Source organism: Shinella sp. GW835-FHT14H05, from assembly GCF_058793575.1.
The window spans coordinates 395,974-452,474 of record NZ_JBXAFY010000003.1; the positions used below are offsets into that span (position 1 = coordinate 395,974).

Below are 56,501 nucleotides of genomic sequence, written 5' to 3' on the forward strand. Positions count from 1 at the left end.
CGACTGCCGAGATGCGCGGATCCATGATCCACTTCATCTCCTTGGCCTGGAATTCGTATTCCGCGCGACTGACGGGCACGAACATCGGATTGTCGGCGAAACTCTCGTTGAGGATAAGCCGCGAATCCTCCAGCCGTCGATCGAGCGTTGCGCGGCGGATCGGTGAAAAGCGAAAGCCGTCGTCGAGGAGCGCGCGCATCTCGGCGCTGCCCAGCAGTCGGTCCGTCGCCGCGTTGCGGATATCGATTTCGAAGGTGGTCATCGGGAAGGAGGGCGAATAGCCCCGGGCTTCCAGCAGGCGCGGCAGGTGCGGTGGTCCCCAAACCTGGTCGGTATAGGGCGCATTCTCGAAACCGCCGGTCAGGATGCCGACCTGCTGCATGGCGGTCAGGTTGAAATTGCCGAGGAGTTCCGTGAAACCCCTGGCGCGCGCCCAATCCTCCGCCCGCTCCAGGAGGGCGGCGGCGACGCGTTCGTCGTCGGCGCAATCGAAATAGCCGAAGTAACCGCGCTTCAGTCCGAACCGGGCATTCGCGGCGCGGTGCATATGGGACGTGATGCGCCCGCGCACCGTGCCGTCCTCATGGGCGGTGAAGATGGCGAAATCGTCCGCCGTCTCGAAAAGCGGGTTCTTCTCCGCCGAGAGGAAGCGCTTCAGGTCGCTGAACATCGGTGAGACATAGGGCGTCCTGTCGCCGTAAACGGCGAAGGGCGCGGCGAAGAAGGCGTCGAGGTCGCCCTCGCGGATTTCAATCATCGCGCGCGTTCCTTTCCGAGATCAGGAAGGCCATGCGCTGGGCGACCTTCAGCTCCGTCTCGGCGCCCGGCGTGGCGGAGACCGAGGGCATGTTGAGCGCGATCAGCCGGAATGGCCGGGCCGACACCAGCATCAGATGGGTCGCCTCGTATTTTTCGAGCAGCCAGGCGAGCTGTTCGGCATCGGATTGCGCAAGCCCGCCCGCTTCCGTGGCGCGTAGCAGCGGCCGGGCGGCAAAGAGCGCCTTGATGCGCGCAAGGTCGAGATCGGCAAGCTCCTTTTCGCCGAGCAGCAGCGCGCCCTCGACCAGCGGATGGTTCTGCAACTCCTTGAGAAAACCGAGCGTATCGTCGATGCGGTCTTCCGCGAGGTGCCGGATGAGGCTCTGCCGGCGCTGTTCCGTGCGCAGGCTGATGCTGTCCTTCCAGATCACGCCAAGCAGCGCTGCCGAGGTGACGACAGAAGCCGTGCGCACCAGCGCGGCCGCGTCGAACCCGTTTTCCAGGCCGATGGCGAGCGCGCCGAGAAGGGCTGCGGCCAGCAGGACGGCGAAGGAGACGACGGTATCGCGATGGCTGACGGCACGCTGGCCGAGGCTGATCAGCAGCCAGCAGAGGAACAGGATGGCGACCCCGCCGAGCCGCACCGGCAGGTCAACATAGGTCGAGCGGAAATCGGTCACAAGCAGCGGCAGGATCAAGAGCAGCGACAGCGCGATGCGGTCGACCGCCTGGTTTTCCGCCTTGTAAAGGCTCGTCCGGTCGCGCGTCACGGCCATGTGCCCGGCCAGCGCGAAGGTGACGAGCTGGTAGAGGAAGAGCAGCACCAGGCGCCACGGATCGACGGCTGCCGGCAGAAACGCGAGGACGGTGAAGGCGGCCGCACCGCCGGCCGCGATCCATTTCGTGACTTTTGGCGCATGCCGGCGCAGCAGGCCCTCGGCCAGCAGGACCGTGGCCAGCGGCACGAGCCCGGCCGAAATGATCGTCGCGGCCTCGAAGATGAAGAGGCCCGTCCACCAGGCAAGCACGCGGCTCACCATCAACGCGGCCAGCACGCGCAGGCCGAACAGGAAACGGCGGGTGAGCGGGCTGCCCGCGTCGAAACTACGGATGGCACCAATCAGCACGGCCAGCCCGCCGAAGGCGGCGAGCGAAATGAAGGTATCGGCGATCAGCGCTGCGATCATGGTTTTGCCGGCGCGGCAAGCCGCGTCAGGTAGCGCCGCACCAGCGGGCGCAGTAGCGCCGCAACGAGCGCGTTGCGCGGGCGCTCGACACGGCCGGCATGCGGATTAAAAAACCAGCCGCGGCAATCCGCGCCCTGCGGCTTGCCGAGCACCGTGTTGATCGCCTCATAGGCCATCAGCATGCCTGTCGTGATGACCATGGGCGCAAAGGACATGCGGCTGCGCGTGCCGGCCACGACTTCGCCGGCAAGCGCCAGGTCGACATGATGGCGGGAGGAGGAGTGCACCATCACATATTCCGCCTCGCGCAAAAACGCTTCCGCCCGCTGGTCGCTCGTCAGCGCGTTCCAGGCGGTGCCGAGCGTCGGATAGCCGAGCCGTTCCTCCGGCATCGGGTCCTGCGGTCGCGTCACATAGACGGAGGGCAGGGGGGCGGCATAGGCGTCGATCATCGTGCGCCCGTGTTTTCGCGCCGTGCGGTAGAGCAGCAGCCCGGCGCCGAGATCGTCCGTGCCGTTGATCACCACATCCGCACCCGCGACGAGCGCGTCCGCATGGTCCGTCCACGCCGCGCCATGGACGGTGACGTCCAGATCGGGATTGATCTTCAGGCAGAGATCGCGTGTCGCCTCCGCCTTCGGCTGGCCGATCGTGTCGACAAAACAGAAGACCTGGCGATTGAGGTTCGACAGCTCGAAACGGTCGATATCGGCCAGCACCAGGCGGCCGATGCCGGCGCGCACCAGCGCCTGGATGGCCGCGCCGCCCATGCCGCCGGTGCCGCAGACGAAGACCGTCGCCTGCGACAGCCGCCGCTGCTCCGCCTCACTGACGAAGCCGATGTTGCGCGTGGTGAAGGTGTCGTAGGAAAAGGTGCCGCTCATCGTTTGGAAGGCCTCAATATGCCCCATTGCCGCCGGCTGTCGGCCCAATGCAACACCGGCAGCACCAGCCGCTGCACGAGGATGACGAAGCTTGCCACCGCCAGCCGCCCCAGCGCATTGCGCGGCACGCTTTCGAGCAGATAGCGCTGCGCGGCGTTGAGATCGAGCTGGCCGATCTGTAGCAGGTCATCGCCGCGGGCATAATCGAGTTCGGCGGCGCAGAAATCGTTGTATTCGGGTTTGCGGTGTTTTGGCGCGGCGTCGAACGTCTTCTTCAGGTTGTCCGAGCCGCCGGTATAGGCGTTGGTGATGACGAAGCGGTCGGCGTCGAAGCCGGCCTCCGGGCCGACGCCGAAAACATGCCGGTGCGCGGCCATGATTTCCGTCGCGATCAACTGCTGGCGCAGCGAACGCCGGGCGCCGCGCGTCGGCGCCGGAAAGACGTCGCTGAACGTCTCCGCCACCATGCCGGCGACCGCCGGCACCTGCGTGACATTGGAAATCCACAGCGGGCGAAGCTGGTTGCGCAGGAAGAGCAGAAAGCAGGTAAGCCCGTAGAGCACCCAGGAAAGCCCCTGGCTGCGCACGGCGGGGTCGATCATGACGAGCCCGAGGTGAAGGACCTCGACGGGCTTCCCCGAGAGCGACAGCGCAATGACGGGCAACGCATTGAAGGCGACCGGCTGCCCATCGGAGACCCGGTAGACGAGCGTGACGATCGTGCGCGACAGCACGTCCTCCCGCTCTGAAAACACCCCGTAATCGAGGCTCCCATCCGCGACCGCGCGACGCGCCACCGAGCGCAGATCGTCGCGCAGGCCGGCAATGTCCGGCGCGCTCATCCACAGGCCGGGAAACTCGACGATCCGCACGCGAAATTCGGGTGATGTCTTGAACGCGAGGTCGAGACGCTTCTTCAGGACGACCGAAAGCAGATTGTACAATGGACTGTGCCCGATGATCCAGAACGGCGGAATGCACGCTTGCGGCTGCAAGCATCGTATATTTGCAGCCGGGAGGAAACATTTGGTTTAAGCCCGGAAGGGAGAATTTACCGATGCGGGCCGTTGCGCCGTTTGACGACGCCCGAGCGATAAAGGCCTGGATTGCGCCCAGTCTATTCCTCCGGCATCAGGCCATCGAACACTTCCAGCAGGGCATTGACGATCTCCTGGCCCAGCGCATTGGCCCTGTCGGCGATTTGTTCGTCACCCTGGTTGCGGACGGCCAGCGCGAGATTGCCGCCCTCTTCCGCGACGATGGCCTTGGCGCGTTCGATTGCCCATTGTGCGAAGTCACTGCGGTTTTGGATCGTCACCGTTTCCATTGTCGTCGGCCTGTTCACTGTTCCTTTGGGAATTCGCGGCTATCTCTAGCATGCGCGTTGAGTCTTGCGTACGCGCCTCACAGATTTGTGTTCCGTTACGGCCACTTGGCCGCACCCTTTGCGATTGCCAAACGAGGGGGTGCGTGCGACTGCATGGCCATGACCCCCGCACGCTTTATCGAATGTCTTATCGTGATCCGATGGACGCCCATCAACCTGGCATCAGCGCTCCAATGCGACCTATCATGGGTGGAGGCGATGGAAGTCGGAAACGAAGAAATCCCGGACGGCCTGGCCGTCTGGCTGGAGAATCTCGCGCGGGTGCATACCGACCAGCCGCCGCCGAAGAGTTTTCGTGGCAAGCGGTCGAGACTTTAGGCGCTGCGTTCCAGTTCTGCATCGAGGCGGTTGTAGGTCGCCTGGATCATGTCGATGTCGTTGAGGTGGCTGGCAACGGCCACTTCGACCAGCACATTCGCGATGGCCGCATCGACCCGCAAGGGTGTCACAGGGTGCGCATTTACCAGCGCGAGGCCGGTCTCCTCGTCGCCGCCGAGCGCATAATACAAATCCAGCGCCGATTTTAAGAAGAGTGCGCTGCGCTGCGGCGAGGATTGTGCGGCGAGATCGCCTTCATATTGCGCCGCCAGCGCCACTGCCTTGTTTTGTATTTCGCTCATATCGAGATTCTCAAGATCACTCTGCCGATCGCATCGATTCTGCCGCTGCCGTGCGGCCTATTAATGCCGGTGAAGCTAGTCCGAACCTGATCAGCCGCCTTTCCAATCCAAGCGCACCAACTCGTACCAAACTTCGCCGTGCTCACTACCCGCAATGGGATCCGGCCAGTCGACGGAGACGGTGCGTGCGTAAATCAAGCCGACCTTTTCCATCACGCGGCGCGAGGCGTGGTTCACCGCCATCGTGGTTGCGACGATCCTGTCATATCCACCGTTCCTGAACCCCCAATCGACGAGAGCCGAAGCCCCTTCCGCGGCCAGCCCCTGACCCCAATCCATGCGGCGCAGGCGATATCCGAGTTCGGCCACGGTCTCGCTCTCCGGCCACAAACAGAACCACCCGACGAATGCGCCGTTGATCGTGCGCCGCGCCGTCCAGACGTAGGGCTCGGTCCCTCTGGGCATGAGGAACGTCGCGTTCGGATCGACCTGCTCATGGTCGATGGGGTGTCCGCCGTTCAGAAAGCGCATGACCTCCGGATCAAGTTCAAGATCGATGAAGTCCGCGCGGTCGCCGGGACAGCAGGGACTGAGCGTCAGGCGCGTCGTCTGCAAAACAGCCATTTTCGAAGATACCTCCATCGGGCAGGCTCAGTTCAGTCGCCCGAGGCTCTCGTTTTGAATGTCACTTTCACGACGTAGTTGCCGTTCCGCTTCCACTTGCGTTTCGTGCTGACCAGCATCTCCGGCCCCAAGGCCGCATCCGCCTCGGCGAACGCCCGCCGGACCTCCGCGATGGCATTGTGATAGTCGGTGTTGTCCCGCTTCGGCGCTTCGATCGCCGACTTCATGAGGGCCGTCACGCCCTCCTTTTCCTCGTTCAATGCAGTAACTCCGTATCACCGTGGTCGCTCGGCTGCGCTCGGCGCCGGCTGCAAATGTCTATCCAAACTACCATGCCATCCGGTCAACTCATCGACAATTTTCTGCATTTTCCAGAGTGGGCACAAGGCGTTGGTTCTTGTCGGTAGCGCAATGCGGCTCGCCGTCCTGCGCTAAATCCTGGATGGACTTGACAATAACATATTGGTTATATAACAATTATGTTATTATTTATGAGGACGCATTTTGACTGATCTCGATTCCGCCTTTTCGGCTCTGGCCGACCCGACGCGTCGGGCGATCCTTGCGCGGCTCGCTTCCGGTGAAGCCACGGTCATGGAGCTGGCGCAGCCCTTCGACATGAGCCAGCCCGCCATCTCCCGGCATCTCAAGGTGCTGGAGGGGGCCGGTCTCATCGTGCGCCGCGCGGAGGGAACCCGACGTCATTGCAGCCTTGCGCCCACGGCGCTTGAGGAACTGGAACAGTGGCTGGCGATGCTGCGCCGGGTTCTGGAAGCCAATTACGGCCGGCTCGACCGGCTTCTCGCGACCATGTCGCTCGAAAACGATCCCTCCAAAACCGAGAACAAGGAGTAATCATGTCCAGGATCATGCTCACCACCGACGGCGAGACCGACGTCATCGTCACGCGCCGCTTTGCCGCCCCGCCGGAAGCCGTCTTCAAGGCCCACACCGAGCCGAAGCTCTTGCAGCAATGGCTGCTCGGCCCGGACGGCTGGACCATGCCGGTATGCATCAACGATGCGCGACCCGGCGGAAAGATCCGCTACGAGTGGAGCGATGGCAACGGCAACGGTTTCCATCTGACCGGCGAGTTCATTGAGGTCGTGCCCTTCAGCCGCATCGTGCATGTGGAGCGCATGCATCTGCCCGATCCGACCCCGGACAATCGTATCGAAACCACATTCCAGGCGGACAACGGCGGCACGTTGATGACGATGCGCATGCACCTGCCCGATGGCGAAACGCGCAAGGCAATGCTCGAAACCGGCATGGAGCATGGCATGGAAGACAGCTACAAGCGGCTGGAAAACCTGTTCTGAGACCCATCCATCCCTATACGGTGAGGGCCACGATTGTCGAGCGCGAGGATGCGGGCGCTATCCTCGCATCGATCCCTTAAACCGCCTCGAAGCTGCGCACGAAGCGGTCCATCACGTCGTCCACGTCGCTCATTGACAGGCAGAGCGGCGGGCACATGCGGATGACATTTCGGTAGGGGCCGGAGCGGCTTGCCACCAGCCCATTGCGGCGTGTCGCTTCGAAGACGGCAAGCGCCTCGTCCGGGGCTGGTTCCTTCGTCTGCCGGTCCTTGACGAGTTCGATCGCCAGCATCAGCCCTTCGCCGCGCACGTCGCCGACCAGTTCGAAACGATCCTTGAGTTCGGTGAGCCGCGCCTTGAGCGCGCCACCGACCTTGCGGGCGTTTTCCTGGAGCTTTTCTTCACGGATGACCTTGAGCACGGCGCGGCCGGCGGCACAGGCGACCGGATTGGCGCCGTAGGTGTGGAACAGGAACTTGTCGGCCATCGATTCCGCGACGTCGCGCTTGGCGATGACCGCGCCGAGCGGGATGCCGTTGCCGACGCCCTTGGCGACCACGACGATATCGGGAACGACATCGTGGGATTCGAAGGACCAGAAGGCGTCGCCGGTCCGCGCAACGCCGGACTGCACCTCGTCGATGATGAGGAGGCCGCCGGCGGCGCGCACCTTCTCGGCAGCACCCTTGATGTAGCCCTTCGGCATTGGCACGATGCCGCCATAACCCTGCACCGGCTCGATGATCATGCCGGCAAGCCGCCCGCTGGTCGAATAGTCGATCGCGCGCTTGATTTCCGCCAGATAGGGCTCGACGCCCTCGCCATAGATGCCGCGATACTGGTTGGGCTCCGCGACGAATGTGACGCCGCCAAGCTGCGGCACATTGTGGCGGAAGCCGGCGATGCCGGTCAGTGCCTGCGCCCCGAAGGTCGCGCCGTGATAGCTGGAGCGCAGCGCCAGCATGTCGATATTGCCGGTTTGGGCGCGCGCCATCAGCAAGGCGAGGTCGATGGCCTCGGCGCCGGAATTGGTGAAATGCACGACCCAGTCGTGGCCTTTCGGCATGGTCGCCGCCAGTTCCTCGGCATAGTGCGCCGGCACCGGATGGTAGAACATCGTCGTGCAATGGGTGAGTTCCGCCACCTGCGCCGTTGCGGCCCGCACGACTTCCGGATGCGCGTGGCCGACGGAGATGCAGAGGTTCATGCCGAGCAGGTCGATGTATTTGTTGTCGTTTTCGTCCCAGACATATTGCCCGCGGCCGCGCTTGATGATCAGCGGATCCTTGAACGGCACGAACTTGCGCTGCGAGGCAGCGTAATACCTTTCGCGGCGCGCGACGATACCGTCGGTCGACCAATCGATGTCCATCGCGGGCGGAAGTTGGGCCTGGTTCATGACGCGCTCCTCGTGAGATGCGGGCATGAAATCACCGAACGATCGGCCTTGTCACGGCGAAACCACTGCATCAGAGAAACTGATGAAGCCGATTAGCGTCAGATGTCGACGGTGCAATAGTCGGGTGCCAGTTGTGGCAGGCGGCGCATGATCGTTTCCGACAGCACCTCTGCCGAACGCCGCGCGAAGGCTTCCGGAATCTCCCCAAGCTCCCGCTCGCGCGCAACCAGCTTCAGGCTGCGGGAAAAGCCGGCAAAGGGCAGCGGGTGCACGCCGATCTCCATGCCCTCCGCCAGGCCGTCGATCAGGAGCGTCGGCGTGAGGATGGTAAAACCCATGCCGTTGGCGACGGGCGCCATGACGACGCTCGACCGGTCGCCATCCATGCCGCGCGGGATTTCGATCCTGAGACGGCTCAGATGCTGGTCGATGCGCATGCCGACCGGCGTCTCGCGGCTGAAGCGCACGAAGGGCAGCTTCTTCGAGAGCTTGTGGATATCCCCCACATCGCCGGCAAAACCTTTCGGCGTCACCAGCACGAACTTTTCCGTCATGATCGGAAAACGGATCAGGCCCTCGACCTCGAACATCTCGCTCGACGTCACCGCAAGGTCGGCCTTGCGGGCGCGCAGCAGGTTGATGTGATCGGTCGCAAGGCCGGCATAGAGGCTGAGTTCCGGCACGTTGAAGCCGTCGCGCGCCAGCACCGACAATGCCGGGGCCAGCGTCGTCGCGATCGAGGCGAGCATGGCGATGCGCAGGAGCGGCAGGGGCGCCGAATTGAGCCGGCGGACATCCGACCGCAGTTCCTCGACTTCGCTGAGGATGGCGATCGAGCGGCGGTGGAGCGCGACACCGGCCCGGGTCAGCTCGATCGGCCGAATGTTGCGATCGATCAGGCTCACGCCGAGCGCCGTCTCAAGGTTCTTGAGGTGCTGGGATGCGGCCGACTGCGTGATGCCAAGCATCTGCGCGGCCTGCGTCACATGTCGCGTTTCGACAACCGCGGCAAACACTTCGATAGCACGGAAGAGGTTGAAATCGAAGCTGCCCTTGAGCATGGAGGCCATCATCTGTTTGACACCATCAGTTTTTCTAATGAAGCGAAAATCGAGTTGAACGCAAGTCTCCTTCCCTGAATTCTCATGCCTGACGGAAGAGCGGGGTGAAATGCAGGTGGCGGAAAGTGCTGGGATTGTCATCATAGGCGGCGGGGTCATCGGCCTCGGCATCGCCTATCATCTCGCCGAACGCGGCGTCAGCGATGTGGTGCTGATCGAGCGGAACCAGCTGACGAGCGGAACCTCCTGGCATGCGGCCGGCATCGTCGGGCCGCTGCGTGCCAGCCTCAACCTCACCCATCTCGCCCGCTATGCGATGGAGCTCTTTCCTGCGCTGGAAGAAAAAACCGGCCAGAGCTCCGGTTACCAGCGCCCCGGCGGCCTCTGGCTCGCCCGCAACGAAGACCGGATGGTCGAACTGCGCCGCATCGCTCATATGGGCGAAGTGACCGGCATGCATGTGGAGATGATCGGTCCATCGACCATTGCCGAGCGGGTGCCGAGCCTGTCGGTTGATGGGTTGGTCGGCGCGCTCTGGGTTGCCGAGGACGGGCAGGCGAACCCGGTGGATATCTGCGCGGCCTATGCCAAGCGCGCCCGCTCGGCCGGCATCCGGATTCGCGAGAATATCGGCTGTGCAGGCTTCGACATCGAAAACGGCCGCGTCGCGGGCGTCAGGCTGACGACGGGCGAGACCATCCGCTGCGGCAAGGTCATCAATGCCGCTGGGGCCTGGGCGCGGGATGTGGGCGCGCTCGCCGGCGTGCCGGTGCCGTTGCAGGCGGTCGAGCATATGTATGTCGTCACCGAGGCGATACCGGGGCTTGAACAGCCGTTTCCCATCGTGCGCGATCTCGACGAGGGCATCTATATCAAGGGCGATTCCGGCAAGCTGGTGCTCGGCGGTTTCGAGCCGGATGCGAAGCTTTTCCAGACGAAAAGCGTGCAGGGCGGGCAGCCGTTCCTGGAACTGCCGGAGGACTGGGAGCAGTTCGAGCCTTTCATGACGGCCGGGCTGAACCTCGTGCCGAAACTCGCCGATGCGGGTATCCGCCACTTCATGAACGGCCCGGAAAGCTTCACGCCGGATACACGGCCGCTGATGGGTGAATCGCCCTATCTGCGCGGCTTCTATGTCGCGGCCGGCTTCAATTCGACCGGCATGATGTCATCGGCCGGTGCGGGCCGGGCCATGGCGGAATGGGTGGTCGATAGCGAGCCCGGGCTTGATCTCTGGGCGCTCGATATTGCCCGGTTCGACCGGTCCGCAGGGTCGAAATACTTCGCGGGCAAGCGGATGGAGGAATCGGTTGCCGATCTCTTCCGCATGCACTGGCCATACAAGCAGGCCAAGGCGGGACGGGATGTCAGGCGTTCGGCCTTTCACCGGCAGTTTGCCGAGATGGGCGCCGTCTTCGGCGCCCCGACAGGCTGGGAACGCCCACTGTGGTTTGCCGCCGACGACACGGAGCGGGATTTCCGCTACGCGATGGGCGAGCAGCATTGGTGGTCGGCTGCGGCACGCGAAGCCAAGACGATGGCGGACGGCGTCGGCCTTTTCGAACTCTCGCCCTTCACCAAGGTCGATGTGCAGGGTCGCGATGCGCTGGCGCTGCTGGACTATCTCTGCGCCAACCGCATCGACGTGGCGGAAGGCAAGGCCGTCTATACCCAGATGCTGAATGCCCGCGGCGGCATCGAGGCGGATGTCACGGTGACGCGCTTCGGCGAGCGCCATTTCCGCGTCACCAGCGGTGCCGCCACGCGCCAGAAGGATGTCGCCTGGATCGTCCGGCATGCCCAGGATCGCGGACTGGAGGTCGTCGTCTCCGACGTGACCTCCTCGGAAGCCGTTCTGGCAGTGATGGGGCCGCAGGCGCGCGCGCTGCTGCAAAGCCTGACGGATGACGATCTTTCGGATGCGGCTTTTCCCTTCTCTGCGTCGCGGCGCATCGACATCGGCATGGTCAATCTACGCGCAACGCGCGTCAGCTTCGTCGGCGAACTCGGCTGCGAACTCTATGTCGCGACCGAGTTTGCCGAGCAGCTCCTCTCCACGGTGACGGAGGCCGGCAAGGCCCATGGGCTGGTCGCCTGCGGCCACTATGCGCTGGATGGTTGCCGGCTGGAAAAGGGCTATCGCCACTGGGGTCACGATATCGGGCCGAAGGAAACGCCGCTGGAGGCGGGCCTCGGCTTTGCGGTCGCCTGGAAGAAATCCGGCTTCCTGGGCGAGGAGGCTTTGCGCAAGCAGAAGGCCGAAGGGGTCACGAAGCGGCTGATGCATTTCGCAATCGACGGTGCCAATCCGCTGCTGCTGCATGATGAACCGATCTACCGGGACGGCCAGTTCGCGGGGCTGACGACATCCGGCGGCCAGGGGTTTCGCACCGGGTTGGCGCTCTGCCTCGGCTATATCGCCTGCGCGCCGGGCGAGCCGCGCGAGGCACTCCTGACATCCACCTATGAAATCGCCATCGCGGGCCAGCGCCATCATCTGCGGCCGCTTGCGGAGGTTCCCTATGACGCTGCCGGGACCCGGCTGAGGAGTTGAACATGAGAACACAGGCACGGGTCGTGGTCATCGGTGGCGGCGCCATGGGCGTTTCGCTGCTCTACCATCTGGCAAAACGCGGCTGGAGCGACGTCATGCTGGTCGAGAAGACCGAGCTGACCGCTGGCTCGACCTGGCATGCCGCCGGTCTCTGCACGCATTTCGCCCACAACGCGACGATCATGGAAATGCGGGCGCATTCGATCCGGATGTACCGCGAGGGGCTGACGGCCGAGACGGGCCTGCCGACCGGCTTCCATGCCAGCGGGGCACTGCGCGTCACGCGCTCTGAGGAGCGGATGAACGAGTTCCGCCACGTCCAGGGCATCGGCGACTTCGTCGGCCACGAGTTCCGGATCCTGACGCCGCAGCAACTCAAGGAGATCTATCCGCTGGTCGAACTCGACGGCATCATCGGCGCCATCTACGAGCCCAATGACGGTCACGTCGATCCGACGCTCGCCACCAATGCCATGGCGACGGCGGCGCGCAACCTGGGCGCCGAAATCGTCCGCCACAACCCCGTCCTGTCGCTCGGCAGGAACGCCTCGGGCGAATGGCTGGTCGAGACGGTCAAGGGCACGATCGTCGCCGAGCATGTCGTCAACGCCGCCGGCACCTGGTGCCGGGAGATCGGCGAGATGATGGGTCTCGACCTTCCTGTTGTGCCGATGCTGCACCAATATGTCGTGACCGCCGAGGTGCCGGAGATCGTGGCGCGCGTCCGTGCCGGTGAGCCGGAACTGCCGATCATCCGCGACCCCGAGGAAAGCTGGTATCTACGCCAGGAACGCGACGGCTACATCGTCGGCCCCTATGAAAAGACCGCGCATCCCTGGGCCGTCGACGGCATTCCGCCGGCCTTCGGCATGGAGCTGATGCCGCCCGATCTCGACAGCATCGAGCATATCATCGCCATGGCGATGGAGCGCGTGCCGGCGCTCGCCAATGCCGGCATCAAGACGGTCGTCAACGGCCCGATCACCTTCACGCCGGATGCCAACCCCATGGTCGGCCCGGCCTTCGGGATGGCGAACGGCTGGCTGCTGACGGGCTCCAGCATGGGCGTCATGGAGGGCGGCGGCGCGGGCGCCTTCCTCGCCGACTGGATCGTCGATGGCGCACCGCCGCGCGATGCGCTGGCGATCGACGGCCGCCGCTTCGGCAATTTCGCCGACCGCGACTATCGCATCGACAAGGCCGTCGAATGTTTCGGCCTGCAATTCGGCATCCACTTTCCCTATGAGGAGCGCGAAGCCGGCCGCGCGCGCCGCGTTACGCCGGCCTATGACCAGCAGGCGGCTGAGGGCGCCGTCTTCGGCGCCGCCTATGGCTGGGAACGGCCCAACTGGTTTGCCAAGGACGATGCGGCATTCGACCTGACTTTCCGCCGCCCCGGCTGGTTCGAGACGGTGGCCGCCGAATGCTGCAACGTGCGCGACAATGTCGGCAGCGTCGATCTCTCCGCCTTCTCGAAATTCGAGGTCAGCGGGCCGGGTGCTACGGATTTCATGGCCTCGCTTGGCTCCAACCGTCCGCCGGCGCGCGACGGCCGGATCGGCCTTATCCACGCGCTGACCTCGCGCGGCGGCGTCGCCTCTGAATTCACCGTCACGCGGCTTGCGGAGGATCGCTACTACCTCACCAGCGCGGCCTTTGCCGAACGGCACGATGAGGATTTGCTGCGGTCGCGTGCGGGCGCAGGTGTCACCATCGAGAACCTGACGGAAAAGCGCGGCATCCTTGGCGTTATGGGTCCGAAGTCACGCGACCTCTTGCAAACGCTGACGGAAGCGGACCTTTGGAACGTTGCGTTTCCTTGGCTGACCGCCCAACGGGTGACGGTTGCCGGCGTGCCGGTGCTGGCGCTCCGCGTCTCCTATGTCGGCGAGCTGGGCTGGGAGCTGCATGCCGATCGAGACCGCTTCGGCGATCTCTACCGGGCCGTGTCGGAGGCGGGCAAAAGCTTCGGCCTCGCCCCCTTTGGCATCTATGCCGTCAACGCGATGCGGCTCGAGAAGGGTTATCGCGGCTGGGGCGCCGACCTCACGACGGAACGCACGCCGCTCGAAGCCGGGCTAGAGGCGCTCGTGCGAACGGAGGGCCGCAGCTTCATCGGCCGCGAGGCGATGCTGGAGCGGGCCGCATCCGAAAATGCCTGGCGGATGGCGCTGTTTTCCGTCGAGGACGACGGCATCTCTCTGCCCTTCTACAATCACACCGTCTGGCAGGACGGCCAGGCCGTCGGCGTGGTGACGTCCGGCGCCTACGGCTTCCGCACCGGCAAGCCTCTGGTGCTCGCTTATCTCACGCCGAAAGCGACGGCGGCGCCGATGCACATCCGCGTCATCGACCGCGATCTCGCCATCACGGAGCTGAATGCGGCACCCTACGACCCCGACAATCTCAAGCCGCGCGGTATCGAAGCCGCGGTGCAGCAAATCAAGAAAGTGGGCTGAGCCATGGACACGACAAAAGAGAGCGTTTCGGACACGGTGCCGGAGCGCGGTCGTTCCCGCACCGGCGGCCGGTCGGGCCGGGTGGAGCAGCGCGCCAATGCGGCGGCACCGCGAAAACCCTTCATCAACCGCAAGCTCGCGCCCTTCGAAATCCTCAACGAGGAAGGGCTCAACCTGATCGAGGGCAATGCCGACCGGCTGCTGAAAGAGATCGGCATGGAGTTCCATGACGATCCCGAAATCCTCGACATCTTCCGCAATGCCGGCGCGGATGTGCAGGGCACCCGCGTGCGCTTCGAGCCCGGCATGTGCCGCAAGATCATCCAGGCGACGGCACCGCGCGAATTCCAGCAGCACGCCCGCAACCCCGCCAACACGGTCACGATCGGCGGAAACAACACGGTGCTCTGCCCCGCCTGGGGGCCGCCCTTCGTGCACGATCTCGATCGCGGCCGGCGCTATGCGACCTATGCCGACTTCCAGGATCTCATCAAGATCCATCAGATGATCCCGCATCTGCACCATTCCGGCGGCGTCGTCTGCGAGCCCGTCGACCTGCCGGCCAACAAGCGGCATCTCGACATGCTCTATGCCCATATCCGCCATTCCGACCGCTGCTTCATGGGCGCTTTCATCGGCGGCATGCGGGCACAGGATGCCGTGGACATGGCGAAGATCGTCTTCGGCGAGGAGTTCGTTGCCAACAATGCCGTGCTCTACAATGTCAGCAACACCAATGCGCCGCTGGTGCTTGACGCCAACATGTCGGGCTCTCTGAAGGTTTATGCCCGCAACAACCAGCCGGTGGCCTGCACGCCCTGGACGCTTGCGGGTGCGATGAGCCCCGTCACGGTGGCGGGTACCGTCGCGCAGGTGCTGGCCGAGGCGCTCGCCACGCTCTGCCTCGTGCAGCTCATCAATCCCGGCGCGCCGTGCCTGATGGGCAGCTTCGCCTCGACGATTTCCATGCAATCAGGCGCGCCGACCTTCGGCACGCCTGAGGCTGCCAAGATGGTGCTCGCCTGCGGCCAGCTCGCCCGCCGGCTCGGCGTGCCGTTTCACACCGTCGGCACGCTCTCGGCCTCGAAGGTGCCGGATGCGCAGGCCGAGCAGGAAGCGACCTGGGGCCTGATGATGTCGATGCTGGCAGGCGCCAACATCGTCAACCATGCGACCGGTTGGCTCGAAGGCGGGCTGGTGACGGGCTACGAAAAGACCGTCATCGACGCTGATCTATGCGGAAAGATTTCCGCCTTCTTCGATGGCATCGACCTCTCGGAAAATGCCCAGGCGCTGGATGCCATCGCCGCCGTCGGCCCCGGCTCGCACTTCCTCGGCAGCGCGCATACCCAGTCGAACTTCATGAGCGCCTTCTACCTCTCCACCATCGCCGACAACAATTCCTTCGAGCAATGGAGTTCCGAGGGCGGGCTGGATGCGGCACAGCGCGCGAACCGCAAATGGAAGCAACTGCTGGAGAGCTACCAGGATCCCGGCCTGGATCCTGCGATCGACGAGGCCCTGCAAGCCTTCATCGCCAGGCGCAAGGAAAGCATGCCGGACCAGAACTACTACTGAGAGGCGGCCGCTAATGCCGCTGATCAGTTTGGCTAATGATCCCAATTCCGTTGGAAGCGGGCCAGCGATCTCAATACTTTATTAAAGAGCTCTACAAAAAGGGGAACCACATGGGCCAACGCATTCTCACCACTGCATTGTTCTCGCTGCTGGCCGCCGGCGCCGTTCCGGCGCTCGCAGCCGACGTGACGATGCCGGACCCGAACTATGCCACGGCGACCGCCGTGATGAACGTCATCAAGGCCGCCGCCGAGCAGGAACTCGGCCTCGAAGTCTCGACCGTCACGACCACGGCGGTGCCCGTCATCTGGGAGGCCATGGATCGCAACAAGGGTGAGGTCGACATCTGGCCAGACGTCTGGCTGCCGAACCAGCAGGGGCTGGTCGACAAATATGTCGAGGGCAACAAGACGGTGAAGCTGGCGAAGAACGGCTACGAGGCGGTGCAGGGATATTGCGTCACCAAGACGACTGTCACCGACCACAACATCAAGAGCGTCTATGACCTCGCCAATCCGGAAAACGCCAAACTGTTCGACAGCAATGGCGACGGCAAGGGCGAAATCTGGCTCGGTGCCTCCGGCTGGCAATCGACCAATATCGAGAAGGTGAAGGCGCGCGACTACGGCTTTGCCGAATTCTTCGACCAGCAGGTGACCGAGGAGGCCGTCGCCACCGCATCGCTCGACCGGGCGGCCAAGGCCAACAAGCCGTGGGTCGGCTATTGCTATGGCCCGCACCAGAACTTCGCGCTCTACGACCTCGCCATGCTGGAAGAGCCGAAGAACGACCCGGCGAAATATGTCGTCGTGCAGCCGAACGACGATCCGGAATGGTTCGAGAAGTCGAAGGTCTCGTCCGGCTATGCGACGACGACCGTCCATATCGGCTATGCCGCCTCGCTTGCGGAACGCCAGCCAGCGCTTGTCGAAGCTCTTGAACGCATGAGCTTCAAGCCCGAGGACGTCAGCAAGATGGCCTACGAGATCATCGTCAACAAGAAGCCGGCGCCGGATGTCGCCAAGGACTGGATCAAGGCGAACACCGAGACGGTTTCGAAGTGGTTCGGCCATTGACCGGGCGGCCCGATGACCGATCGGCAGGTGGCTGATGCAGACGGGCGCGTGACGGAGGGCGGCGAGCCGCTGATCGTCATGCGCAATGTCTGGAAGATCTTTGGCGAGCGGCAGGCCGAGGCGCTTGCCGCCTTGCGCGCCGGTGCGGCGGGCAAGCAGGAAATCGCCGAGCGCTTCAACTGCGTGGTCGGTGTCGCCGACGTCAACCTGTCGGTCGAGCGCGGCGAAATCTTCTGCGTCATGGGCCTTTCCGGCAGTGGCAAGTCGACGCTGGTGCGGCACATCAACCGGCTTCTGGAACCCACGGCCGGCGAAATCCTTGTGGGCGGCGAGAACGTCATGGCGAAATCGCCGGCGGACCTGCGTTCTCTCCGCTCCCACAAGATCGGCATGGTGTTCCAGAATTTCGGCCTGCTGCCGCACCGCACGGTGCGCGACAATGTCGCTTTGCCGCTCGAAATCCAGCGCGCCTCGCGCCAGAAGCGCTTCGACATTGCCGAGGAAGCGCTCGGAAAGGTCAATCTCGCCGGCTGGGGCGATCGTTATTGCCATGAGCTTTCCGGCGGCATGCAGCAGCGCGTTGGGCTCGCCCGCGCGCTTGCGGCCGATCCGGATATCCTTCTGATGGACGAGCCCTTCAGCGCGCTCGACCCGCTGATCCGCCGGCAGTTGCAGGACGAGTTCCTGTCGCTCTCCACCGCCATGGGCAAGACGGTGGTCTTCATCACGCATGATCTTGAGGAGGCCGTGCGCATCGGCGACCGCATCGCGGTAATGAAGGACGGAATGATCCTCCAGGTCGGAACGCCGGAGGAGGTCGTCACCCGGCCGCAGCACGACTATGTCGAGAAATTCGTCGCCGAGATTTCCCGCCTCAATATCCTGACGGCACGCAGCATCATGGTGCCGGTCGGCGACCGCCACCCGGCCGAGCTCGACGCGCTACCCTCGGTCCGCCCCGATCAGGTGCTGGGCGATCTCGTCGAGATCGCCGCCGGCCATTCCGGGGACATCGCCGTGCGGGATGCGGGCACGATCGTCGGCCTCGTCGACCGGACGGCGATCCTCAACGGGCTGAAGCGGAGAGAGGCATCATGAGCGAGATTTCCTCCGAGGATGGGCTGGTCAGGGAATTCACGCGGCAGGGCGCGGACTATTACGCCCGCGTCTTCGCCCGCATCCGCAGCCATGCCGGCTTCACCTGGTCCTTCAACTGGGCCGCCGCCTTGCTCGGGCCGATCTGGGCGACCGCCCGCAACATCCCCGTCCTCTTCTGGCTCGCCCTCTTTTTAGAAACGCTCGCCGTCGCCCAGCTTGCCACCGGCTTTGCCGGCAATCTCGGCGGCGAGCAGCGCGTGCGCGCCGAGCGCCTGTTCAAGCAAGCCGATGAGCGGCGGGTCGAAGCGGAGAAGGCCAAGACGGCGGGCGAGAGCAGCGCGGACAGCATGCTGCGCTCCGCCGATGGCCTCAAGGTTGCCGCGGAAAATGCCGCCCGGCAGGCCGAGGCCGCGGAGGCGCGCGGGCCGATGCTGATCGGCGCGGGCCTGCTGACCTTGCTCATCGGAAAACTCCTCGTCGGTGTGCTGGCCAATCCGTTGCTGGAGCGCCGGTTCAATAGGTGGCGCTCCAACCGGACGCTGCGGCACGGCTTCCACCGCGCGGGCGCGCTGCTCGCGGCGGCGTTCTGTTTCCTCGCTTACGGACTCGTCGCCTGGCGGGTCGCCGCACAGGCGCCGCCGTCCTGGCTGACGACCGCCCCGGTCAATCGCGAATGGCAGGGTCTCGTCGCTGCCATGCTTGATCGCGCGCTGGACGGACTGTCGAAATCCGGCGAGGCCGTCTTCTCCGCCATTACTGGCCTCATCAACATCGTGCTCGACGCTGCGGCGAGTGCGTTGACGACGATGCCGTGGCCGGTCACCATGGCGATGATCGTCATTCTCGCCTGGCAACTGGCCGGCAACCGCGTCGCAATCTTCACCGCGGCGGCACTGGCCTATCTCGCCGTGCTCGGCTTCTGGGAGAAGAGCCTCGAAACGGTCGCCCTGCTCGGCACCTCGGCGGTGCTCTGTCTTCTGATCGGCATTCCGCTCGGCATCTGGTGCGGGCGGCGCCCGGCCGTCTATACGGCGATCCGGCCGATCCTCGATTTCATGCAGACCATGCCGGCCTTCGTCTACCTCATCCCGGTCATCGCCCTTTTTGGCATCGGCAAGCCGCCCGGCGTCATCGCCACGCTGGTCTTCGGCACGCCGCCGGTCGTGCGCCTCACCGCGCTCGGCGTGCAGGGCGTGCCGGCGAGTATCCGGGAGGCCGCCGAAGCCTATGGCGCGACGCGGTGGTTCCTGCTGACCCGCGTCGACCTGCCGCTCGCCGCTCCGTCCATCATGGCCGGCGTGAACCAGACCATCCTGATGTGCCTGTCGATGGTGGTCATCGCCTCGCTGATCGGTGCAAAGGGTCTGGGCGAGGACGTGCTGAACGCGCTGCAATATGCGGCGGTCGGCCAGGGCCTGCTGGCCGGGCTTGCCATTCTTCTCTGCGCGATGATCATCGACCGGATCGTGCAGGGCAAGGCGCACTCCTGAGCGGCAATTGTCTCGGAATCATTGATAATGGGATGCGTTCGGCACGGTGCCCATGCTAGGAGGCCGTGCAGACAACGTTATGAGATACCCCGATGCTTCCCTGGATTGAGCTGGACCGCGCAACGATTCCCGGTGATGGCGGCGATCTGCGCCTGAAGCGGCGCGGCAGCGAATTCTCGATCATGCTCGGCTCGAACGAGCTGATGAACAGCCGGCTGAGCGGCTCGGAAGAGGCGCTGGCGACGCTCGGCTGCGAGCGGATTGCTGGCCGGAAAAACCCCGGCCTTCTGATCGGCGGCCTCGGCATGGGGTTCACGTTGCGCGCCGCCCTCGGCGTATTGGCCGAGGATGCCCGCGTCGTCGTTGCGGAGCTGGTGCCGGCGGTCGTCGATTGGGCGCGGGGACCGATGGCGGATATCCACCAAGGCACGCTCGACGATCCGCGCGTCCATGTCCATGTCGGCGATGTCGGCGCGCTGATCCGGTCGAAGAAGGATACTTACGACGCCATCCTGCTGGATGTCGACAACGGTCCCGATGGCTTGACCCGCGCCTCCAACGACAGCCTTTACGACCACAATGGTCTTCGTGCCGCAAAGCTCGCCCTTCGCGCGGGTGGCGTGCTTGCCGTCTGGTCATCCGCGCCGGATAGCGCTTTTACGCGCCGATTGCGTGAGGTCGGCTTCGCCACCGATGAGGTGAACGTGCGGGCCAATGGCAAGCGCGGCGGTGCCCGCCATGTCCTGTGGGTGGCGACGAAGTCGTCTCAGCCGAAGTAGCGCACGCGCACGGCGTCGATGGCAACCGCGATGAAGATCATGATGCCGCCGATCATGCCGACATAGAAGGACGGCACGGAGATGATCGCGAGGCCGACCTGGATGACGGTCAGGAGCAGCACGCCGCCCAGAACGCCGATGACGCTGCCGCGCCCGCCAAAGACTGAGACGCCGCCGATGATCGGTGCTGCGATGGCGTAGAGCAGGTAGCTCGAGCCCTGGTTGGAGGTGATTGCCATCTGCCACGAAGCGAGCAGGTAGCCGGCGACGCCCGCCAGGAAACCGGCGATCGTGTAGGACAGGATTTTTACCCGGTCGACGCGGATGCCGGCGGAATTGGATGCCACCTGATTGCCGCCGACGGCGAAGATCGAGCGCCCGAGCACGGTATGGCGCAGCAGCACATACATTCCGAGGATCGCCAGCACGAAGACGATCGGCATCAGCGGCCAGCCGCTAAGCGTCGTCTGGCCGATCCAGACATAACCGGGGCTGAGGTTGGTGATGGTGCGCCCCTGCGTCAGCGCCAGCAGCGCGCCTTGCAGGATGATCATCATCGACAGCGTCTGGATCAGCGACACCATCTTCAATTTGGTGATGCAGATCGCGTTGAAGAAGCCGATCAGCGTTGCCGCGCCGATGCCGATGAGGGCGGCGAGTGCGAAGGGCAAGCCGAGATCGGTGTTGGCCATGGCGCCGAGCGCCGAGGAGAAGCCGACATTGGCGGGGATCGACAGGTCGATTTCCGCCACCAGCAACGGCAGCGACATGGCCAGCGCGATCATGCCGAGCACGGTCGCCTGCACCATGATGTTCTGCAGGTTGAACAGGGTGAAGAAATACTGGTTGAACAGGCCGAAGATCACGACGAGCGCGATCAGCCAGATCCACACGACATTGTGCAGGACCCATCCCGTCATCGAGCTTCGGCGGGTGCTGGTTGCGGGCGGCTTCGTCGTCGTGGCTGTCATGGTGGTATCGCTCATCTGAATGTCTCCTCTCGCGCGGCGCGCCGACCTCCTCGATCGGCGCATCCGGCGCCCTATCCGAGATTACGCAGCCGGCTGCGCGAAATGGCCTCTCCCGCCAGCTCTTCCCGGATACGCCCGTTGTGGAAAATCAGCACGCGGTCGACCGCGCGCACCAGTTCGTCGGTATCGGTGGAAATGATGATCACGGAAACGCCGGTGCGGCTGAGTTCGTCGACGATGCGCAGCACATCCTGCTTCACGCCGACATCGATGCCGCGCGTCGGTTCGTCCAGCATCAGGAGTTTCGGCTTGGTGGCCAGCACCCGGCCGAGGCAGACCTTCTGCTGGTTGCCGCCCGAAAGCGTATCCACCGCCACGTCACTGTTCGGCGCCTTGATGCCCAGCGACTGGAAATAGCGCTGCGACAGCGCGCGCTCCTGCTCGGCGTTCATGAAGGCGCCCTTGGCCAAAGCCACCTCGGCCGACAGCGAGATGTTCTCGGCAATCGACATCTGCGAGATGGAGCCGTCCTTGCGCCGGTCGTCGGAGAGATAGGCGATGCCGGCGGCGAAGGCTTCGGCCGGATGGGCGGGCAGGGCGCGTGCCTCTCCGTCCACGAAGTTGATCGTGCCGGAAGACGCCCGCTGCAGGCCGAACAGCGCGCGCGCCAGTTCCTTGCCGCCGCCGCCCGGTAGTCCTGTGACGCCGACGATCTCGCCGGCGCGGATTGCCAGGGACGGTACGTCGAGCGCGCCGGAGCGGATGTCTTTCAGGATGACCGCGGGCGCGCCGGCGGAGAATTGCCGTTTTTCGCGCTCGAAAAGCACCAGGCCGCGCCCGAGCACCAGTTCCGACAGGTCCTCGGAGGTCAGGCTGCCGACATCCTCGGAGCCGCCGGCATATCGCCCGTCGCGCAGCACGGAAACGGCGTCGCAGATTTCCAGGATCTCGTCGTTGAAATGCGAAATGAAGATGAAGGTCACGCCCTCGCTTTTCAGCCGGCGCATGAAGTCGAAGAGCTGGGCGCGGTCATCGACGGTGAGGGCGGCGGTCGGCTCGTCGAGGATGATGACCTTGCCGCCGGAAAACATCGCCCGCAGGATGTTGATCTTGCGCCGCGCCACGGCATCCAGCGCGCCGGCGCGGGCGTCGGCCGCAATGCCGGTGCCCTCTAGCATGCGCTCGGCATCCTGCCGGAGCTTGCGCCAGTTGACGAAGCCGAAGCGGCGTTTCGGCCAGATGCCGAGCATGAGGTTTTCGGCGGCACTCAGGTGGTCGATGATCATCGGCTCCTGCGTGACGAGGAAGACGCCTTCCTTTTCCATCGCCTGCACGTCCACATGCGCAAGCGGCTTTTCGTCGAGATAGATCGTGCCGGAGGTCGGCTTGCGCTGACCGGACATGATGCCGACAAGCGTGCTCTTGCCAGCGCCGTTCTCGCCGAGCAGGCCATGGATGGTGCCGGCACGCACCGACAGGTCGACATCCCGAAGGGCGACCAGACCGCCATAGATTTTGCCCAGATTTTCCACCCTCAGCACGGTGCGTGCGGCGGGCGAGACCTCAAGTCGGGACGTGGGCGCTGTTGTCATGGGGTCCTCATGCTGGTGAAGGACGATGCCGCCCTCACGGCGGCATCGTCCCGTTCAAACCGGCGGCCTATGGGAGGCTGGCCGTTTCCGGTATCAGGTATAGGGGATGTTCCACTCCTTCTCGGCGATGTAACCCCAGTGGCGCTTGTCATCGGCATTGGACGGGTCGATGACGAAGGGCGGGATGATCAGCGTCGGGCCGGTCTTGCCGGCGACGATCTCGCCCTTCTCCCAGAAATATTTCTTGTTCTCGTAGGTGCCGGTCGGAACGGCTTCCTTCTTCATGGCGTGCTTGGCCAGCATCTCCACGGCGATCTCGCCATAGGCGATCGGATCCTGCGAGACGCAGCCATCCATGTAGCCTTCCTTGATCCAGTTCAGCGCCACCGGCTCGCCATCGATATTGACGAAGATGACATGGCCTTCCTCGCCGACCTTCTTCCAGCGTCCCTTCTGCTGGAGCGCGGTGACAATGCCGCGCGACGGGCTGTCGGACGGGGCGTGCACGGCGTCGAGGTTCGGGAATTCGGAAAGCGTCGAAAGCGTGACCGCCAGCATCTGGTCGAGCGCGCCTTCGGTCGGGCGGGCCAGGTAGTTGATGTCCGGATATTTGGCGAATTCCGCGTCCATGCCTTCCTTGCGCTGGCGCCAGGCGACGGATTGCAGCGCGCCGAAGCAGTTCAGCACCGTGCCTTTGGGGCTGCCATGTTTCTTGGTCAGGCCCTTGATGATCTCCTGCGCCGCCATGACGCCGCCGAGATGGTTGTCGAAGCTGACGGTGATGTCGACCTCGCCGCCATCGGTCGGCGTATCGATGATGGCGACGGGAATGCCCTGGCTCTTGTAACGGTTGATGACGCTGACGATGGCCTGGCTGTCGATCGGATCGCAGACGATGCCGGCCGGGCTCTTCAGCATCAGGCTCTGCCATTGCTCGAGCTGGCGGGTGTTGTCGAAGCTCGCATTGGTCGCCTGGAATTCCCAGTCATTGGCCTGAACGGCCCGCTTCACGGCCTCTTCCTGGATGACGAAGAAATAGTAGTCGAGGCTCTTGTTGCTGTAGGGCACGAAAGGTTTGGTCTGGGCAAAGACGTTGCTGCCACCGGCAAGCGTTGCCGCGCCCAAAGCCGCGCCTGCCTGCAGCAGGTGGCGACGGCTGATCTGAATATTTGCGCTCATCTGGTTTCCTCCCTCGAAAAGCTAGCAAAACTAGATTTCCACTATATCGGTACGATGTCAATAGCGCAGGCCTGTGTCTGAAGTCTCCGGAAAACGCTGCTGCCTAATTTTTGTGTCGAAAAATCTAGTGCATAAAATCAATATGTTAAGCGATAAAAATCCTGCCGGAACGACGAGGATCGAAAACCCCGGTTCCGGCGTCGTTTTCGGCGAGTCGGCAATGCCAGCCTACGTTGTTTTACTAGATTTCCGCATTTCCACGTAGGCAGAACCATCGAATTTTCCCACCACCATGCCATCGGATTCTCGCGTGAACAGGCCATTTTCCACGACGCCGGGGATGCGGTTCAGCTCGATTTCGAGTTTGCCGGGCTCGGCGATCGTGCCGCAGTGGCAGTCGAGGATGAAATTGCCGCTGTCGGTGACGACCGGTAGCTCGTCGCGCATGCGCCGTTCGATACGGATGCCGGAAATACCGTGGTCGGCGAGCGTCTTGCGGACCATGCGTTCGGTCTGCTTCCAGGCGAATTGTACCACCTCCACCGGCAGCGGGAACCCGCCGAGCCGATCGACGATCTTGCTCTCGTCGCAGATGGTGATCATCCGCTTCGATGCATGCGCGATGATCTTCTCCCACAGCAGGCAGGCGCCGCCGCCCTTGATCATGTTGAAGTCGCGGTCGATTTCGTCCGGCCCGTCGATGGTCAGGTCGATCTCGCCGATCTCGTTCGGTTCGGTGATCTGGATGCCGACGTCGCGGGCGACATCGATGGTGGAGCGCGAGGTGGTGGTGCAGGTGAGCTTCATGCCGCCGGCGACATGCTTGCCGAGTTCGCGCACGAAGAAATGCGAAGTCGTGCCCGAGCCGAGGCCGAGCTTCATGCCGTCGCGCACGAACTCCTCGATGACGCGGCGCCCGGCCGCCTTCTTTGCTTCGTCCTGGGTGCTCATGGGGTCTGCATTCCTCCGGTCTTTCAGATCTTGTCGGTTTGCCAGCTGTCGAGCGCCGGCAACTGGTCAGGGAACTCGGAACCGCTGATCACCGCCATGGAGGTAACCAGCATGTTGACGACGAGGTGATGGTTGAGGCGCGAGGCGATCGGCGTCAGCAGCTCCGTGCGCTCATAGGGCGTCACCGCGATCAGCACGTCGGAAATGCTCGCGAGCGGACTGTCGGCCGCGGTAATCGAGACGACGCGTGCGCCACGAGCCCGAACGGCGGTCGCGACCTCGACCATCTGCTTGGTGTGGCCGGATTGCGAGAAGATCAGCGCCACCTCGCTCGGCTTCGAGGTCTCGGCATGCAGCCATTGTTTCTTGCGTCCGTTCACCGCCGCGCAACGCAGGCCCAGGCGCTGGAACTTGTGCTCGGCATCCACCCCGGTGATCTCGGAAATGCCGCTGGAATAGATGCCGATCCAGGTCGCGCCGTTCAGCAGCTTGGCGCCGGCCTCGATCTGGGCGGGGATGATATCCTCCAGCCCGCGCTGGATGGCGTTGAGCGAGTTGCGCGCCGTCTTGCGCACGATGTTCTCGACCGAATCTCCGGCGACGATCTGCTCGTAGGCAAAGGGGGCCGAGGGCACGAGGCTCTGGGCGAGGTAGAGCTTGAAATCCTGATAGCCCTGAAAGCCGAAGCGGCGGCAGAAGCGCATGATCGTCGGATCGCTGACGTCGCATTCCTCCGACAGCTTCGCCATGCTCATGTGGAGCACCTGGTTCGGCTGCGTGCTGACGAAGCGGGCGACGCGCGCTTCCGCCGTCCCCATCTCGTGGCTTTCCTGCAAAATACGTTGCAACAGGCTATCGCTGGTCATTCCTGCACGTCTCCTTCGACAAGCGGTTGGCGCAGGGCGGCAAGGTCGGAAAGCCGGGTGAGGCGGTAGGCCGGCGCGACATCGAGATGCCGGCCGGTCCCCCAGGGAACGGCGTAGAACGGCACCTCGGCGCGCGCCGCCGTGGTCTGGTCCACGGTCGTATCGCCGACATAAACCCAGCGCCCGGCCGCAAGGCCCATGCGCGTTGCGACAGTCAGGAGATGAATCGGGTCCGGTTTGCAAGCCGGCACGTCATCGGCGCCGGCGACGGCATCGAACAGGTGGCCGATGCCGAGGATGTCGAGGATGCGCAGCGTCAGCGCGTGCGGCTTGTTAGTACAGATGCCGAGGCGAAAGCCGGCTGCATGCAGCAGATGCAGGTCTTCCTTCACGGCGTCGTAGAAGCGGGTGAGGCGCGAGGGCGTGCGGTTATAGGCGGCGAGATAACCCTTCACGGCGCGGTCCACCGTCTCGTCGTTGCTCGGCAGGCCCAGTTCCACCATCATGTCCAGCAGCAGCCGGCGCGGGCCGTTGCCGATGAAGCGCTCGACGAAGCCGACCTCCAGCTGCGGCCAGCCCTGCTCGGCGAAATATTCGTTGACGCCGCCGGCAATGTCCGGCGCGCTGTCGATCAGCGTGCCGTCCAGATCGAAGATCAGCCCCTCGCACTCCTGGTCGCGTGTCGTCATCGCTGCTGCCCTCATGTCTGGATGTCGTCGAACGCGCGCGACAGCGCGTGCAGATTGTCGCGCAGCGCCGGATAAAGCGCCTGATAGACCGCAAAGCCGGGGCTCAGCCGCGCCCGGCCTGCCGCGTCCGCCGCCTCGCGGGTAAGGGGACGGCACAGTGCCGCCGCCCGTTCCGGCGTTTCGTAAAGGCCGATGCCGAGGCCCGCCACCAGGGCGGCGCCAAAGGCTGCCCCTTCCGCCGCCCCTTGCGTCGTCACCACGTCGCAGCCGAAGAGATCGGCCTGCATCTGCCGCCACAACACCGAGCGGGCGCCGCCGCCGGAGGCCTTGACGACGCTGGCCTCGATGCCCGCCTCGCGCATCACGGTGAAGATGTCGTAGAGCGCGAAGGCAACGCCCTCCATCACGGCGCGCGCCATGTCGGATGGGCCGTGCAGCCCGGTCAGGCCGATGAAGGCGCCGCGCGCATCGGGATCGGAATGCGGCGCGCGTTCGCCGTTGAGATAGGGCAGGAAGACGAGGCCGCGGCTGCCGGCCTGGCTTTCGGCCGCCGCGGCGGCGATGTCGTCATAGCTCCAGTCGCGGCCGGCGGCGAAACCACGCAGCAGGCGCTGGAACCAGCTCATGGCGAAACCGGCATTCAGCGTCACGCCCATGGCATGCCATTTGCCCGGTGCGACATTGCAGAATACCTGCAAGCGGCTGCCGGGATTGTCGATCGGCCGGTCGAGCGCCGAGGCGACGATGCCGGCTGTGCCGATCGTCGTCTGCACGTCGCCGGGCGCAATGACGCCCGAGCCGATGGTCTGGATGACGCTGTCGCCACCGCCGCCGACCACGGGAATGCCCTCGGCGAGCCCAAACAGTTCCGCGCCCGAGCGGCTGACGCGACCGGTGATCTCCGGCGATTCATGACAGGGCGCAAACAGGCTGGCATCGATATCGAGCTTTTCCATCAGCGAGAAGCTCCAGGCGCGGGCGCGCACGTCGAACAGGCCGGTGCCGGAGGCGTCCGACACTTCCGTCGCCTTTTCGCCGGTCAGCACCAGCCGAAGGTAATCCTTGGGGTTGAGCACCTGCTTCAGCCGCCAGAACAGGTCCGGCTCATGGTTGCGCATCCAGGCGATCTTGCCGCCGGTATAACCGAGCAGCATGCGGTTATTGGTATAGCCTCGCAGCGCCGCCTCTCCGCCGGCCCTTTCCGTCAGCGCCGCACACTCCGCGCCGTTGCGCTGGTCGTTCCAGAGCAGCGCCGGGCGCAGCACGCGGTCGGCCTCATCGAGCGGCGTCAGCCCGTGCATCTGGCCGGAAAGGCCGATCGCGCGGATTTCGACGTCGCGATTGGCGGAAACCAGCTTGCCAACGGCCTGGCGCGTGCCTTCGATCCACAGCGCCGGGTCCTGCTCCGTCCAGCCGGGGCGCGGCTGGGCGAGGTCGTAGGTCGAGGTCTCGCTGCCGATCAGCGCGCCGTCGGTCGCGAGCAGCAGCGCCTTGCAGCCCGAGGTTCCGATATCGATCCCGAGGACGGCCTGCCGCATCGCTCAAAGCCCTTCCGGCTGGTCGAGGCGGATGCGGATATGCTTGAAATTGAAGTATTCCAGCATGCCCTCGCGACCGTGTTCATAGCCGACGCCGCTCTGCTTGCGCCCGCCATAGGGCGCGTTCATCACCCCGGCATCGACATTGTTGACGGCGACATTGCCGTAATCGAGCCGCCGCGACAGGTGGCGGATTTCGGCGGCATCCTGCGTGTAGAGATAGGAGGCGAGCCCGTAGGGCGTGTCGTTGGAGAGGTTGACTGCCTCCTCCAGCCGGTCGAACGGCATGACGCCGACGAGCGGCCCGAAGGTCTCCTCCGTCATCACCTTCATCGTGTGATCGCAATCGGCGACCACGGTCGGGCGGAAGAAATGACCCTTGGCAAAGGCCTCGCCCTGTGGCCGGTCGCCGCCGGCGGCAAGCCGCGCACCCTTGGCGAGCGCATCCTTCAGATGGTCGATGGTCTTGTTCAGCGGCTCGGCCGAGGCCATGGCGCCGATATCAGCATCCGGCTGCGTGAGACCGTTGGCGACGGTCAGCGCGTCGGCGGCTTTTGCCAGCCCGGCGACGAAGGCCTCATAGACCGGTCGTTCGACATAGATGCGGTTGATCGCGATGCAGATCTGACCGTTGTTGCGGAAGCTGCGCCGTGCGGCGCCCTTGATGGCGGCGGTAAGATCGGCCTTGGCGGTGACGATCATCGGGCAATTGCCGCCGAGTTCCAGTGACAGGCGCTTGATGCGCGGGCAGGTCTTCTGGATGTGCAGTCCGACGGCGGAGGAGCCCGTAAAGGCGATCTTGTCGATATCCGGATGCTCGACCAAAGCCTGGCCGACAACGGAGCCGGAGCCGGTAACGACATTGACCACACCCGCCGGGATCTTCGCCTCCTTCACCTTGGCGGCGATGGCGAGCGCGGTGAAGGGCGTCAGTTCCGCCGGCTTGATGACGATGGTGCAGCCGGCGGCCAGCGCGCCGCAGAGCTTCCAGCCGATCAGCTCCGCCGGATAATTCCACGGCGTGATGGCGCCGACGACGCCGATCGGCTCGCGCACCACATGGCTTTCGCTGTCGGTCGTGTCGTTCGGAATGATCTCGCCATGCACGCGAATGGCCTCTTCCGCATAGAAATGGCAGGCCTCGGCGAGCTTCAGGATCTCGCCGCGCGCCTCGTTGACCGGCTTGCCCTGTTCCAGCGTCATCACCTTCGCCATGGCATCGGCATCCGCGGCGATGACCTCGCCGAGACGATGCAGCGCAGCGGCGCGCCCCTTGGCGGGCGCTGCCGCCCAGTCCGGAAAGGCCTTGCGGGCGGCAGTGACGGCGGCGTCGATTTCCTCCTGGCTCGCGAGCGTTATGGAGCCGATCTCCTCCAGCGTCGCCGGATTTTCCACCGGGATCGGCCGGCCGCGCCCGGTCACAAAATCGCCGTCGATAAACAGTTTGCCGCTGAGCTGGTCGAGCATTGTACCCATCGTTCTTGCAGTGGTGTTCAAAGGCGTCTTCACGCCGGATGGCTGCAATATATAGTATCACTACGCATCCACAAGCCCTGCCATAGCCGGCAATTTCATTTTTGCGCCTGCGAAATCTCGTTGCAACGCAACAAGAAAATGGCATTAAATCATTGTCTTGTTGTCATATTTTGCACTTATGGCCGCTTCCCATCGCGGCGCTCATTTTCCCCGGTGTATTTTGGATTGACGAGAAAATGAAGTAATACTAGTAATGCCGCATCCCAAGGAGGACTTCTCATGACCATCGATTTTCCGAAGGCTGCGCGCCTGATCGGCCGCGTCTGGCGCCCTGAATTGGACGGGCCGTCCGTCGTCATCGTGCGCGATGGCATGCTGTTCGACGTCACGCAGGAGGTGCCGACCGTCGCCGATTTTCTCGACCGGGATTGCGTCGTGACCTTCGATGCGCTGACCGGCGAGCGGCTCGGCCCGGTCGAGGATTTCATCGCCAGCCCGGCGGAGATGGGCAATGGCGCGGCGCGCGCCTGCCTGCTCGCCCCGTGCGACCTCCAGGCGCTGAAGGCCTGCGGCGTCACCTTCGCGCGCAGCATGATCGAGCGCGTCATCGACGAGCGCACCGCCGGCGACCCGCAGCGCGCGGAAGAAATTCGCCAGCGCATCGGCGACCTGATCGGCGGCAGCCTGACCAATGTGCGCGCCGGCTCGGAAATGGCCGAGCATGTGCGCGGCGTGTTGCAGCGCGAGGGGCTGTGGTCGCAATATCTCGAAGTCGGCATCGGGCCGGATGCCGAGGTCTTCACCAAGTCGCAGCCGATGTCGTCCGTCGGTCACGGCGCGCTCGTCGGCGTCAACAAGATTTCGCGCTGGAACAATCCGGAGCCGGAAATCGTGCTCGCGGTCAACAGCCGCGGTGAGATCCGCGGTGCGACGCTCGGCAACGACGTCAACCTGCGCGATGTCGAGGGCCGCTCCGCCCTGCTGCTCGGCAAGGCGAAGGACAACAATGCCTCCTGCGCCATCGGCCCCTTCATCCGCCTGTTCGACGAAGGTTTCGGCATCGCTGATATCGAGAAGGCGGAACTCAGCATGTCGGTGCGCGGCGAAGACGGGTTCGAGCTCACCGGCCGCTCCAACATGGCCGAGATCAGCCGGGCGCCTGCCGAGCTGGTGCGCCAGACACTGTCGAGCCATCAATATCCGGACGGTTTCATGCTGTTTCTCGGCACCATGTTCGCGCCGACGCAGGATCGCGGTACGCCGGGCAGCGGCTTTACCCATCAGGAGGGCGACGTCGTGGAAATCTCCACGCCGCTGCTCGGCACGCTCGCCAACACCGTCACCTCCTGCGACAAGGCTGCCCCCTGGACCTTCGGCACGCGAGCGCTGATGCGCAATCTCGTACAGCGCGGAGTTTTTGGGTGATGCGCGTCGTCGTTACCGATTACGCCTTCGGAAATGTCGATCAGGAGCGCGCGGCCGCGACGGCGGTGGCGGCTGCCTTTTCCGAACACCAGTGCCGCAGCGAGGAGGAGACGGTCGATGCCGTGCGGGATGCCGATGTCGTCTTCAACAACTTCGCGCCGATGAACGAACGCACTATGGGCGTCATGGCCCGTGGCGCCACCGTCATCCGCTACGGCGTCGGCGTCGACAATGTCGACCTGGAGGCGGCGCGGCGGCTCGGCGTGCATGTCTGCAACGTGCCGGACTACGGCGTTGAGGAAGTCGCCGATCACGCCGCCGCCATGGCGCTTTCGCTGGCGCGCAAGCTCGGCCGCTACGACGCCGGCATCCGCGCCGGAGAATGGAAGATCGGCGCGATGGTCGATCATGTGCGATCGCTCGGCCAGTCGACCGTCGGGCTTGTCGGCTTCGGCCGCATCGCCCGCGCCTTCGCGCGCCGCATGCAGGCTTTTGGCGCGACGATCGTCGCCTATGACCCTTACGTTTCCGCCGCGGATGGCGCGACGATGCTGCCGCTCGACGATGTGATTGCGCAGGCCGATATCCTTTCGCTGCATGTGCCGCTGACGCCCGAGACCCGGCATATGATCGGCAAGGCCGAGATCGCCCGCATGCGCAGGGGCGCGATCCTGGTCAATGTCTCGCGCGGCGGGCTGGTCGATGAAGTGGCGCTCGCGGAAGCGCTTTCCAGCGGCCATCTGGGCGGCGCGGGGCTGGACGTGTTCGAGAAGGAACCGCTGCCGGCAGGGGTGCCGCTTCGCGATGCGCCCAACGCGATCTTCTCGCCCCATGCGGCCTTCTTTTCCGATGCCTCGGTCGAGCGGCTGCAACGGCTTGCGGCGGAAGAGGGTTTGCGGGCGCTGAAGGGCGAGCCGCTGCGCTGTGCCCTGACATGATGGAGACGCCGATGGCCTATCTGAAACAATTCGATCTCACCGGTCGCACCGCGCTGGTGACCGGCGCGGGACAGGGCATCGGCGCCGAATGCGCCGCAGCCCTTGCCGAGGCCGGCGCGCATGTCCATTGCACTGATCGCGACGACGCCCGCGCGGCGGAAACGGCAGAGCGGCTGAAAGCCGCCGGCTTCAACGCCGAGGCCCATGCGCTCGATGTCACCGATACGGCCGCCCTCGAAACGCTGGCGGCGAGGCTGCCGCCGCTCGATAGCCTGGTCTGCAATGCCGGCATCGTCACCAACACGCCCGCGGAGGAGATGAGCGATGACGAATGGGACCGGGTGATCTGCATCAATCTCACCGGCGTGTTCAAGACCTGCCGCGCCTTCGGCCGGCGAATGCTTGCCGCCGGGCGCGGCTCCATCGTCAATATCGGATCGATGTCCGGCACCATCGTCAACACGCCGCAGCCGCAGTGCCATTACAATGCCTCGAAGGCCGGCGTGCATCACCTGACACGCTCGCTTGCGGTCGAATGGGCCAAACGCGGCGTGCGTGTGAACGCGGTTGCGCCCACCTATATCGCCACCCCGCTGCTCGACAAGTTGAACGAACAGCCGGAACTCATTCGTCGCTGGCTGGACCTGACGCCGATGGAGCGCCTGGGCAAGCCCTCGGAAATCGCCTCGGTCGTCCTGTTCCTCGCCTCGGATGCCTCAAGCCTGATGACCGGCTCGATCGTGACGGCCGATGGCGGCTACACCGCGATCTGATCGCTTCTCGTCTCGAAGGCTGCAATCTCCAAGAATCTCTCTTGTCATGTTGTAAGTACAACATTATAGGATGAAGAGAAGATATCTGGAGGATGCCGCATATGTCCGAACGCCGTGAATTGGCGAACGCCATTCGTTTCTTGACCGTCGATGTCGTGCAGAAAGCGAATTCCGGGCACCCCGGAACCGCCATGGGCATGGCCGATATCGCGGAAGTGCTGTGGAACGATTTCCTGCGACACAATCCGGCCAATCCGAAATGGCTGAACCGCGACCGTTTCGTGCAGTCGAACGGCCATGGTTCGATGCTGACCTATTCGCTGCTGCATCTCGCCGGCTACGGGTTGACGGTCCAGGACCTGAAGGATCACCGCAAGCTGCATTCCAAGACGCCCGGCCATCCGGAATACGGCATCACGGCAGGTGTCGAGACGACGACAGGCCCGCTCGGCCAGGGCTTTGCGACAGCGGTCGGCATGGCGCTTGCGGAACGCAAGCTGGCGCAGGATTTCAACCGCGACGGTTTCCCCGTGGTCGATCACTTCACCTATGTCTTCGTCGGCGACGGCTGCCTGATGGAGGGCGTCGCGCAGGAGGCGGCCTCGCTTGCCGGCACGTTGAAGCTCAACAAGCTCATCGCCGTCTATGACGACAACAAGATTTCCATCGACGGCGAGACGCCCGGGTGGTTTGCCGATGACAGCGCGGCGCGGTTCCGCGCACTCGGCTGGAACGTCATCGCGGATGTGGACGGGCACGATGCCGCGGCCATCGCCGCCGCCTTTGCGGCCGCCCGCCGGTCTGAAGACAAGCCGACCATGATCTGCTGCAAGACGATCATCGGCTACGGTTCGCCGAACAAGCAGGGCAAGGAAGAGGTGCATGGCGCGCCGCTTGGCGTGGACGAGGTGGCGCGTACCCGCGAACATCTCGGCTGGACGCACGAGGCCTTCGTCGTGCCGGAACCCGTCATGCAGGCCTGGGACGCCCGTCCGCGCGGCGAGCGGGCGGAAGCCGAATGGAACACGCTCTTTGCGGCTTATAGGACGCACTATCCCGAGCTTGCGGCCGAACTGGAACGCCGCAGTGTGGGCAAGCTGCCGGACGGCATCGATGCTGTCGTGGCAGGCGAGGTGACGCGCATTCTCTCCGCCGCGCCCGTCAAGGAGCCCATCCGCAAGGCGTCCAACCGTGTTCTCGGCAACCTCCTGAAAAGCCTGCCCGAAGTGATCGGTGGTTCGGCCGACGTCTCGCTCTCCACGCTGGCCTGGACGGGTGCCGCCCGCTCCATCACGCCCGACGATTTTTCCGGCAACTTCCTGCATTACGGCGTGCGCGAATTCGGCATGTCGGCCATGATGAACGGTATGGCGGCCCATGGCGGCTTGATCCCCTACGGCGCCTGTTATCTCGTCTTCAGCGATTACAGCCGCAATGCCGTGCGCCTTGCCGCGCTGATGGGCCTCAAGGCGATCTTCCTCTACACGCACGATTCCATCGGCGTCGGCGAGGACGGGCCGACGCACCAGCCCTGCGAACAGCTTGTGGCCTTGCGCGCGATCCCCAACATGTCGCTGTGGCGGCCGGGCAGCGAGTTGGAGGCATTGGTGGCGTGGGAACACGCGCTGAAGCGGCAGGGGCCGAGCGTGGTGGTTGCCGCGCGGCAGGACGGCGGTGTCTTCAACCATTCGTCGGGCGATCTCGATGGCATCCGCAAGGGCGGTTATGTGTTGAAGGATACGACGGGCAAGCCGGACGTCGTTCTCGTGGCGACCGGTTCGGAACTTGGCCTCATCCTTGCTGCCGCGACCACACTCGAAGCGCAGGGTAAGGCAGTCCGCCTCGTCTCCATCCCCAACGGCAACCTCTTTGCGCGGGAAAGCCGGGACTACCAGAACCGCGTGCTTGCCTTCGGCACGCCAACGGTCTTTGTCGAGGCGGCATCGCCGCTTTACTGGTACCAGTTCCTCAAGGGGCCGGGTACGGTCGTCGGCGTCGATCGCTTCGGAGAATCGGCGCCGGGGCCGGAGATCTATCGCCTGATGGAGCTGACGGCTGAGCGGATCGTCTCCGAGGCCGAGCAACTGCTGCGTTAATCACAAGGGACGGGGAAGACATGTATCTCGGCATCGATCTAGGCACCGGTTCGGTCAAGGCCCTTCTGATCGACGACGGCGGCAAGGTCGTCGCCGAAGCCTCCCGTGTCTATCCTGTCTCCTCCCCCGTGCCGGGTTATGCCGAGACCGCACCGGCCGACTGGTGGGCGCAGACGGTGGCGGCCGTGCGCGCCTGCTGCGGAGGGCGCGGTAGCGAGGTCCGTGGGATCGGCCTGTCCGGCCAGGCCCACGGCCTCGTCGTCATGGGGGCGGATGCAAAGCCGCTTCGGCCCGCCATTCTCTGGGCAGACCAGCGGGCGACGGCCGAGATGGATGCGGTGCTCGCGCTGCCGGAAACGGTGCGCCGCCCGCTTGCCAATCCCGTCGTCAGCGGCATGGCCGGGCTTTCCCTGCTGTGGCTGCGGACAAACGAACCAGAGACGTATGCCGCGACCCGCCGCATCCTCTCTCCGAAGGATTGGCTGCGGCTCATCCTGACGGGCGAGACCGCGACGGAGCCCGCCGATGCGTCGATGACGCTGCTCTACGATGTCGGGGCCGACCGTTGGGCCACGGATTTCCTCGGTTCCCTGTCGCTCGATCCCGCAATCCTCGCGCCGGTGGTCGAATCCGATGCGGTGGCGGGCAGGCTGACGGCGGCGGCTGCGGCGGAACTCGGCCTTTCACCCGGCACGCCGGTGGCTGCGGGCCTTTCGGACACGGCCTCCTGCCTGTTCGGCATGGGGCAGGTAAAACCCGGCTCGACCATCCTCCAGGTCGGTTCCGGCATCCAGATCATGTCCGTGGTCGAGGCGATCGAGCCGCGGGTCCAGCCCTTCTACAACAGCTATCGCGGCATCGGTCGCAGCCTCTATTCCATGGCCGCCTTACAGAATGGCGGCACGGTGTTCGAATGGGCGCGCATGGTTCTGGGCGCCTCCTGGCCGGAAATGTACCGCGCCGGTTTCGAGGAGACTGAAGGAAACGGCGGCATCGTCTTCCTGCCCTATGTCACGGGCGAGCGCGCACCGCTGCTCGATCCGAATGCATCCGCCGCCTGGGCCTATATGCGCCTCGGTTGCACGCGAAACCAGCTTATCCGCTCGGTCTTCGAGGGCGTGGCGCTTGCGGTGCGCGACAGCTGGGATGCGATGCAGGGCATCGGCGTTTCGGCCGACCGCATCCTCCTGACCGGCGGGGGCAGCACCGATCCGCGCTGGCAGCAGATGCTGGCCGACATTCTCGAAATGCCGCTGGTGCCGGCCCACGATCTCGGCAATGCCACCATCGGTGCCGCCTATCTCGGCGGCATCGCCGCCGGCCATTGGCGTGGCCCGAACGATATTCCCTTTCCGGACGAGCTCGGCGCGCCCGTCGATCCCGAGCCGTTCGAGGGGTTGGACGATCTCCTCGCCCGTTTCCGCGCCACCTATCGCGGCCTCAAGCACATTTGACGCTTAGTAGGTCCGGTGCAGGTCGATGGTCAGCCGCGTGCGATCGGGGTGATGCCAGGACTCGTAATATTCGAGCACCTGCTTGTTCTGGTCATAGGTCACTTCGCGGTTGAACAGGACGTAGCTGTTCATCTCCACATGCAATTGCGCGGCGATCGCCTCTTCATTGATGCGGGCAAGCTCGACTTGGCGCTTGCCGGTCGTCGCCACCGCGTCATAGCGCTTGGCGAGATACTGGTAGAGCGAGACCTTCTCCAGTTCGTTCGATTGCAGCAGGTCGGGAAAGCGCGAATAGGGCAGGTAGTTGCGCACCACGAGGAAGACGACGCCGTCCGCATAACGCAGGCGCTCCAGGAAGATCGCGTCGTTTTCGCCGATTTCTTCGGCAATGTGGGCGGGCGGCTTTATGCGCTCCTGTTTCAGCACCCGGGTCGTCAGCTTGAAGCCGGCCTTGGCCATGCTTTCGAGCAGCGGATCGAGTTGCTGCACGAGTGCGATCGGCACCTTGCGTTCCAGCACGAAGGCGCCGCGGCCACGTTCCGTTTCGATGAGGTTGTCATGGGCGAGCGACTGGAGGGCCTGGCGGACGACGCTGCGCGACACGTCGTACTGCTCACAGAGTTCGCCTTCGGTCGGCAGTTTGCTGCCTGGCGGATAAGCGCCCGTCTCGATTGCGGCCCGCAGCGTTTCGGCAAGCTGGAAATAAAGCGGGATGGGTGAATTGCGTTCGATGCTCATGCGAATCTCTTCCTCCCGGACCGGGGTCGAACGACTTTGCCTGTTGTGCCCATGACATGACAAGCGGACATCTCGAAAAGCATTGCGTGACTTCATGGGCTGTTGACACCAGGAACGTAGTTTGATTATGTTGTCCGTACAACATTACAAACTGCTATCCTGATATAGCAGACTGTGCCGACGACATCAAATCCGGGAGTTGCAAGGTGGGTGCGAGTGAAGCTGTCATCGAGGGTGTATCGGCGTTGCGCGCCGTCACCAAGGCGCGCAATTCAGGCCCGCATCCGTCCAATCCCGGCGTGGCCTTTTCGATAGATCCGGTCGAGGCTGTGCGCGTCAATCTCTCGGCCGCCGAACGCCGTGTTGCCTCGCTCGCCGGCCGTCGCACCGTCAAGAAGGAATGGCAGGCCGCCTGGCTCGTGCGGGCGATCGAGTGCATCGACCTTACCACGCTGAGTGGCGACGACACGGAAGGCCGCGTGCGGCGCCTCTGCGCCAAGGCGCGGCAACCGCTGCGCGAGGACCTTCAGGAAGCGCTCGGCCTTGCGAACCGCCGCGTGACCACCGGCGCTATCTGCGTCTATCACCGTTTCGTGGCCACCGCCGTCGATGCCCTCAAGGGCAGCGGCATTCCGGTCGCGGCCGTGTCTACCGGCTTTCCGGCTGGTCTCTCGCCCTTCGAGACGCGTTTGAAGGAAATCGAGGCATCCGTTGCCGATGGTGCCGCCGAGATCGACATCGTCATCACCCGCGAGCATGTGCTGCGCGGCAACTGGCAGGCGCTCTACGACGAGGTGAAGGCTTTCAAGAAAGCCTGCGGCCCGGCGCATATGAAGGCCATTCTAGCGACCGGCGACCTCCAGACGCTGCGCAACGTCTCGCGCGCCTCCTGGGTCGCAATGATGGCGGGATCCGATTTCATCAAGACCTCCACGGGCAAGGAAGGCGTCAATGCCACGTTGCCGGTGACGCTGATCATGCTGCGCGCCATCCGCGACTATCGCGAGATGACCGGCCATGTGGTCGGCTACAAGCCGGCCGGCGGCATTTCCACCGCCAAGGATGCCATGGCCTATCTCGCGCTGATGAAGGAGGAGCTCGGCAATGACTGGCTTCAGCCGAACCTCTTCCGCTTCGGCGCCTCCTCGCTGCTCGCCGATATCGAGCGCCAGCTCGAACATTATGTCACCGGCCGTTACGCGGCCTTCAGCCACCACGCCATGGCCTGACGGCGGGCGAGGGGAGAATAGAAATGTCGATTGCAGAGATTCTTGACACGATGAGCTACGGCCCGGCCCCCGAAAGCGACAAGGAAGCGCGCGCCTGGATCAAGACGCTGGGCGGCGAAACGAAGCTGTTCATCGGCGGCGCCTGGAAGAAGGCGAAGACCGGCGAAAGTTTCGAGACAACCGCACCGGGTTCGGGCGAGGTTCTGGTGCGCATCGCCCAGGCCGGCGCCGCCGATGTCGATACCGCCGTCAAGGCTGCGGCCAAGGCGCAGCCGGCCTGGGCCGCACTTCCCGGCCACCAGCGCGCCCGTTTTCTCTATGCGCTAGCGCGCCTTATCCAGCGCCACAGCCGCCTGTTTTCCGTGGTGGAAACGCTCGACAACGGCAAGCCGATCCGCGAAACCCGCGACATCGACATCCCGCTTGTCGCCCGCCACTTCTACCACCATGCCGGCTGGGCGCAGCTCATGGATGGCGAGCTTGCCGACCGCGAGGCGCTCGGCGTCTGCGGGCAAATCATCCCGTGGAATTTCCCGCTGCTGATGCTCGCCTGGAAGATCGCGCCGGCCATCGCGCTCGGCAACACGGTCGTGCTGAAGCCCGCCGAATATACCTCGCTCACGGCTCTTCTCTTCGCCGAAATGTGCCAGAAGGCCGGCCTGCCGGAGGGCGTTGTCAACATCATCACCGGCGATGGCGCGACGGGCGAGGAGATCGTCAAGCACCCCGGCATTGCCAAGATCGCCTTCACCGGCTCGACCGAAGTCGGCCGCCGCATTCGCGAGGCGACTGCCGGCACCGGCAAGAGCCTGACGCTGGAACTCGGCGGCAAGTCGCCCTTCATCGTCTTCGACGATGCCGATCTCGACGCGGCTGTCGAAGGCGTGGTCGATGCCATCTGGTTCAACCAGGGCCAGGTCTGCTGCGCCGGTTCGCGCCTGCTGGTGCAGGAAAGCATCCACGATCGTTTCATCGCCAAGCTCAAGGCGCGTATGGAGACGCTGCGCGTCGGCGATCCGCTCGACAAGGTCATCGATATCGGCGCCATCGTGCACCCGGTGCAACTGGAGCGCATCCGCTCGCTGGTCGAGGCGGGCGTCAAGGAGGGCGCGACGCTGCACCAGCCGAAGGCCGGCGTTCCAGGCAAGGGTTGCTTCTATCCGCCGACGCTGCTGACCGGCGTGCATCCGGCCTCGACGGTCTCGCGGGTGGAAATCTTCGGGCCCGTGCTCGTCGCCACGACGTTCCGCACGCCCTCCGAGGCCGTGGAGCTCGCCAATAACACGGAATACGGCCTCGCCGCCTCCATCTGGAGCGAGACCCTGTCGCTCGCCCTCGACATCGCGCCGAAACTGAAATGCGGCGTCGTCTGGGTGAACGGCACCAACATGTTCGATGCCGGCGTCGGTTTCGGCGGCTACAAGGAATCCGGCTTCGGCCGCGAGGGCGGTCGCGAAGGGCTTTCTGCCTATAGTCGGCCGAAATGGCTCGCCAAGGCGAAGGCGATCGTCGAGAAGCCGGCGGCACAAGCGACCGGCGACGTGCTCTCCACCGGCTTCGTCGATCGCACGGCGAAGTTCTATGTCGGCGGCAAGCAGGCCCGGCCCGACGGCGGCTACTCGCGCGCCATCGTCTCGCCCTCCGGCGCGCTTGTCGGCGAAGTCGGCGAGGGCAACCGCAAGGACATCCGCAACGCCGTGGAAGCCGCCCGCAAGGCGACATCCTGGAGCGCCGCGAGCGAGCATAACCGCGCGCAGATTCTCTACTACATCGCCGAGAACCTCGATGCCCGTGCCGGCGAGTTCGCCGACCGCCTCGCCGCCATGACCGGCCAGCGCCGGCAGGATACGATGCGCGAGGTTTCCGCCAGCGTATCGCGCCTGTTCTCCTACGGCGCCTGGGCCGACAAATATGAGGGCGCCGTGCACAAGCCGCCGATGCGCGGCGTGGCGCTCGCCATGAACGAGCCCGTCGGCACGCTCGGCATCATTTGCCCGGAAGAGCCCGGCCTGCTCGGCTTCGTCTCCACCTTCGCACCGGCAATCGCACTCGGCAACCGCGTCGTCGTCGTGCCGTCGGCCAGCCAGGCGCTCGCCGCCACCGACTTCTACCAGGTGCTGGAGACATCCGACGTGCCGGACGGCGTGGTCAACATCGTGACGGGCGACCGGGATGCGCTGGCGCTCGACCTCGCCAAGCACGAGGAAGTCGACGGCATCTGGTATTTCGGCACCGCTGCCACGGCCGGCGCCATCGAGAAGGCGTCCTCCGGCAACCTCAAGCAGGTCTGGACCGAACAGGTGCAGCGCGACTGGTTCGATGCGCGCCAGGGCGAGGGCCGGGAGTTCCTCGCGCGCGCCACGCAGGTGAAGAATATCTGGGTGCCTTACGGCGAGTAAGGCACGCAAGAACGGCGGGCCACCCCGGCCCGCCTGAGAAAATGCCGGGTGGCCGCGATGGCCTCCCGCATCGATTTCGAAGACCGACGGTTCGCAGCCGAGGGCAGCGCTTTTGCGCGCCCACCCTTTCGTGCGGCCGGAGATCAGGCATTTTAGACGGAGGAAAGACGTGTATCTCGAACGTTTCAGGCTCGACGGCGAACTGGCAGTCATCACGGGGGGAGGGCGCGGCATCGGGCTTGCGAGCGCCGATGCGCTGGGCGAGGCCGGCGCACGGCTCGCCCTCATCGAGCGCGATCCCGCTCTTCTGGAAGAGGCGCGAGCGACCCTTCAGGCCAAGGGCTACGACGTTTCCGTGCATGAGGGCGACGTCACCGATGCCAAGCGCATGCAGGCGATCGCCGACGAACTGGCCGCCAAGGGCGGCGCCTCCATCCTCGTCAACAATGCGGGCATTGCGCTGAGCGACGTTCCCGCCGAGGACATGGAAGACGAGCGCTGGCTCAAGGTCATCGATGTCAATCTCAACGGTGTCTACTGGTGCTCGCGCTCGTTCGGCCGGCACATGCTGGACGCCGGCCGCGGGGCGATCGTCAATGTCGGCTCCATGTCGGGCTTCATAGTCAACCGGCCGCAGCCGCAGGCGCATTACAACGCCTCGAAGGCCGCCGTGCATCACCTGACCAAGTCGCTCGCCGCCGAATGGGCGCCGCGCGGTGTGCGCGTCAATGCAGTGGCGCCCACCTATATCGAAACGCCGCTCAACGCGCTCGTCGAGAACAACCGGCCCATGTTCGATCGCTGGATCGATTCCACGCCCATGGCGCGCATGGGCAAGGACCACGAGGTCGCAAGCGTGATCCTCTTCCTGTCCTCCCAGGCAGCCAGCCTGATGACCGGATCGATCGTGCTTGTGGATGGAGGATACACGCTCTGGTGACCGCATCCCGTGCCGGGTGCCGCACCACATCGTGTTTGCCGCAATAGCATGCAAACAAGTCAACTAGGAGGAGTTACCATGACCACTATCAAGACGCTTCTGGCAGGGTCCGTCGCCCTGTTCTGCCTCACCTCTGCCGCCATGGCGGCGGATTGCAAGGTGGGCCTCACCATGCCCTCGCTCAACGCGCCCTACTTCGCCGCGCAGGTCGCTGCCGTCGAGAAGGCCGCCAAGGATGCGGGCTGCGAAATCACCACGGCGGATAGCCAGAGCGATTTCTCCAAGCAGATCAACGATGTGGAAGACATGATCGCCAAGGGCATCAACATCCTCATCATCAACCCGCGTGACCAGGAAGCGCTCGTGCCGGTCGTCAATGCGGCAACCGCCGCCGGCGTCAAGGTCGTGGCCATGGACTCGACGCTCAATCCGAAGGCCAATTTCATCTCGCAGGTACGCTCTTCCAGCGACGAGAACGGCCGCCTGGTCGGCGACTGGATCGCCAAGACGATGAAGGGCACGCCGATCAAGATGATCCTGCTGTCCGGCAACCAGGGCAATCCTGGCGGGCTTGAGCGCCGGATGGGCGTCATCAAGGGCATTACCGAAGCGCAGCTCGTCAACGAAGGCGCGGTCAACCTGCAGATCCTCGGCCAGGGCTGGGGTGACTGGGCGACGGACGGCGGCCTGAAGGCGGCGGAAGACCTGTTCCAGGCCCATCCGGACGCCAACCTCGTCGTCGGCGAGAACGACTCCATGGTGCTCGGCGCCGTGCAGGCGGCCAAGGCCGCCGGCCTCGACAAGATCCTCTTCGCCGCCGCTGCCGATGGACAGCGCGAGGCGCTGGCGATGATCAAGGACGGCGCCTACGGCGCGACGGGCCTCAACGATCCGGACCTCGTCGGCCGCACCGCCTTCGATGTCGCCTACAAGGCGTTGAAGGGCGAACTGCCGTCGGACTTCCCGAAGGAGTATTTCACGCCCGCAGACGTGATCTCCAAGGACAATGTCGACAAGTATTACAAGCCCGATTCTGTATTCTAAATCGACAGCAAGAGAAGGATGCACCGGTCGCCGGTGCATCCTTTTGGGAGCCCAATGACAGAACTTGTCAGTCTATCCGGTATCCGGAAGAACTATGCCGGCGTGCAGGCGCTGAAGGGCGTGGATTTCGACCTGAAGGCCGGCGAAGTGCATGCGCTGGTCGGCGAAAACGGCGCGGGCAAATCCACGCTGATGCGCGTGCTCGGCGGCGAGACGCCCCCGACCTCTGGCACGGTGAGCCTATACGGCGAGACGGTACAACTTTCCGGGCCGCGGGATGCGACGAGCCGCGGCGTGTCCGTCATCCACCAGGAACTGGCGCTGGCGCCGGACCTGACGGTTGCCGAAAACATCTTTCTCGGGCGCCTGCCGGGCTTCGTCAATCACGGCGCGCTGCGCAAGGCGGCACGCGATATCCTCGATCACCTCGGCTTTGCGATCGACCCCGCCGTGCAGGCCGGCCGTCTGACGGTCGCCCACCAGCAGGTGGTCGAGATCGCCAAGGCGCTGTCCAACAAGGCGCGCATCATCGTCTTCGACGAACCGACCGCCGTGCTCGCCAACAGCGATGCCGAGCGGCTGCTCGCGATCATCCGCGAGCTGCGCGCCGGCGGCACCGGCGTCGTCTACATCTCGCACCGCCTGAACGAGGTCTTCGACCTCTCCGACCGCATCACGGTGATGAAGGACGGCTCCCATGTCGAGACACTGGAGACCGCCGCGACCGATGTCGACGCGGTGATAGCCCGCATGGTCGGCCGCCAGATGTCCGCGCTGTTTCCGCCCAAGGACGGGCGTATGCCCGGCAAGGTGGTCGTCGACGTGCGCAACGTTACCCGCGGGCGCAAGGTCCGCGATGTCAGCTTTTCCGTCCGCGCGGGCGAGGTCGTCGGCCTCGGCGGGCTCGTCGGCTCCGGCCGCACGGAGGTCGCGCGCCTCGTCTTCGGCGCCGACAGGATGGATTCGGGCACGGTCGAGCTGAACGGCAAGCCGCTGCACCTTTCCTCGCCGCGCGATGCGGTGCGCGCCCAGATCGGCCTCGTTCCGGAAGACCGCAAGGAACATGGCGTCATCCTCGATGCGCCGATCCGCATCAACACGACACTCGCCAAGATCCGCAGCATCACCCGTTTCGGCATCCTGAACGTCACCAAGGAGAGGCAGGTCGCAACGGCGCTCGGTGCCGAGATGCGCCTCAAGGCTTCGAGCGTCGATGCACCGGTTTCGAGCCTTTCGGGCGGCAACCAGCAGAAGGTGGCGCTTGCCAAGTGGTTCCACGCCGATTGCGACCTGCTCATTCTCGACGAGCCGACGCGCGGCGTCGATGTCGGCGCGAAAAGCGAAATCTACAATTTGATCAACGACCTGGCCAAAGCCGGCAAGGCGGTTCTCGTCATTTCGTCCGAACACCAGGAGCTGTTCGGCATTTGCGACCGCATTCTCGTGATGGCGGAAGGTGCCATCGTGGGCGAGCTCGCCGAAGGCGCGTTCACCGAGCAGCAGCTTTTGACGCTGGCAATGACCCAGTCGGCCAGGAACAGGGATGAGGCAAGCCTATGACCACTACACCCGCAAGCGCCGCTGCGCCGTCGTCGCTTACGCCCCGCATTCTGGAGGCCGTCCGCCACTACGGCACGCTCGGCATCTTCCTGGTGCTGGTGATCGTCGCGTCGCTCTGGTCCGATGCGTTCCTGACAGAGCGCAACCTGATGAATGTCGTGCGCCAGGTCGCCTCCGGCGCCGGCATCATGGCCGTCGGCATGCTCTTCGTCGTGCTGACGCGGGGCATCGACCTTTCGGTCGGTTCGATCGCGGCGGTCGGCTCCGTGCTCTGCGCCCATCTTATCGCCGCGCAGGGGTTCAGCGTTCCGCTGGCGATCCTGCTCGTCATCGCGACCGGGGCGGCCTGCGGCGTGGTCACCGGTTTCTTCGTCGCCTATATGCGGCTGCCGTCCTTCGTCATCTCGCTCGCCATGATGGCGATCGCGCGCGGCATTTCGCTGATCGTCAGCGCCGGCCGGCCGATCACGATGGGAGAGCCCGGTGCGTCGCTGGTCGATTTCGGCAGCGGCTTCTTCCTCGGCATCCCGCAGCCGGCGATCCTGATGCTGCTGATCTACGCCATCGGCGCCGCGGTGCTCACCTATACGAGCTTCGGCCGCATCGTCACCGCCATCGGCTCCAACGAAGAGGCCGTGCGGCTCTCCGGCGTGCCGGTCGAGCGCTACGTGCTATCGGTCTATGTCATCAGCGGCGCATTGGCGGCCGTTGCAGGCATCGTGGCGGCCGGGCGCACGGGCATCGGCACGCCGCAGGTCGGCGTCGGCGCGGAGCTCGATGTCATCGCAGCCGTGGTCATCGGCGGGGCGAGCCTGATGGGCGGACGCGGCAACATGTTCAACACGCTGCTCGGCGCGCTGATCCTCGGTATCATCACCAACATCATGAACCTTGCCGGCGTGCCGGGCTATCACCAGAACGTCTATCTCGGACTGATCATCATCCTGGCGATGCTCATCCAGTACGTCACCGCCCGGTCGCGCCGCTAAATTCGGAGAACAGCATGTCCCGTTCCTTCGGCAGCCCCAGCCGCTACATCCAGCGCCGCGGTGAAATCGCGCGCCTCGGCGAACACCTGGCGCCGCTTGGCCGCAAGCCGCTCGTCCTCATCGATGCCTTCCTCTTCGAGCGGTACGCGGAAACGCTCGGCGCAAGCCTGAAGGACGGCTTCGGCGCCCGCTTCGAAAAATTCGGCGGCGAGTGCAGCGACCGCGAGATTGCCCGCGTGACGGCGATTGCGGCTGAACATGGCGCGGATGTCGTCGTCGGCATCGGCGGCGGCAAGACGCTCGACACCGCCAAGATGGCCGCGCACCGGACCAATGCCCGCATGCTGGCCGTGCCCACCATCGCCTCCACCGATGCGCCGACAAGCGCCGTGGTGGTCGTCTATTCCGATGAGGGCGTCTTGCAGGAGGCGCACAACCTGCCGCGCAATCCCGATCTCGTGCTGGTCGATCCGGAGGTCATCGTCGCGGCACCCGTGCGCTTCCTCGTCGCCGGCATGGGGGATGCGCTCTCCACCTGGTACGAGGCGCGCGCCAATATCGAGGCCGGCACGTTCAACTACATTTCCGGCGGTTTCCCGGCCACCCGCGCCGCCATCGCCATTGCCCGCGAATGCCATGCGGTGATCATGGAACAGGCGGTGAAGGCCAAGCTTGCGGTGGAAGCCGGCGTCGTAACACAGGCCGTAGAGGATATCATCGAGGCGAACACGCTTCTTTCCGGCCTCGGCTTCGAGAATTGCGGCGTCTCCGCCGCGCACGGCATCCATGATGCGCTGACCGTGCTGCCGGAAATCCATGGGCTCCTGCATGGCGAAAAGGTCGCCTTCGGCGTGCTCTGCCTGCTCGTCTTGGAAAACCGCCCGCAAAGCGAGATCGACGAGACGCTCCGCTTCTGCCGCACCCTCGGCCTGCCGACGACGCTGGCGGACCTGAACATCACAGAGGATGTGTCGGCCAAGGTGCGCCGGGTCGCCGAAGCCGCCGTTAAGGGCAACATCACGCACGCCACCCGTGCGCCGGTGGGCGTGCAGGAGATCGAAGCGGCCATCCTCGCCGCCGACGCCCTCGGACGGGCCGCCTGAACGCTTTCATACTGCAAATTAAATCGAAACCCCGGCCAAGAGGCCGGGGTTTCTTATTTGAAGCTTTAGAATCCGCCGACGACGAAACCGCCATCGACCGGCAGGTCCGCGCCGGTGATGAAGACGGCGGCGGGGGAGGCGAGGAAGAGCGCAGTGCCGACGAGGTCGTCCACGGTGCCCCAGCGCTTCAGCGCCGAACGCTGTGCGATCTTTTCCGCCGGCACCGGGTCGGTCCACAGCCCCTTGGTCATGTCGGTCTTGTGGTAGCCGGGGGAGATCGCGTTGACGCGGATGCCGTCGGGGCCGAAAGCATGGGCGAGGTGGCGGGTGAGGCCGAGCACGCCGGACTTGCTGGCGCCATAGGCCGGCACGAGCGGATCGCTGACATAGCTGAGCATGGAAGCCGTGTTGAGGATGACGCCCTTCGAGGCCTTGAGCAGCGGCAGCACGGCCATGGCGAAGCGCATCTGGCTGTTCAGGTTGACGTCCATCACCTCCATATAGGTGTCGTCCTCGAACTCGGCTTCGGGACGGGCGATGCCTGCGCCGTTGACGAGAACGTCGAGCTTGGAAAGCGTCTTTGCAAATGCCTTGATGGCCTCCGGGTCGCGCACGTCGACGCGCTCGAAGCGGATGCCCTTGTTCTCCGGGTCGGCTGCCGCCGCCTTCAGCTTCGTCTCCGAACTGCCGAGTGCCACGACCGAACCGCCGAGCTGGGCAAAACCCTGGGCAATGGCAAGGCCGATGCCGGACGAGCCGCCGGTGACCAGGATGTCCTTGCCGGCAAACAGGTCCGGGCGAAACGTGTCGATGATGTCCTTCATGATTTCCTCCTCCAATGGGGTGATTCAGGGCCGATCGCCGGCCGGGCGGATCTGGGCGGCAAGCGCGTCCATGTCGTCGTAGAGCGCCTTGCTGTGATGGTAGAGCCGGTCGAACACCGGCTGGACATGGCTGTATACCTCGACCCAGGCAGGATCGGGCGCAATTTCATCCGCATAACGGACATAGGCGTCCGCCGCATCCTCGGGCCGGGAGAAACGGCCCGTCGCGGTCGCGGCCATCGCGGCGCAGCCGACAAGGCCGCATTCCGGCTCCTGCGGCACGAGCACCGGCGTGTCGAAGACGCTCGCCTTGATCTTCAGCCAGAGTTTTGTGCGCGCCCCGCCGCCGGCGGCGATCATGCGCTCCAGCCGCTTGCCGGAGCTCGCCTCCATGATGCGGATGTGGCGGGCCATGGCAAAGGCGATGCCTTCCAGGATCGCTCGGTGCAGGTGCTCCATGCCGTGCACCGCGCCAAGCCCGAAGAACTGTGCGCGCGCGTTGCGGTGCTGGCCGAGACGCTCGCCGGTCAGGAAGGGCATGAACAGCAACGCCTCGGAACCGGGCGGCGCCTTTTCGGCCCGTTCGACGATGTCGCTGTAGCTCAACGCGCCATCATGGAAGGCGCGCCGCGCCCAGCGCATGCCGTCGCCGCCGGTTTCGAGCAGCACGAAGGGTGCCCAGTTGCCCTCGATCGTCGCGACGTTGGAGATTTCAGGATCGAGCAGCGGTTTTTCGGCGATCATCGTGACGATCGCGCCGGTGCCGGTGCTGTCCGAGCCGAGGCCGGGCCGGCACGCGCCTGAGCCGAGCAGTGCCATCGGATAGTCCGCCCCGCCCACCATGACGGGCGTGCCGGCGGCAAGCCCGGTCGCGAGTGCGGCTTCCTCCGTGACGTGGCCGATGATGTCGAGCGGATTGCGGATCGGCGGTAGCAGCCGGGCGTCCAGTCCCATGCGCTCGATCATCACCGGCGACCAAGCGACCGTCTCCGGGTTCATCAGGAAGCTGCATGAGGCGTCGCCGGTATCCATGGCGATTTCGCCGGTCAGCCGGAAGTTGATGTAGTCCTTCGGCATGATGGCGACGGCGCTGCGCTTGTAGGCCTCGGGATCGGCATCGCGCACCCATTGCAGCTTGAAGCCAGGCCAGGCGGGCGTCGGCGTGTTGCCGCTTTCGCCGAGATAGCTTTCGGGTGCGTTCTCGGCCTCGAATTTTCGCACAAGGTTGAGCGTGCGCTTATCATTCCAGAGCGGCGCGGTATCGCGGGTCAGGTGCCCCGCATCGTCGAGCAGCACGAGGCCGTGCATCTGGCCGCAGATGGCGACGATGGATATGCGCTCGCGCGCGCCTTCGCTCTTGTCCAGCACGGCGCGCACCGCGGTGCAGGCGCCCTCCCACCAGTCGAGCGGCCGCTGCTCCGCCCAGCCGAATTGCGGCACGATCTGGTCGTGTTCGCGCGCCGCGATCTCGACGATTCGGCCCGAGGTGTCGATGAGCGCCGCCCGCACGCTGCCGGTGCCGACGTCGATGGCGAGAAAGAGCTCCCCGGTCACGATGCAACCTCCCTGAGCGCGGCGAGTGCGCCCGACAATACCTGCTGTTGTTCGGCGGCCTCGCGATAGGCGACGCGTGCCGCCTGGTAGACGGCAAGCGTTTCCGCCGCGGGTTCGCTGCGCCCTTCCGCGACATGCAAAGCGCGGATCGGCAGGAAATCCGTCCAGAGCCCCATGCCGACGAAGGCAAGTGCCGCGGCGCCCAAAGCCGCTGCCTGCTGGTCGATCTTCGTCTTGATGATCGTGCAATCGAAGACGTCGGAAAAGACCTGCCGCCAGAAGGCGCTGCGGGCGCCGCCGCCCACGATGATCATTTCCGAGCCGATCGCAGTCATGCGGCGCAACTCGTCGAGCGCGACGCGCAGGCCGAGCGCCACGCCCTCCAGCGTCGCGCGCAGAATGTCGGCGCGGCCGTGTTGCAGGTCCAGCCCGACGAAGCCACCGCGCACCGCAGGCCCGCCTTCGAAGCTCGTGCCGCCGCCAAGCGTGGGCACGAAGATCAGGCCACGCGCCCCGGCCGGCGCTTCGCCGGCAAGGCGAAACAGTTCGTCATGGACGTCGAGGCCGGCAGCTCTTGCCGCCTGCTTCACGTCCGGCAGCAGCGTATCGGTCACCCAGTTGACGCTGGTGCCGGAGGAGAAGATCGAGGTCGCCGAAATGAACATGCCCGGCACCACATGGGCGAAGACGAAGGGGCGCACGCGGTCATCCAGCAACGGCTCGGAAGAGGAAACGGTGATCCAGCTCGACGAGCCCATCGAGGCATAGGCGTCGCCCTCCAGGAAGGTGCGGCCGCCGAGCGCCATGCAGCTGTTGTCCACGCCACCCGCGACCACCTTGACGCCCGGGGGCAGGCCGAGTTGCTTCGCGGCATCGGGCAGGACGTCGCCGAGAATGTCAGTGGAGGCGACGATTGCCGGGAAGAGGGCCGGGCTGAGACCCGCCGCTTCGATCAGCTCCGGTGCATAGTGCCCGGCCTTCAGATCATAGACGCCGGTGCCCGAGGCATAGGACGGGTCGGTGGCGATGCGGCCGGTTAGCCGAAGGTTGATATAATCCTTGGTGCCGATGATCGTTCTTGTCCGGGCAAAAATATCGGGCGCGTTTCGGCGCAACCAGATCGCCTTGAACACGGTGTAGAGCGGGGCCGGGAAGCCGTTGCCGGTTTTGCGATACCATGTGTCCGGGTCGATCCGCGTGAAGAAGTCCTCCGCCTCGGCGACCGCGCGCCCGTCCGACCAGAGCGGAACGAATTCCTGCAACAGGGAGCCATTCTCGTCGAGCGAAATGCAGCCGAGGCTGTGGCCGGAAATGGCGATGGCGCGGATGGACGCGGCATCCACCTCCGGATGTTTGAGCAGGGTGCCAAGGCTCGCGCAAATGGCGTCCCACCAGTCTTCGGGTCGCTGTTCGTGATGCGAGGAGGAGGGGTAGAACGTCTTGTAGGACACGACCTCTTCCGCAATGCAGGTGCCGTCCGGACGGAAGATCGCCGCCTTGACGCCCCCGGTGCCGAGGTCGAATGCCGCAACGGTATCGGCCATGGTCTCAGCCCACCGCGCCGATTATGTCGAGGCGCCCGCCGGGCAGCGCGGCGCATTGGCGCACCAGATCGACCGCGACCTTCGTGTTGATGCCGAAGCGGGTGACGCCGAGGCGCACCATGGCGGCAATGCTTTCCAGCGAGCGGATGCCGCCCGAGGCTTTGACCTCGACCGCGCCATCGACTGTATCGATGATGAGCTTCAGCTTTTCCGGCGTCGTGGCGCTCGGCGTCCAGCCGGTGCCGGTCTTCACGAAAGCGGCACCACTTTCGGCGACGATCCCCGAGGCGGTGCGGATCTCGTCATCCGTCAGGTGGGCGAGTTCGAGGATGACCTTGAGCGGCACCGGTGCAATTGCCTCCACCACGGCGCGGATATCGCTGCGCACATAGTCGAGATCGCCGGATTTGAGGCGGCCGACATTGATCATCATGTCGAGTTCCTGAGCGCCGTTTGCGGCAAGCTCCGTGGCTTCGGCGACCTTGGTGCGGGTCGTATGGCCGCCGGACGGGAAACCGACCGGGCCACCGACGAGCGTCAGCCCGCCGGACGGCACGAGGCTGCGCAGCAGCGGCACGAAATTCGGCAGCACATGGGCGGCGATGAAACCTTCGGCCACGGCGATTTCCGCCAGCTCCCGCACGTCCGCCTCGGTATGGAAGGCCTGGACGGCGCTGATGTCGATCAGGGCGGCGAGCTCGCGCTGCGAGAGCGATGCCGGCGTCGGGGAGCGGTGGCGGGTGTTGTGCATCTCTATGTCTCGTTGCTCATTCTTAGGTAGCGAAGGTTGCGCTTCATGCCGGTGAAGAGCTCGACATGTTCGGCGCCGCGGCGCAGCGCCACGCTGGTGGACAGGATATCGATCACCGTCAGCGCGGCGATGCGGGATATGGTGGGCGTGTAGATATTGGTGTTTTCCAGCGTCTCGACCTTCAGCACGAGATCGCAGAACTCGACGAGCGGGCCATCCGCGCCGACGATGCCGATGATCTGGCAGCCGTTTTCGCGCGCCCGGCGGGCGGTCTCGATGATCGCCAGCGTCGCGCCCGTATTGGAGATGACGACGGCGACGTCGCCCGGTTTCAGCATGGAGACGACCATGATCTGCTGGTGCGCGTCGGTCTCCGCGCCGCAGGGCACGCCGAACAGCGGGAATTTCTGCTGCGCATCACGCGCGACGATGCCCGAGGCGCCGAAGCCGAAGAAGTCGATGCGGTTCGCCTTGGCGAGCATATCGACGACCTGGCCGACTTTTACCGGATCGAGATGGTTGCGCACCCAGTCGAGGCTGGTGATCGTATAGTCGAAGATTTTTTCCGAGACCTGGGCCGGCGTGTCGTTGCCGTCGATGACCGAATGGGTGGCTGAGACGCCGAGCGCGAGGCTCTGGGCGAGGCGCAGTTTGAAATCCTGGTAGCCCTGGCAGCCGACGGAGGCGCAGAAGCGGATGACCGTCGGCTGGCTGACATCCGCCCATTCGGCGGCCTCCGCGATGGTCGCGTTGATGACGCGCTTCGGGTCGGCAAGGACGAGTTCGGCCACCTTGCGATCCGACTTGCGGAGCTCTCCGCGCTTCATGCGGATGACCTCCAATATGTTGTTATTGTTGCCGCCAATCGGTTTGGGCTGGAGCGCGCTGGTTGACATGGAGACCCCCGGTTCACTTAGACAATCGGTATTCAACCGACAGCTTTGCCCGATGGAGCCGCGCCCTGCAATCAGCCGCCGCCGATTTGGCATCGATCGTTGCAGGGTCCTCCGTGTTGAAGGCGAACATGCCGTAGTGATGGGCGATCATGTCCGCCGCGCCGATCCGGTCCGAGAGCACACAGGCTTCGTCCAGCGTCAGATTGCCGGCGATCCCGGCTTGCGTGAGCTCAGGCCGGCGGCCATTGACCGGCAGCAGCGCGAGATCGACCTTGAAGGGTGCGACCTCGTCAACGAGCCCTTCGAAGGGGATCGTATCGCCGGAATGGTAGAAGCGAACGCCGTCGCTCTCGACCACGTAGCCTAGGAATTTGTGCCAGCCTTCCGGCGAGCGTTCCAATGTTTCGTGCGCCGCGCGGATAGCGGTGATGGCGAGGCCGGGCAGGGGCTCGATACGCTCGCCGGCATTGACCGCGATCAGCCGTTCCAGCCCGACGCCGATGCGTTCCTTCGCAACCTCGATCGCGGCGCGCGGTACGACGAAGCGGCAATCCGGATTGGCCGTAGCGATCGGCGCCAGCGTCTGCTGGTCCATATGGTCGGTATGGTGATGCGTCACCAGCACGAGATCGACCGGGCCGATTTCGGACGGCTGGATGGGAGCGGCCATCAGGCGGTCGTGCTCGAAGCGCTTGCCCTGGTATTTCTCCGCAAGGCTATCGGAAAGATAAGGATCGATGACGATGCGATAGCGGCTGGTCGCGATGACGAAGCCGGCCTGCCCGAGCCAGTAGAGCTGGATGCCTTCAGCCGGCGGCGTGGAGAGCCGCGCGGCAAGCGTTTCCGAAAACGGCACGGGCGAGAGCGACGTCATGCGGCGTTCTCCCTGACCAGCGCGGCGAGCAGGTTTTCCACGGCGATGGTCGTCGCCTTGCTGACGCTCTCGTCCGTCAGCCCGCCGATATGGCTCGTGGCGATGACGCGGGGATGGCTGGCAAGCGAGCCGGGCGCAGGCGGTTCCTCGACGAAGACGTCGGTGGCGTAGGTCTGCAACCGGCCCTCGTCGAGTGCGGCGCGCACGGCATCCTCATCCACCAACGTCGCGCGGGCTGTGTTGATCAGGATGGCGTTGGGCGGCATGATCGCGAGCCGTTTCGCGTCGACGATTGGCCTGCCGTCGGCGGGCGCGGGGCAATGCAGCGAGACGATGTCCGCTCCCGCAAAAACCTCGTCCAGGCTTGCCCATTTGAACGGGCCGTAGACTTCAACATTCGGGCGGAACGGATCATGGGCGACGACGTTGGCCCGCATCGATGAGACGGCGCGTGCGACGCGCTTGCCGATCGCGCCGCAGCCGATGATGCCGACGGTGCGCTCGGCGATTTCTTTGCCGCGCGAACGCGGCCAGCCGCCGGCCCGAATGCCGGCCGTCTCGGTGGGGATGTGGCGGAGGGAGGCGAGGATGAGGCCCATCGCAAGCTCCGCCACGCCGACCGCATTGGCGCCCTCGGCCTTGAGCACGCGGACGCCCCGACCCTTGAGCAGCGCCAGCGGCAGGTTGTCGATGCCGGTGCCGTTGCGGCTGATGGCGCGCAGGCTGTCGGCGGCGGCGATGACCCGGTCGGAGACCGGCTCGACGCCGGCGAGCCAGCCGACGCAGCCGGGCACGAGGTCGAGCAGTTCGGCCTCGTCTGGCATACGGCCCGGCGTCGGGAACACGAGGTCGAAACCGGCCTGGCGCAACGGCTCCAGTTCCGGCGGCGGATCGAGCGAGAGCGAACGGGGCGTGACGAGAATACGCTTCACCACATCACCCCTTCGCCGCTTCGATGGCGATGCGCGAAATCTCGTCGAAGGACGGGCCGGAGGTCGGGATATCGATATCGAACACTTCGGCGATGACCTGCGTCCAGCCATGCAGGAAATAGGTCCAGCCATCCTCGACCTGCAACCCACGCGCCGCCTGCTGGCGTCGTGCCTGGTCGAGAAAGACGAGGTCGCCGCGGTAGTTCAGGTCCCAGGCAATCGCCCTTTCGGGGAAGAGGCCCGCATCGGTGATCGGCGAGCCGGGCGCGTCCTTGCCGAGGCCGGTGGCGTTGATGACGAGCGAGCCCGGCTTCAGCGCGGCCATGGCGGCATCGTTCAGCTCCGGCCGGTCGGCCAGCACGTAGTCGATCTTAACGCGGGCGTTCATGTCCTGGTGAATGCGCCGCAACTCGTCGAGACGCGGCTGCGACCGGTTGGTGACGACGATGCGCGAGGGCAAATCTGCGCCGCGGCGTGCCTGCATGAGATGCCAGGTGATGGCGATGGTGGACCCGCCGGCGCCCATGGAAAGGACTTCCGCGCCAGTGTCGGCAAAGTGGCCGGCCGGCACGAAGCCGTCGATCGCAAGGCCCGACGAAATGGGGTCCTTGGCATGGCAGATCAGCTTACCGTCGCGCTTCGACAGGCAGCTCGTCTCATGCATCAGCAGCGCATGCGGATCGATCACGTCGAACATGTCGCGCGCCGCGTTGAACAGGTCGATCTTGTGCGTGGTGACGAGCGCGCCGAGCGACAGCGGGTCCGTCTTGATAAAGGCGACGGCCTCGCGATAGGCGGCCGGATCGGCATGCAGTGGAAAATCGATGCCCTTCAGCACGGCGTCCTTCAGCCCGAGATGGCGCGCCCAGGCGGGAAAGACCCGCATGATCGAGCTTTTCGCCGTCGTCACGCCGATGAAGTAGAAGGTCGGCTGGGTGGCGGGTTGATAGCGGCTCATCGGTTCGCCTCGCGTGCCTCTTTGGCCTTTGCCACAGCCGCGCGCGCCTTCGCCGTGATATCGGCCCAGCGGCCTTCGCCGATGTCGGCCTTCGTCGCGATCCAGGTGCCGCCGACGGCGGCCACCGCGCTCAGCTTCAGCCATTCGTGCATGTTGTCGAGGCTGACGCCGCCGGTCGGCACGAAGCGGGTGCCGAGATGCGCGAAGGGCGCGCTGATCGCCTCCAGCATGGCGGGGCCTCCGGCTGCTTTCGCCGGGAAGAATTTTGCGAGCTTCAGGCCGTGGCGGGTGACGGCGGTCAGGTCGGACGGCGTCATGATGCCGGGCGCGAAGGGAAAGTCCTTGCCGTTCGCGGCCGTGACGATCTCGGCATCGAAGCCGGGCGCGAGGCCGAAGCGGGCACCGGCGGCAATTGCCGCGTCGAGGGCTTCCGGCGTCAGGATCGTGCCGGCGCCGACCAGCAGTTCCGGCCGTTTGTCGGCCATGATGGCGATGACTTCGGCGGCCGCCTCGGTGCGGAAGGTGATCTCGGCGAGCGGCAGACCGCCTTCGAGAAGCGCATCGGCGAGCGCGACGGCGTCGGAGGCGCGCTCGATGGCGATGACCGGAACGACGCCGAGCTTGGCTGCCTGATCGAATGGGGCACTCATGCGGTTTTTTCCTTCTCCTGATGGCCATAGAGGGCGGCGATCGTCGCCGCGTCCCGCATCCGCCAGCCGGCATTGTCGAGCTGTTTCCAGCCGCCCTTGCCATCGTCGACGATGCGGGCGCGCATGCCGCCGGCCTTGGCGATGCAGTCATAGTCCTGGCCGGAATCGGCGGGGTAGCAGAACAGCATCACCAGTTCCTCGTCGCCGACATTGACGGAGCGGTGGATCCAGTAGGGCGGCACGTAGCAGACCGTCTGGGCGTCGATTTCGACGATGCGAATCTCGCCTTCCGGGGATTCCATTAGCATGAGGCCGCGGCCCTTTTGCCCGTAGTAGATTTCCGGCCGGTCCGCTTGCCGGTGGATGTGGCCGCGGGTGACGAAATATTCGTTGCCCACCTTGCCCGGCAGCATGCGGGTGACGCCGAAGATGAGATCGCCGGATCGCTCGTTCGGCCGGAATTCCGAGACTTCGTAGACGACCGTGTCGTTCCACCCGGCCTGCATGGCGGAGAAGGCATCCGCATCCGCATAGAGACCTTCGAGGTCGCGGAAACGCTTCTGGTAATCGCCCGTGGCATCGCTCATGGCGCCGGTCTGAAGATCGACCTTGCACCCGACGGGCTCGAATAGCTGTGTCAAAACTGGGTCCTCGTCTCTGTCAATTTTTCGATCAAACGATGGTGTAGCCGCCGTCGATCATCAGGTTTGCGCCGTTCACCATCGCGGCCGCACCGCTGGCGAGGTAGAGCACCGAGGCGGCGATCTCCCACGGCTTGGCGAAGCGCCGCGTCGGGATGGCGGCGCGGGCGCGCTCGCCCTTTTCGCCGGCCCAGCCGGTGAGGCCGAGTTCGGTCTCCACCACGGTCGGCGAGAGCGCGTTGACGGTGACGCCGCGCGGTCCCCATTCCAGCGCCATGCAGTTGGTCATGCCGACGATGCCCGCCTTGCTGGCGCAATAGGCGACATGGCCCTCGATGCCGATGATAGCGGCCTGCGAGGCCATGTTGACGATACGGCCGGATTTGCGCTCCAGCATGCCGGGCGCGACGGCACGCGCCATCAGAAAGGAGCCCTTGAGATTGATGGCGAGCGTGCGGTCCCACTCCGCCGTCGGATAACTTTCCGCCGGCGCCAGCGGCCCGATGCCGGCATTGTTGACGAGAATGTCGATGCGGCCGAAGGCTTCGGTCACCGTTTTAACAGCGCGCTCGACACCCGGCTCGTCCGTCACGTCCACGACATGTGAAATGTGGTGGGAGCCAAGCGATGCGGCGACATCGGCAACGGAG

52 protein-coding genes (2 of these 52 only partly in view) are annotated in these 56,501 nt (G+C 64.9%); 22 read left to right on the plus strand and 30 right to left on the minus strand.

Going from position 1 to position 56,501, the window contains the following annotated elements; all coding sequences use genetic code 11:
* From AC1Q6Z_RS13045 to AC1Q6Z_RS13065, 5 genes are all read right to left on the minus strand, one after another.
* Positions 1 to 757 carry the 5' portion of a GNAT family N-acetyltransferase gene (locus AC1Q6Z_RS13045; protein ID WP_492648120.1) on the minus strand. 350 nt of this gene lie to the left of the window's left edge, so the window shows 757 of its 1,107 coding nt (coding positions 1-757); its start codon is at positions 755 to 757; the stop codon falls past the left edge of the window.
* The gene (locus AC1Q6Z_RS13050) at positions 750 to 1,946 is read right to left on the minus strand and encodes a hypothetical protein (RefSeq protein ID WP_492648121.1); all 1,197 of its coding nucleotides are present in this window, start codon (positions 1,944 to 1,946) and stop codon (positions 750 to 752) included. Before AC1Q6Z_RS13050 ends, AC1Q6Z_RS13045 begins: the two co-directional genes overlap by 8 nt.
* On the minus strand, positions 1,943 to 2,830 hold the full coding sequence (locus AC1Q6Z_RS13055) for a ThiF family adenylyltransferase (protein WP_492648122.1): 888 nt from the start codon (positions 2,828 to 2,830) through the stop codon (positions 1,943 to 1,945). Before AC1Q6Z_RS13055 ends, AC1Q6Z_RS13050 begins: the two co-directional genes overlap by 4 nt.
* The gene (locus tag AC1Q6Z_RS13060; RefSeq protein WP_492648123.1) at positions 2,827 to 3,774 is read right to left on the minus strand and encodes a hypothetical protein; all 948 of its coding nucleotides are present in this window, start codon (positions 3,772 to 3,774) and stop codon (positions 2,827 to 2,829) included. Before AC1Q6Z_RS13060 ends, AC1Q6Z_RS13055 begins: the two co-directional genes overlap by 4 nt.
* A 173-nt stretch (positions 3,775 to 3,947) precedes the next feature.
* The gene (locus tag AC1Q6Z_RS13065; protein WP_256116590.1) at positions 3,948 to 4,157 is read right to left on the minus strand and encodes a hypothetical protein; all 210 of its coding nucleotides are present in this window, start codon (positions 4,155 to 4,157) and stop codon (positions 3,948 to 3,950) included.
* A 159-nt stretch (positions 4,158 to 4,316) separates the two neighbouring features.
* On the opposite strand from AC1Q6Z_RS13065, the gene AC1Q6Z_RS13070 reads away from it, so the two are divergent.
* Positions 4,317 to 4,535 (plus strand): hypothetical protein, encoded by a 219-nt coding sequence (locus AC1Q6Z_RS13070; RefSeq protein ID WP_256116989.1) that lies wholly within the window; start codon positions 4,317 to 4,319, stop codon positions 4,533 to 4,535.
* On the opposite strand, the gene AC1Q6Z_RS13075 is transcribed toward AC1Q6Z_RS13070, so the two are convergent.
* The 3 genes from AC1Q6Z_RS13075 to AC1Q6Z_RS13085 all read right to left on the minus strand — a co-directional run bounded on the left by AC1Q6Z_RS13075 (position 4,532) and on the right by AC1Q6Z_RS13085 (position 5,721).
* On the minus strand, positions 4,532 to 4,837 hold the full coding sequence (locus tag AC1Q6Z_RS13075) for a hypothetical protein (RefSeq protein ID WP_492648124.1): 306 nt from the start codon (positions 4,835 to 4,837) through the stop codon (positions 4,532 to 4,534). The two genes, AC1Q6Z_RS13070 and AC1Q6Z_RS13075, sit on opposite strands and share 4 nt — an antisense overlap.
* 90 nt (positions 4,838 to 4,927) lie before the next feature.
* The gene (locus AC1Q6Z_RS13080) at positions 4,928 to 5,461 is read right to left on the minus strand and encodes a GNAT family N-acetyltransferase (protein ID WP_492648125.1); all 534 of its coding nucleotides are present in this window, start codon (positions 5,459 to 5,461) and stop codon (positions 4,928 to 4,930) included.
* A gap of 32 nt (positions 5,462 to 5,493) precedes the next feature.
* Positions 5,494 to 5,721 (minus strand): hypothetical protein, encoded by a 228-nt coding sequence (locus tag AC1Q6Z_RS13085; protein ID WP_492648126.1) that lies wholly within the window; start codon positions 5,719 to 5,721, stop codon positions 5,494 to 5,496.
* 244 nt (positions 5,722 to 5,965) lie between these two features.
* On the opposite strand from AC1Q6Z_RS13085, the gene AC1Q6Z_RS13090 reads away from it, so the two are divergent.
* Both AC1Q6Z_RS13090 and AC1Q6Z_RS13095 read left to right on the plus strand, forming a co-directional pair.
* Positions 5,966 to 6,316 (plus strand): ArsR/SmtB family transcription factor, encoded by a 351-nt coding sequence (locus AC1Q6Z_RS13090; RefSeq protein WP_492648127.1) that lies wholly within the window; start codon positions 5,966 to 5,968, stop codon positions 6,314 to 6,316.
* A gap of 2 nt (positions 6,317 to 6,318) precedes the next feature.
* A complete protein-coding gene (locus AC1Q6Z_RS13095) occupies positions 6,319 to 6,783 on the plus strand; it encodes an SRPBCC domain-containing protein (RefSeq protein ID WP_492648128.1) in 465 nt (154 codons plus the stop codon).
* 76 nt (positions 6,784 to 6,859) lie between these two features.
* On the opposite strand, the gene AC1Q6Z_RS13100 is transcribed toward AC1Q6Z_RS13095, so the two are convergent.
* Together AC1Q6Z_RS13100 and AC1Q6Z_RS13105 are read right to left on the minus strand one after the other, a co-directional pair.
* Entirely contained in the window at positions 6,860 to 8,182 is a 1,323-nt protein-coding gene (locus AC1Q6Z_RS13100) for an aspartate aminotransferase family protein (RefSeq protein WP_492648129.1), read from the minus strand.
* 98 nt (positions 8,183 to 8,280) lie between these two features.
* Entirely contained in the window at positions 8,281 to 9,255 is a 975-nt protein-coding gene (locus AC1Q6Z_RS13105) for a LysR family transcriptional regulator (RefSeq protein ID WP_492648130.1), read from the minus strand.
* A 97-nt stretch (positions 9,256 to 9,352) separates the two neighbouring features.
* Between AC1Q6Z_RS13105 and AC1Q6Z_RS13110 the strand changes: the two genes are divergently transcribed.
* The 7 genes from AC1Q6Z_RS13110 to AC1Q6Z_RS13140 all read left to right on the plus strand — a co-directional run bounded on the left by AC1Q6Z_RS13110 (position 9,353) and on the right by AC1Q6Z_RS13140 (position 20,277).
* The gene (locus tag AC1Q6Z_RS13110) at positions 9,353 to 11,797 is read left to right on the plus strand and encodes a GcvT family protein (RefSeq protein ID WP_492648131.1); all 2,445 of its coding nucleotides are present in this window, start codon (positions 9,353 to 9,355) and stop codon (positions 11,795 to 11,797) included.
* A gap of 2 nt (positions 11,798 to 11,799) precedes the next feature.
* Positions 11,800 to 14,256 (plus strand): GcvT family protein, encoded by a 2,457-nt coding sequence (locus AC1Q6Z_RS13115; protein ID WP_492648132.1) that lies wholly within the window; start codon positions 11,800 to 11,802, stop codon positions 14,254 to 14,256.
* 3 nt (positions 14,257 to 14,259) lie between these two features.
* Positions 14,260 to 15,834 carry a trimethylamine methyltransferase family protein gene (locus tag AC1Q6Z_RS13120; RefSeq protein ID WP_492648133.1) on the plus strand — a complete coding sequence of 525 codons (1,575 nt, stop codon included), beginning with the start codon at positions 14,260 to 14,262 and terminating at the stop codon, positions 15,832 to 15,834.
* A 110-nt stretch (positions 15,835 to 15,944) separates the two neighbouring features.
* Positions 15,945 to 16,910 carry an ABC transporter substrate-binding protein gene (locus AC1Q6Z_RS13125; RefSeq protein ID WP_492648134.1) on the plus strand — a complete coding sequence of 322 codons (966 nt, stop codon included), beginning with the start codon at positions 15,945 to 15,947 and terminating at the stop codon, positions 16,908 to 16,910.
* 12 nt (positions 16,911 to 16,922) lie between these two features.
* On the plus strand, positions 16,923 to 18,008 hold the full coding sequence (locus AC1Q6Z_RS13130; protein WP_492648135.1) for a quaternary amine ABC transporter ATP-binding protein: 1,086 nt from the start codon (positions 16,923 to 16,925) through the stop codon (positions 18,006 to 18,008).
* Positions 18,005 to 19,498, plus strand: a complete 1,494-nt coding sequence (locus AC1Q6Z_RS13135; RefSeq protein ID WP_492648136.1) for an ABC transporter permease — start codon at positions 18,005 to 18,007, stop codon at positions 19,496 to 19,498. The genes AC1Q6Z_RS13130 and AC1Q6Z_RS13135 overlap by 4 nt, the downstream gene beginning before the upstream one ends.
* A gap of 92 nt (positions 19,499 to 19,590) precedes the next feature.
* On the plus strand, positions 19,591 to 20,277 hold the full coding sequence (locus tag AC1Q6Z_RS13140) for a spermidine synthase (RefSeq protein WP_492648137.1): 687 nt from the start codon (positions 19,591 to 19,593) through the stop codon (positions 20,275 to 20,277).
* On the opposite strand, the gene AC1Q6Z_RS13145 is transcribed toward AC1Q6Z_RS13140, so the two are convergent.
* The 8 genes from AC1Q6Z_RS13145 to AC1Q6Z_RS13180 all read right to left on the minus strand — a co-directional run bounded on the left by AC1Q6Z_RS13145 (position 20,265) and on the right by AC1Q6Z_RS13180 (position 29,530).
* Entirely contained in the window at positions 20,265 to 21,263 is a 999-nt protein-coding gene (locus AC1Q6Z_RS13145) for an ABC transporter permease (RefSeq protein ID WP_492648138.1), read from the minus strand. The two genes, AC1Q6Z_RS13140 and AC1Q6Z_RS13145, sit on opposite strands and share 13 nt — an antisense overlap.
* A gap of 56 nt (positions 21,264 to 21,319) precedes the next feature.
* Positions 21,320 to 22,840, minus strand: a complete 1,521-nt coding sequence (locus tag AC1Q6Z_RS13150) for a sugar ABC transporter ATP-binding protein (protein WP_492648139.1) — start codon at positions 22,838 to 22,840, stop codon at positions 21,320 to 21,322.
* 93 nt (positions 22,841 to 22,933) lie between these two features.
* On the minus strand, positions 22,934 to 24,019 hold the full coding sequence (locus AC1Q6Z_RS13155; protein ID WP_256116611.1) for a sugar ABC transporter substrate-binding protein: 1,086 nt from the start codon (positions 24,017 to 24,019) through the stop codon (positions 22,934 to 22,936).
* 228 nt (positions 24,020 to 24,247) lie between these two features.
* The gene (rpiA, locus tag AC1Q6Z_RS13160) at positions 24,248 to 24,970 is read right to left on the minus strand and encodes a ribose 5-phosphate isomerase A (protein ID WP_492648140.1); all 723 of its coding nucleotides are present in this window, start codon (positions 24,968 to 24,970) and stop codon (positions 24,248 to 24,250) included.
* A gap of 23 nt (positions 24,971 to 24,993) precedes the next feature.
* Positions 24,994 to 25,836, minus strand: a complete 843-nt coding sequence (locus AC1Q6Z_RS13165; protein WP_256116614.1) for a MurR/RpiR family transcriptional regulator — start codon at positions 25,834 to 25,836, stop codon at positions 24,994 to 24,996.
* The gene (locus AC1Q6Z_RS13170) at positions 25,833 to 26,525 is read right to left on the minus strand and encodes an HAD family hydrolase (protein WP_492648141.1); all 693 of its coding nucleotides are present in this window, start codon (positions 26,523 to 26,525) and stop codon (positions 25,833 to 25,835) included. Before AC1Q6Z_RS13170 ends, AC1Q6Z_RS13165 begins: the two co-directional genes overlap by 4 nt.
* An 11-nt stretch (positions 26,526 to 26,536) precedes the next feature.
* Positions 26,537 to 28,063, minus strand: coding sequence for a xylulokinase (gene xylB / locus AC1Q6Z_RS13175; RefSeq protein ID WP_492648142.1), 1,527 nt, complete (start codon positions 28,061 to 28,063; stop codon positions 26,537 to 26,539).
* A 3-nt stretch (positions 28,064 to 28,066) separates the two neighbouring features.
* Complete coding sequence (locus tag AC1Q6Z_RS13180) at positions 28,067 to 29,530, minus strand: aldehyde dehydrogenase family protein (protein ID WP_492648143.1); 1,464 nt, start codon at positions 29,528 to 29,530, stop codon at positions 28,067 to 28,069.
* Between the two features lie 288 nt (positions 29,531 to 29,818).
* Between AC1Q6Z_RS13180 and AC1Q6Z_RS13185 the strand changes: the two genes are divergently transcribed.
* The 5 genes from AC1Q6Z_RS13185 (at position 29,819) to AC1Q6Z_RS13205 (ending at position 36,225) form a co-directional block, all read left to right on the plus strand.
* Positions 29,819 to 30,964, plus strand: coding sequence for a fumarylacetoacetate hydrolase family protein (locus AC1Q6Z_RS13185; RefSeq protein WP_492648144.1), 1,146 nt, complete (start codon positions 29,819 to 29,821; stop codon positions 30,962 to 30,964).
* Positions 30,964 to 31,902 (plus strand): C-terminal binding protein, encoded by a 939-nt coding sequence (locus AC1Q6Z_RS13190; RefSeq protein ID WP_492648145.1) that lies wholly within the window; start codon positions 30,964 to 30,966, stop codon positions 31,900 to 31,902. Before AC1Q6Z_RS13185 ends, AC1Q6Z_RS13190 begins: the two co-directional genes overlap by 1 nt.
* An 11-nt stretch (positions 31,903 to 31,913) precedes the next feature.
* Entirely contained in the window at positions 31,914 to 32,675 is a 762-nt protein-coding gene (locus AC1Q6Z_RS13195) for an SDR family NAD(P)-dependent oxidoreductase (RefSeq protein ID WP_492648146.1), read from the plus strand.
* A 101-nt stretch (positions 32,676 to 32,776) separates the two neighbouring features.
* Complete coding sequence (gene tkt, locus AC1Q6Z_RS13200) at positions 32,777 to 34,771, plus strand: transketolase (protein ID WP_492648147.1); 1,995 nt, start codon at positions 32,777 to 32,779, stop codon at positions 34,769 to 34,771.
* Between the two features lie 20 nt (positions 34,772 to 34,791).
* The gene (locus tag AC1Q6Z_RS13205) at positions 34,792 to 36,225 is read left to right on the plus strand and encodes a xylulokinase (protein WP_492648148.1); all 1,434 of its coding nucleotides are present in this window, start codon (positions 34,792 to 34,794) and stop codon (positions 36,223 to 36,225) included.
* 3 nt (positions 36,226 to 36,228) lie between these two features.
* Here AC1Q6Z_RS13205 and AC1Q6Z_RS13210 read toward each other — a convergent pair whose 3' ends face one another.
* Entirely contained in the window at positions 36,229 to 36,963 is a 735-nt protein-coding gene (locus tag AC1Q6Z_RS13210) for a GntR family transcriptional regulator (RefSeq protein WP_435265598.1), read from the minus strand.
* A gap of 227 nt (positions 36,964 to 37,190) precedes the next feature.
* Between AC1Q6Z_RS13210 and deoC (AC1Q6Z_RS13215) the strand changes: the two genes are divergently transcribed.
* The 7 genes from deoC (AC1Q6Z_RS13215) to AC1Q6Z_RS13245 all read left to right on the plus strand — a co-directional run bounded on the left by deoC (AC1Q6Z_RS13215) (position 37,191) and on the right by AC1Q6Z_RS13245 (position 46,227).
* Positions 37,191 to 38,192: a deoxyribose-phosphate aldolase gene (gene deoC / locus AC1Q6Z_RS13215; protein ID WP_492648348.1), complete on the plus strand. Its 1,002-nt coding sequence runs from the start codon at positions 37,191 to 37,193 to the stop codon at positions 38,190 to 38,192.
* A gap of 23 nt (positions 38,193 to 38,215) precedes the next feature.
* The gene (locus AC1Q6Z_RS13220; protein WP_492648149.1) at positions 38,216 to 40,591 is read left to right on the plus strand and encodes an aldehyde dehydrogenase family protein; all 2,376 of its coding nucleotides are present in this window, start codon (positions 38,216 to 38,218) and stop codon (positions 40,589 to 40,591) included.
* A gap of 169 nt (positions 40,592 to 40,760) precedes the next feature.
* Positions 40,761 to 41,531: an SDR family NAD(P)-dependent oxidoreductase gene (locus tag AC1Q6Z_RS13225; protein ID WP_492648150.1), complete on the plus strand. Its 771-nt coding sequence runs from the start codon at positions 40,761 to 40,763 to the stop codon at positions 41,529 to 41,531.
* Positions 41,532 to 41,609: 78 nt separating this feature from the next.
* Positions 41,610 to 42,575 (plus strand): substrate-binding domain-containing protein, encoded by a 966-nt coding sequence (locus AC1Q6Z_RS13230; protein WP_435265596.1) that lies wholly within the window; start codon positions 41,610 to 41,612, stop codon positions 42,573 to 42,575.
* 54 nt (positions 42,576 to 42,629) lie between these two features.
* Positions 42,630 to 44,135, plus strand: coding sequence for a sugar ABC transporter ATP-binding protein (locus AC1Q6Z_RS13235; protein WP_492648151.1), 1,506 nt, complete (start codon positions 42,630 to 42,632; stop codon positions 44,133 to 44,135).
* On the plus strand, positions 44,132 to 45,124 hold the full coding sequence (locus AC1Q6Z_RS13240) for an ABC transporter permease (RefSeq protein ID WP_256116633.1): 993 nt from the start codon (positions 44,132 to 44,134) through the stop codon (positions 45,122 to 45,124). The genes AC1Q6Z_RS13235 and AC1Q6Z_RS13240 overlap by 4 nt, the downstream gene beginning before the upstream one ends.
* Positions 45,125 to 45,138: 14 nt before the next feature.
* Positions 45,139 to 46,227, plus strand: coding sequence for a glycerol dehydrogenase (locus AC1Q6Z_RS13245; protein WP_492648152.1), 1,089 nt, complete (start codon positions 45,139 to 45,141; stop codon positions 46,225 to 46,227).
* 65 nt (positions 46,228 to 46,292) lie between these two features.
* On the opposite strand, the gene AC1Q6Z_RS13250 is transcribed toward AC1Q6Z_RS13245, so the two are convergent.
* The 11 genes in view from AC1Q6Z_RS13250 to AC1Q6Z_RS13300 are tightly spaced (at most 31 nt apart) and all read right to left on the minus strand, a layout consistent with a single transcriptional unit that may run on beyond the window.
* Positions 46,293 to 47,051 (minus strand): SDR family NAD(P)-dependent oxidoreductase, encoded by a 759-nt coding sequence (locus AC1Q6Z_RS13250; protein ID WP_492648153.1) that lies wholly within the window; start codon positions 47,049 to 47,051, stop codon positions 46,293 to 46,295.
* Positions 47,052 to 47,075: 24 nt separating this feature from the next.
* Positions 47,076 to 48,605, minus strand: a complete 1,530-nt coding sequence (locus tag AC1Q6Z_RS13255) for a xylulokinase (protein ID WP_492648154.1) — start codon at positions 48,603 to 48,605, stop codon at positions 47,076 to 47,078.
* Positions 48,602 to 50,149: a xylulokinase gene (locus tag AC1Q6Z_RS13260; protein WP_492648155.1), complete on the minus strand. Its 1,548-nt coding sequence runs from the start codon at positions 50,147 to 50,149 to the stop codon at positions 48,602 to 48,604. Before AC1Q6Z_RS13260 ends, AC1Q6Z_RS13255 begins: the two co-directional genes overlap by 4 nt.
* A gap of 4 nt (positions 50,150 to 50,153) precedes the next feature.
* Positions 50,154 to 50,900 carry a deoxyribose-phosphate aldolase gene (deoC, locus tag AC1Q6Z_RS13265; protein ID WP_492648156.1) on the minus strand — a complete coding sequence of 249 codons (747 nt, stop codon included), beginning with the start codon at positions 50,898 to 50,900 and terminating at the stop codon, positions 50,154 to 50,156.
* A gap of 2 nt (positions 50,901 to 50,902) precedes the next feature.
* Positions 50,903 to 51,796, minus strand: a complete 894-nt coding sequence (locus AC1Q6Z_RS13270) for an SIS domain-containing protein (RefSeq protein ID WP_256116639.1) — start codon at positions 51,794 to 51,796, stop codon at positions 50,903 to 50,905.
* Positions 51,797 to 51,809: 13 nt separating this feature from the next.
* Positions 51,810 to 52,670: an MBL fold metallo-hydrolase gene (locus AC1Q6Z_RS13275; RefSeq protein WP_492648157.1), complete on the minus strand. Its 861-nt coding sequence runs from the start codon at positions 52,668 to 52,670 to the stop codon at positions 51,810 to 51,812.
* Positions 52,667 to 53,602, minus strand: coding sequence for a phosphoglycerate dehydrogenase (locus tag AC1Q6Z_RS13280; protein ID WP_492648158.1), 936 nt, complete (start codon positions 53,600 to 53,602; stop codon positions 52,667 to 52,669). Before AC1Q6Z_RS13280 ends, AC1Q6Z_RS13275 begins: the two co-directional genes overlap by 4 nt.
* A 4-nt stretch (positions 53,603 to 53,606) precedes the next feature.
* Complete coding sequence (locus tag AC1Q6Z_RS13285; protein WP_492648159.1) at positions 53,607 to 54,560, minus strand: shikimate dehydrogenase family protein; 954 nt, start codon at positions 54,558 to 54,560, stop codon at positions 53,607 to 53,609.
* Entirely contained in the window at positions 54,557 to 55,210 is a 654-nt protein-coding gene (gene eda / locus AC1Q6Z_RS13290) for a bifunctional 4-hydroxy-2-oxoglutarate aldolase/2-dehydro-3-deoxy-phosphogluconate aldolase (protein ID WP_492648160.1), read from the minus strand. The genes AC1Q6Z_RS13285 and eda overlap by 4 nt, the downstream gene beginning before the upstream one ends.
* On the minus strand, positions 55,207 to 55,851 hold the full coding sequence (locus AC1Q6Z_RS13295; RefSeq protein WP_492648161.1) for a glucose-6-phosphate isomerase: 645 nt from the start codon (positions 55,849 to 55,851) through the stop codon (positions 55,207 to 55,209). Before AC1Q6Z_RS13295 ends, eda begins: the two co-directional genes overlap by 4 nt.
* A gap of 31 nt (positions 55,852 to 55,882) precedes the next feature.
* Positions 55,883 to 56,501: the 3' portion of an SDR family oxidoreductase gene (locus AC1Q6Z_RS13300; RefSeq protein ID WP_492648162.1), read on the minus strand. It continues 146 nt past the right edge of the window; 619 of the gene's 765 nt are visible here — the last part of the coding sequence; its start codon lies beyond the right edge, outside the window — the gene reads right to left on this strand; the stop codon is at positions 55,883 to 55,885.

Coding starts and splice junctions, on each gene's coding strand:
- AC1Q6Z_RS13050 (WP_492648121.1), bottom strand. CDS start 1,946: ATGATCGCAGCGCTGATCGCCGATACCTTCATTTCGCTCGCCGCCTTC.
- AC1Q6Z_RS13055 (WP_492648122.1), bottom strand. CDS start 2,830: ATGAGCGGCACCTTTTCCTACGACACCTTCACCACGCGCAACATCGGC.
- AC1Q6Z_RS13065 (WP_256116590.1), bottom strand. CDS start 4,157: ATGGAAACGGTGACGATCCAAAACCGCAGTGACTTCGCACAATGGGCA.
- AC1Q6Z_RS13070 (WP_256116989.1), top strand. CDS start 4,317: ATGACCCCCGCACGCTTTATCGAATGTCTTATCGTGATCCGATGGACG.
- AC1Q6Z_RS13075 (WP_492648124.1), bottom strand. CDS start 4,837: ATGAGCGAAATACAAAACAAGGCAGTGGCGCTGGCGGCGCAATATGAA.
- AC1Q6Z_RS13080 (WP_492648125.1), bottom strand. CDS start 5,461: ATGGCTGTTTTGCAGACGACGCGCCTGACGCTCAGTCCCTGCTGTCCC.
- AC1Q6Z_RS13095 (WP_492648128.1), top strand. CDS start 6,319: ATGTCCAGGATCATGCTCACCACCGACGGCGAGACCGACGTCATCGTC.
- AC1Q6Z_RS13100 (WP_492648129.1), bottom strand. CDS start 8,182: ATGAACCAGGCCCAACTTCCGCCCGCGATGGACATCGATTGGTCGACC.
- AC1Q6Z_RS13105 (WP_492648130.1), bottom strand. CDS start 9,255: ATGATGGCCTCCATGCTCAAGGGCAGCTTCGATTTCAACCTCTTCCGT.
- AC1Q6Z_RS13110 (WP_492648131.1), top strand. CDS start 9,353: ATGCAGGTGGCGGAAAGTGCTGGGATTGTCATCATAGGCGGCGGGGTC.
- AC1Q6Z_RS13115 (WP_492648132.1), top strand. CDS start 11,800: ATGAGAACACAGGCACGGGTCGTGGTCATCGGTGGCGGCGCCATGGGC.
- AC1Q6Z_RS13120 (WP_492648133.1), top strand. CDS start 14,260: ATGGACACGACAAAAGAGAGCGTTTCGGACACGGTGCCGGAGCGCGGT.
- AC1Q6Z_RS13125 (WP_492648134.1), top strand. CDS start 15,945: ATGGGCCAACGCATTCTCACCACTGCATTGTTCTCGCTGCTGGCCGCC.
- AC1Q6Z_RS13130 (WP_492648135.1), top strand. CDS start 16,923: ATGACCGATCGGCAGGTGGCTGATGCAGACGGGCGCGTGACGGAGGGC.
- AC1Q6Z_RS13135 (WP_492648136.1), top strand. CDS start 18,005: ATGAGCGAGATTTCCTCCGAGGATGGGCTGGTCAGGGAATTCACGCGG.
- AC1Q6Z_RS13140 (WP_492648137.1), top strand. CDS start 19,591: ATGCTTCCCTGGATTGAGCTGGACCGCGCAACGATTCCCGGTGATGGC.
- AC1Q6Z_RS13145 (WP_492648138.1), bottom strand. CDS start 21,263: ATGAGCGATACCACCATGACAGCCACGACGACGAAGCCGCCCGCAACC.
- AC1Q6Z_RS13150 (WP_492648139.1), bottom strand. CDS start 22,840: ATGACAACAGCGCCCACGTCCCGACTTGAGGTCTCGCCCGCCGCACGC.
- AC1Q6Z_RS13155 (WP_256116611.1), bottom strand. CDS start 24,019: ATGAGCGCAAATATTCAGATCAGCCGTCGCCACCTGCTGCAGGCAGGC.
- rpiA (WP_492648140.1), bottom strand. CDS start 24,970: ATGAGCACCCAGGACGAAGCAAAGAAGGCGGCCGGGCGCCGCGTCATC.
- AC1Q6Z_RS13165 (WP_256116614.1), bottom strand. CDS start 25,836: ATGACCAGCGATAGCCTGTTGCAACGTATTTTGCAGGAAAGCCACGAG.
- AC1Q6Z_RS13170 (WP_492648141.1), bottom strand. CDS start 26,525: ATGACGACACGCGACCAGGAGTGCGAGGGGCTGATCTTCGATCTGGAC.
- xylB (WP_492648142.1), bottom strand. CDS start 28,063: ATGCGGCAGGCCGTCCTCGGGATCGATATCGGAACCTCGGGCTGCAAG.
- AC1Q6Z_RS13180 (WP_492648143.1), bottom strand. CDS start 29,530: ATGCTCGACCAGCTCAGCGGCAAACTGTTTATCGACGGCGATTTTGTG.
- AC1Q6Z_RS13185 (WP_492648144.1), top strand. CDS start 29,819: ATGACCATCGATTTTCCGAAGGCTGCGCGCCTGATCGGCCGCGTCTGG.
- AC1Q6Z_RS13190 (WP_492648145.1), top strand. CDS start 30,964: ATGCGCGTCGTCGTTACCGATTACGCCTTCGGAAATGTCGATCAGGAG.
- AC1Q6Z_RS13195 (WP_492648146.1), top strand. CDS start 31,914: ATGGCCTATCTGAAACAATTCGATCTCACCGGTCGCACCGCGCTGGTG.
- tkt (WP_492648147.1), top strand. CDS start 32,777: ATGTCCGAACGCCGTGAATTGGCGAACGCCATTCGTTTCTTGACCGTC.
- AC1Q6Z_RS13205 (WP_492648148.1), top strand. CDS start 34,792: ATGTATCTCGGCATCGATCTAGGCACCGGTTCGGTCAAGGCCCTTCTG.
- AC1Q6Z_RS13210 (WP_435265598.1), bottom strand. CDS start 36,963: ATGAGCATCGAACGCAATTCACCCATCCCGCTTTATTTCCAGCTTGCC.
- AC1Q6Z_RS13220 (WP_492648149.1), top strand. CDS start 38,216: ATGTCGATTGCAGAGATTCTTGACACGATGAGCTACGGCCCGGCCCCC.
- AC1Q6Z_RS13230 (WP_435265596.1), top strand. CDS start 41,610: ATGACCACTATCAAGACGCTTCTGGCAGGGTCCGTCGCCCTGTTCTGC.
- AC1Q6Z_RS13235 (WP_492648151.1), top strand. CDS start 42,630: ATGACAGAACTTGTCAGTCTATCCGGTATCCGGAAGAACTATGCCGGC.
- AC1Q6Z_RS13240 (WP_256116633.1), top strand. CDS start 44,132: ATGACCACTACACCCGCAAGCGCCGCTGCGCCGTCGTCGCTTACGCCC.
- AC1Q6Z_RS13245 (WP_492648152.1), top strand. CDS start 45,139: ATGTCCCGTTCCTTCGGCAGCCCCAGCCGCTACATCCAGCGCCGCGGT.
- AC1Q6Z_RS13250 (WP_492648153.1), bottom strand. CDS start 47,051: ATGAAGGACATCATCGACACGTTTCGCCCGGACCTGTTTGCCGGCAAG.
- AC1Q6Z_RS13260 (WP_492648155.1), bottom strand. CDS start 50,149: ATGGCCGATACCGTTGCGGCATTCGACCTCGGCACCGGGGGCGTCAAG.
- deoC (WP_492648156.1), bottom strand. CDS start 50,900: ATGCACAACACCCGCCACCGCTCCCCGACGCCGGCATCGCTCTCGCAG.
- AC1Q6Z_RS13270 (WP_256116639.1), bottom strand. CDS start 51,796: ATGTCAACCAGCGCGCTCCAGCCCAAACCGATTGGCGGCAACAATAAC.
- AC1Q6Z_RS13275 (WP_492648157.1), bottom strand. CDS start 52,670: ATGACGTCGCTCTCGCCCGTGCCGTTTTCGGAAACGCTTGCCGCGCGG.
- AC1Q6Z_RS13285 (WP_492648159.1), bottom strand. CDS start 54,560: ATGAGCCGCTATCAACCCGCCACCCAGCCGACCTTCTACTTCATCGGC.
- eda (WP_492648160.1), bottom strand. CDS start 55,210: ATGAGTGCCCCATTCGATCAGGCAGCCAAGCTCGGCGTCGTTCCGGTC.